Source organism: Marinobacterium aestuariivivens (assembly GCF_042661465.1).
GTDB lineage: Bacteria > Pseudomonadota > Gammaproteobacteria > Pseudomonadales > Balneatricaceae > Marinobacterium_A > Marinobacterium_A aestuariivivens.
Map to the genome: position 1 here is coordinate 1 of NZ_JBHSWE010000002.1, position 56,745 is coordinate 56,745.

58 protein-coding genes and 1 pseudogene (1 of these 59 only partly in view) are annotated in these 56,745 nt (G+C 53.0%); 46 read left to right on the top strand and 13 right to left on the bottom strand.

Annotated features, from left to right (window positions below; all coding sequences use genetic code 11):
* Positions 1–284: 284 nt before the first annotated feature.
* Positions 285–2,132, top strand: coding sequence for a phosphoadenosine phosphosulfate reductase domain-containing protein (locus ACFQDL_RS30825; RefSeq protein WP_379913550.1), 1,848 nt, complete (start codon positions 285–287; stop codon positions 2,130–2,132).
* 229 nt (positions 2,133–2,361) lie between these two features.
* Here the strand turns inward: ACFQDL_RS30825 and ACFQDL_RS30830 are convergent, their stop codons facing one another.
* Positions 2,362–2,499 carry a hypothetical protein gene (locus tag ACFQDL_RS30830; protein ID WP_379913551.1) on the bottom strand — a complete coding sequence of 46 codons (138 nt, stop codon included), beginning with the start codon at positions 2,497–2,499 and terminating at the stop codon, positions 2,362–2,364.
* 177 nt (positions 2,500–2,676) lie between these two features.
* On the opposite strand from ACFQDL_RS30830, the gene ACFQDL_RS30835 reads away from it, so the two are divergent.
* Positions 2,677–3,726 (top strand): hypothetical protein, encoded by a 1,050-nt coding sequence (locus ACFQDL_RS30835; protein WP_379913553.1) that lies wholly within the window; start codon positions 2,677–2,679, stop codon positions 3,724–3,726.
* 283 nt (positions 3,727–4,009) lie between these two features.
* Here ACFQDL_RS30835 and ACFQDL_RS30840 read toward each other — a convergent pair whose 3' ends face one another.
* A complete protein-coding gene (locus ACFQDL_RS30840) occupies positions 4,010–4,360 on the bottom strand; it encodes a hypothetical protein (protein WP_379913555.1) in 351 nt (116 codons plus the stop codon).
* Positions 4,361–4,385: 25 nt separating this feature from the next.
* Positions 4,386–5,225, bottom strand: coding sequence for a hypothetical protein (locus ACFQDL_RS30845; RefSeq protein WP_379913557.1), 840 nt, complete (start codon positions 5,223–5,225; stop codon positions 4,386–4,388).
* Positions 5,226–5,702: 477 nt separating this feature from the next.
* Here ACFQDL_RS30845 and ACFQDL_RS30850 point away from each other — a divergent pair, with 477 nt between their 5' ends.
* The 12 genes and pseudogenes from ACFQDL_RS30850 (at position 5,703) to ACFQDL_RS30905 (ending at position 17,471) form a co-directional block, all read left to right on the top strand.
* Positions 5,703–5,933 (top strand): hypothetical protein, encoded by a 231-nt coding sequence (locus ACFQDL_RS30850; protein ID WP_379913559.1) that lies wholly within the window; start codon positions 5,703–5,705, stop codon positions 5,931–5,933.
* 203 nt (positions 5,934–6,136) lie between these two features.
* Positions 6,137–8,320, top strand: a pseudogene (locus tag ACFQDL_RS30855) (Ig-like domain-containing protein); the annotation flags it as partial.
* Between the two features lie 9 nt (positions 8,321–8,329).
* Positions 8,330–11,728 carry a hypothetical protein gene (locus tag ACFQDL_RS30860; RefSeq protein ID WP_379914212.1) on the top strand — a complete coding sequence of 1,133 codons (3,399 nt, stop codon included), beginning with the start codon at positions 8,330–8,332 and terminating at the stop codon, positions 11,726–11,728.
* A gap of 256 nt (positions 11,729–11,984) precedes the next feature.
* Positions 11,985–12,263, top strand: coding sequence for a hypothetical protein (locus tag ACFQDL_RS30865; RefSeq protein WP_379913561.1), 279 nt, complete (start codon positions 11,985–11,987; stop codon positions 12,261–12,263).
* A gap of 24 nt (positions 12,264–12,287) precedes the next feature.
* Positions 12,288–12,506 (top strand): hypothetical protein, encoded by a 219-nt coding sequence (locus ACFQDL_RS30870; protein WP_379913563.1) that lies wholly within the window; start codon positions 12,288–12,290, stop codon positions 12,504–12,506.
* A gap of 349 nt (positions 12,507–12,855) precedes the next feature.
* Entirely contained in the window at positions 12,856–13,413 is a 558-nt protein-coding gene (locus tag ACFQDL_RS30875; RefSeq protein ID WP_379913564.1) for a pyruvate dehydrogenase, read from the top strand.
* 130 nt (positions 13,414–13,543) lie between these two features.
* On the top strand, positions 13,544–14,419 hold the full coding sequence (locus ACFQDL_RS30880; protein ID WP_379913566.1) for an NgrC: 876 nt from the start codon (positions 13,544–13,546) through the stop codon (positions 14,417–14,419).
* A gap of 185 nt (positions 14,420–14,604) precedes the next feature.
* Positions 14,605–14,772: a hypothetical protein gene (locus ACFQDL_RS30885; RefSeq protein WP_379913568.1), complete on the top strand. Its 168-nt coding sequence runs from the start codon at positions 14,605–14,607 to the stop codon at positions 14,770–14,772.
* Positions 14,773–14,845: 73 nt separating this feature from the next.
* Entirely contained in the window at positions 14,846–15,214 is a 369-nt protein-coding gene (locus ACFQDL_RS30890) for a hypothetical protein (protein WP_379913570.1), read from the top strand.
* Between the two features lie 71 nt (positions 15,215–15,285).
* On the top strand, positions 15,286–15,576 hold the full coding sequence (locus tag ACFQDL_RS30895) for a hypothetical protein (RefSeq protein ID WP_379913572.1): 291 nt from the start codon (positions 15,286–15,288) through the stop codon (positions 15,574–15,576).
* Between the two features lie 135 nt (positions 15,577–15,711).
* Positions 15,712–17,103: a DUF7146 domain-containing protein gene (locus tag ACFQDL_RS30900; RefSeq protein ID WP_379913574.1), complete on the top strand. Its 1,392-nt coding sequence runs from the start codon at positions 15,712–15,714 to the stop codon at positions 17,101–17,103.
* Positions 17,104–17,243: 140 nt separating this feature from the next.
* Positions 17,244–17,471: a hypothetical protein gene (locus ACFQDL_RS30905; protein ID WP_379913576.1), complete on the top strand. Its 228-nt coding sequence runs from the start codon at positions 17,244–17,246 to the stop codon at positions 17,469–17,471.
* Positions 17,472–17,648: 177 nt separating this feature from the next.
* Here ACFQDL_RS30905 and ACFQDL_RS30910 read toward each other — a convergent pair whose 3' ends face one another.
* Positions 17,649–18,101: a hypothetical protein gene (locus tag ACFQDL_RS30910; protein WP_379913578.1), complete on the bottom strand. Its 453-nt coding sequence runs from the start codon at positions 18,099–18,101 to the stop codon at positions 17,649–17,651.
* Between the two features lie 658 nt (positions 18,102–18,759).
* Here ACFQDL_RS30910 and ACFQDL_RS30915 point away from each other — a divergent pair.
* From ACFQDL_RS30915 to ACFQDL_RS30935, 5 genes are all read left to right on the top strand, one after another.
* The gene (locus ACFQDL_RS30915) at positions 18,760–18,975 is read left to right on the top strand and encodes a hypothetical protein (RefSeq protein ID WP_379913579.1); all 216 of its coding nucleotides are present in this window, start codon (positions 18,760–18,762) and stop codon (positions 18,973–18,975) included.
* A 489-nt stretch (positions 18,976–19,464) separates the two neighbouring features.
* Entirely contained in the window at positions 19,465–20,190 is a 726-nt protein-coding gene (locus ACFQDL_RS30920; RefSeq protein WP_379913581.1) for a hypothetical protein, read from the top strand.
* An 11-nt stretch (positions 20,191–20,201) separates the two neighbouring features.
* A complete protein-coding gene (locus ACFQDL_RS30925) occupies positions 20,202–20,324 on the top strand; it encodes a hypothetical protein (RefSeq protein ID WP_379913583.1) in 123 nt (40 codons plus the stop codon).
* Positions 20,325–20,652: 328 nt separating this feature from the next.
* Entirely contained in the window at positions 20,653–20,904 is a 252-nt protein-coding gene (locus ACFQDL_RS30930) for a hypothetical protein (RefSeq protein WP_379913585.1), read from the top strand.
* Between the two features lie 219 nt (positions 20,905–21,123).
* Entirely contained in the window at positions 21,124–21,282 is a 159-nt protein-coding gene (locus ACFQDL_RS30935; protein WP_379913587.1) for a hypothetical protein, read from the top strand.
* A gap of 171 nt (positions 21,283–21,453) precedes the next feature.
* Here ACFQDL_RS30935 and ACFQDL_RS30940 read toward each other — a convergent pair whose 3' ends face one another.
* Positions 21,454–22,449 (bottom strand): hypothetical protein, encoded by a 996-nt coding sequence (locus ACFQDL_RS30940; protein WP_379913588.1) that lies wholly within the window; start codon positions 22,447–22,449, stop codon positions 21,454–21,456.
* Between the two features lie 583 nt (positions 22,450–23,032).
* Between ACFQDL_RS30940 and ACFQDL_RS30945 the strand changes: the two genes are divergently transcribed.
* The 5 genes from ACFQDL_RS30945 (at position 23,033) to ACFQDL_RS30965 (ending at position 26,591) form a co-directional block, all read left to right on the top strand.
* The gene (locus ACFQDL_RS30945) at positions 23,033–23,269 is read left to right on the top strand and encodes a hypothetical protein (RefSeq protein ID WP_379913590.1); all 237 of its coding nucleotides are present in this window, start codon (positions 23,033–23,035) and stop codon (positions 23,267–23,269) included.
* Between the two features lie 575 nt (positions 23,270–23,844).
* Entirely contained in the window at positions 23,845–24,570 is a 726-nt protein-coding gene (locus ACFQDL_RS30950) for a tyrosine-type recombinase/integrase (RefSeq protein WP_379913592.1), read from the top strand.
* A gap of 7 nt (positions 24,571–24,577) precedes the next feature.
* Positions 24,578–25,078, top strand: coding sequence for a hypothetical protein (locus ACFQDL_RS30955; RefSeq protein WP_379913594.1), 501 nt, complete (start codon positions 24,578–24,580; stop codon positions 25,076–25,078).
* A 123-nt stretch (positions 25,079–25,201) separates the two neighbouring features.
* Positions 25,202–26,170: a hypothetical protein gene (locus ACFQDL_RS30960; RefSeq protein WP_379913596.1), complete on the top strand. Its 969-nt coding sequence runs from the start codon at positions 25,202–25,204 to the stop codon at positions 26,168–26,170.
* Positions 26,121–26,591, top strand: a complete 471-nt coding sequence (locus ACFQDL_RS30965) for a hypothetical protein (RefSeq protein ID WP_379913597.1) — start codon at positions 26,121–26,123, stop codon at positions 26,589–26,591. The genes ACFQDL_RS30960 and ACFQDL_RS30965 overlap by 50 nt, the downstream gene beginning before the upstream one ends.
* A gap of 199 nt (positions 26,592–26,790) precedes the next feature.
* Here ACFQDL_RS30965 and ACFQDL_RS30970 read toward each other — a convergent pair whose 3' ends face one another.
* The 3 genes from ACFQDL_RS30970 to ACFQDL_RS30980 all read right to left on the bottom strand — a co-directional run bounded on the left by ACFQDL_RS30970 (position 26,791) and on the right by ACFQDL_RS30980 (position 29,009).
* Positions 26,791–27,222 (bottom strand): hypothetical protein, encoded by a 432-nt coding sequence (locus ACFQDL_RS30970; RefSeq protein WP_379913599.1) that lies wholly within the window; start codon positions 27,220–27,222, stop codon positions 26,791–26,793.
* A 95-nt stretch (positions 27,223–27,317) separates the two neighbouring features.
* Positions 27,318–28,385, bottom strand: a complete 1,068-nt coding sequence (locus tag ACFQDL_RS30975; RefSeq protein ID WP_379913601.1) for a nucleotidyl transferase AbiEii/AbiGii toxin family protein — start codon at positions 28,383–28,385, stop codon at positions 27,318–27,320.
* Positions 28,386–29,009 (bottom strand): DUF6088 family protein, encoded by a 624-nt coding sequence (locus ACFQDL_RS30980; protein ID WP_379913603.1) that lies wholly within the window; start codon positions 29,007–29,009, stop codon positions 28,386–28,388.
* A 424-nt stretch (positions 29,010–29,433) separates the two neighbouring features.
* Between ACFQDL_RS30980 and ACFQDL_RS30985 the strand changes: the two genes are divergently transcribed.
* The 8 genes from ACFQDL_RS30985 to ACFQDL_RS31020 all read left to right on the top strand — a co-directional run bounded on the left by ACFQDL_RS30985 (position 29,434) and on the right by ACFQDL_RS31020 (position 40,459).
* Entirely contained in the window at positions 29,434–29,973 is a 540-nt protein-coding gene (locus tag ACFQDL_RS30985) for a site-specific integrase (protein WP_379913604.1), read from the top strand.
* A gap of 332 nt (positions 29,974–30,305) precedes the next feature.
* Positions 30,306–31,178 (top strand): DNA replication terminus site-binding protein, encoded by an 873-nt coding sequence (locus ACFQDL_RS30990; protein WP_379913606.1) that lies wholly within the window; start codon positions 30,306–30,308, stop codon positions 31,176–31,178.
* 176 nt (positions 31,179–31,354) lie between these two features.
* The gene (locus ACFQDL_RS30995) at positions 31,355–32,368 is read left to right on the top strand and encodes a DNA-binding protein (protein WP_379913608.1); all 1,014 of its coding nucleotides are present in this window, start codon (positions 31,355–31,357) and stop codon (positions 32,366–32,368) included.
* 298 nt (positions 32,369–32,666) lie between these two features.
* A complete protein-coding gene (locus tag ACFQDL_RS31000; protein WP_379913610.1) occupies positions 32,667–33,494 on the top strand; it encodes a UvrD-helicase domain-containing protein in 828 nt (275 codons plus the stop codon).
* Positions 33,494–34,255, top strand: a complete 762-nt coding sequence (locus tag ACFQDL_RS31005; protein ID WP_379913612.1) for a 3'-5' exonuclease — start codon at positions 33,494–33,496, stop codon at positions 34,253–34,255. Before ACFQDL_RS31000 ends, ACFQDL_RS31005 begins: the two co-directional genes overlap by 1 nt.
* Positions 34,256–34,279: 24 nt before the next feature.
* Positions 34,280–35,302, top strand: a complete 1,023-nt coding sequence (gene traF / locus ACFQDL_RS31010) for a conjugal transfer protein TraF (RefSeq protein ID WP_379913614.1) — start codon at positions 34,280–34,282, stop codon at positions 35,300–35,302.
* Between the two features lies 1 nt (position 35,303).
* Entirely contained in the window at positions 35,304–36,737 is a 1,434-nt protein-coding gene (locus tag ACFQDL_RS31015) for a conjugal transfer protein TraH (protein WP_379913616.1), read from the top strand.
* A 5-nt stretch (positions 36,738–36,742) separates the two neighbouring features.
* Complete coding sequence (locus ACFQDL_RS31020) at positions 36,743–40,459, top strand: conjugal transfer protein TraG N-terminal domain-containing protein (RefSeq protein WP_379913618.1); 3,717 nt, start codon at positions 36,743–36,745, stop codon at positions 40,457–40,459.
* Positions 40,460–40,511: 52 nt separating this feature from the next.
* Here ACFQDL_RS31020 and ACFQDL_RS31025 read toward each other — a convergent pair whose 3' ends face one another.
* The gene (locus ACFQDL_RS31025) at positions 40,512–41,051 is read right to left on the bottom strand and encodes a hypothetical protein (protein WP_379913620.1); all 540 of its coding nucleotides are present in this window, start codon (positions 41,049–41,051) and stop codon (positions 40,512–40,514) included.
* 692 nt (positions 41,052–41,743) lie between these two features.
* Here ACFQDL_RS31025 and ACFQDL_RS31030 point away from each other — a divergent pair.
* The 4 genes from ACFQDL_RS31030 to ACFQDL_RS31045 are packed head-to-tail and all read left to right on the top strand — an operon-like array spanning position 41,744 to position 43,889.
* Positions 41,744–42,016, top strand: a complete 273-nt coding sequence (locus ACFQDL_RS31030; RefSeq protein ID WP_379913622.1) for a helix-turn-helix domain-containing protein — start codon at positions 41,744–41,746, stop codon at positions 42,014–42,016.
* A 16-nt stretch (positions 42,017–42,032) separates the two neighbouring features.
* Positions 42,033–42,605: a transglycosylase SLT domain-containing protein gene (locus ACFQDL_RS31035; protein WP_465264029.1), complete on the top strand. Its 573-nt coding sequence runs from the start codon at positions 42,033–42,035 to the stop codon at positions 42,603–42,605.
* Positions 42,583–43,227 carry a transcriptional regulator gene (locus ACFQDL_RS31040; RefSeq protein ID WP_379913623.1) on the top strand — a complete coding sequence of 215 codons (645 nt, stop codon included), beginning with the start codon at positions 42,583–42,585 and terminating at the stop codon, positions 43,225–43,227. The genes ACFQDL_RS31035 and ACFQDL_RS31040 overlap by 23 nt, the downstream gene beginning before the upstream one ends.
* Positions 43,224–43,889 (top strand): FlhC family transcriptional regulator, encoded by a 666-nt coding sequence (locus ACFQDL_RS31045; RefSeq protein ID WP_379913625.1) that lies wholly within the window; start codon positions 43,224–43,226, stop codon positions 43,887–43,889. The genes ACFQDL_RS31040 and ACFQDL_RS31045 overlap by 4 nt, the downstream gene beginning before the upstream one ends.
* A gap of 72 nt (positions 43,890–43,961) precedes the next feature.
* On the opposite strand, the gene ACFQDL_RS31050 is transcribed toward ACFQDL_RS31045, so the two are convergent.
* Genes ACFQDL_RS31050 through ACFQDL_RS31060 form a run of 3 tightly spaced genes read right to left on the bottom strand, consistent with a single transcriptional unit; the run spans position 43,962 to position 45,771 of the window.
* Positions 43,962–44,432 (bottom strand): H-NS family histone-like protein, encoded by a 471-nt coding sequence (locus ACFQDL_RS31050; protein WP_379913627.1) that lies wholly within the window; start codon positions 44,430–44,432, stop codon positions 43,962–43,964.
* Between the two features lie 22 nt (positions 44,433–44,454).
* Positions 44,455–44,763: a hypothetical protein gene (locus ACFQDL_RS31055; protein WP_379913629.1), complete on the bottom strand. Its 309-nt coding sequence runs from the start codon at positions 44,761–44,763 to the stop codon at positions 44,455–44,457.
* A 27-nt stretch (positions 44,764–44,790) separates the two neighbouring features.
* The gene (locus ACFQDL_RS31060) at positions 44,791–45,771 is read right to left on the bottom strand and encodes a ParM/StbA family protein (protein WP_379913631.1); all 981 of its coding nucleotides are present in this window, start codon (positions 45,769–45,771) and stop codon (positions 44,791–44,793) included.
* A gap of 456 nt (positions 45,772–46,227) precedes the next feature.
* Here ACFQDL_RS31060 and mobI point away from each other — a divergent pair, with 456 nt between their 5' ends.
* The 3 genes from mobI to ACFQDL_RS31075 are packed head-to-tail and all read left to right on the top strand — an operon-like array spanning position 46,228 to position 48,240.
* Positions 46,228–46,848 (top strand): conjugative transfer protein MobI(A/C), encoded by a 621-nt coding sequence (gene mobI / locus ACFQDL_RS31065; RefSeq protein WP_379913632.1) that lies wholly within the window; start codon positions 46,228–46,230, stop codon positions 46,846–46,848.
* Positions 46,845–47,156 carry a hypothetical protein gene (locus ACFQDL_RS31070; RefSeq protein ID WP_379913634.1) on the top strand — a complete coding sequence of 104 codons (312 nt, stop codon included), beginning with the start codon at positions 46,845–46,847 and terminating at the stop codon, positions 47,154–47,156. Before mobI ends, ACFQDL_RS31070 begins: the two co-directional genes overlap by 4 nt.
* Positions 47,157–47,166: 10 nt before the next feature.
* The gene (locus ACFQDL_RS31075) at positions 47,167–48,240 is read left to right on the top strand and encodes a plasmid replication protein (protein ID WP_379913636.1); all 1,074 of its coding nucleotides are present in this window, start codon (positions 47,167–47,169) and stop codon (positions 48,238–48,240) included.
* Positions 48,241–49,273: 1,033 nt separating this feature from the next.
* On the opposite strand, the gene ACFQDL_RS31080 is transcribed toward ACFQDL_RS31075, so the two are convergent.
* Positions 49,274–49,753, bottom strand: a complete 480-nt coding sequence (locus tag ACFQDL_RS31080; RefSeq protein ID WP_379913638.1) for a hypothetical protein — start codon at positions 49,751–49,753, stop codon at positions 49,274–49,276.
* A gap of 1,766 nt (positions 49,754–51,519) precedes the next feature.
* Between ACFQDL_RS31080 and ACFQDL_RS31085 the strand changes: the two genes are divergently transcribed.
* From ACFQDL_RS31085 to ACFQDL_RS31115, 7 genes are all read left to right on the top strand, one after another.
* The gene (locus ACFQDL_RS31085; RefSeq protein ID WP_379913640.1) at positions 51,520–52,917 is read left to right on the top strand and encodes a replication initiation protein; all 1,398 of its coding nucleotides are present in this window, start codon (positions 51,520–51,522) and stop codon (positions 52,915–52,917) included.
* Positions 52,918–53,273: 356 nt separating this feature from the next.
* Positions 53,274–53,690: a hypothetical protein gene (locus tag ACFQDL_RS31090; RefSeq protein ID WP_379913642.1), complete on the top strand. Its 417-nt coding sequence runs from the start codon at positions 53,274–53,276 to the stop codon at positions 53,688–53,690.
* 419 nt (positions 53,691–54,109) lie between these two features.
* Positions 54,110–54,619: a hypothetical protein gene (locus ACFQDL_RS31095; protein ID WP_379913644.1), complete on the top strand. Its 510-nt coding sequence runs from the start codon at positions 54,110–54,112 to the stop codon at positions 54,617–54,619.
* Positions 54,612–55,139 carry a hypothetical protein gene (locus ACFQDL_RS31100; protein ID WP_379913646.1) on the top strand — a complete coding sequence of 176 codons (528 nt, stop codon included), beginning with the start codon at positions 54,612–54,614 and terminating at the stop codon, positions 55,137–55,139. Before ACFQDL_RS31095 ends, ACFQDL_RS31100 begins: the two co-directional genes overlap by 8 nt.
* A gap of 823 nt (positions 55,140–55,962) precedes the next feature.
* The gene (locus ACFQDL_RS31105) at positions 55,963–56,205 is read left to right on the top strand and encodes a hypothetical protein (RefSeq protein ID WP_379913648.1); all 243 of its coding nucleotides are present in this window, start codon (positions 55,963–55,965) and stop codon (positions 56,203–56,205) included.
* 40 nt (positions 56,206–56,245) lie between these two features.
* Complete coding sequence (locus ACFQDL_RS31110; protein ID WP_379913650.1) at positions 56,246–56,542, top strand: hypothetical protein; 297 nt, start codon at positions 56,246–56,248, stop codon at positions 56,540–56,542.
* Position 56,543: 1 nt separating this feature from the next.
* Positions 56,544–56,745: the beginning of a hypothetical protein gene (locus tag ACFQDL_RS31115; protein WP_379913651.1), read on the top strand. The gene runs 302 nt beyond the window's last position; the window shows 202 of its 504 coding nt (coding positions 1–202); the start codon lies at positions 56,544–56,546; its stop codon lies beyond the right edge, outside the window.

Here is a 56,745-nt window from a genome sequence, read left to right on the forward strand (position 1 = left end):
CATATCAAACTGGGTGATAGCGAGGATGCCATTGAGTTTTTCAACTTGATGCACAACCAACCCTAGAGAGCTTGCCGCTTTCTGGGACACTACTTGATACCAAAAGCGCTGGGGGAGATCCCCCGCTTTCCAAAAAGCCTAATCAGGAGAGGCTTTTTCGGAAAGTGCCATTGGCGCTTATGTGCGGTAGCTGGCCGCCACAAACAAACAGCATTCCATACTAACCCTACCGGGGGCCTGTCCCCTGATAGGGGCTAGCCTCCTCCTGAGTACTGGAGGCTATTATGAACATGATCGCTGTTTCCGCAGCGCCCAGAACAAATGCTGGACGCTTTTCAGAGATCATCGAGAAAGCTGAAAAGGCCATTGCCCAGATCGATGCTTTGTTCGAGCAGAACAGAACCATTCAGGTTGCGTGTAGCTTCGGCAAAGACTCATCCGCTGTTCTGGTCCTGGTCCTTGAGGCATTAAAGCGGCGTGTTGAACGTGGATCGCATTCGCAAACCATGTTTGTGTCACATGCTAATACTGGCATTGAAAACCCCGCGCTCGATATTTACGCTGAGGCAATGATGACTGAGCTTGATATGTTTGCAGCGCGATATCAACTCCCGGTAAAAGCCGTGAAGGTACAGCCCTCTCTTTCGGGGTCGTTTCAATATGCAACGATTGGTCGCGGCAAATTGCCGGTCTTTGTCGGAGCCCAGCGCTCGTGCAGCGTCGATTGGAAAATCAAACCACAAAGGAAAGCTGTTAAGCAATTGCTGAAGACCTTTCAAAATCCTGGGGATTTGGTAACACTGGTTGGAACCCGATTCTCAGAATCCAGATCTCGTGGTAACGCTATGCGTGAGCGTGGAGACAGTGCCACCAAAGTCACAGTGAATGACGATGGTAGTCTGAGCCAAGCTATTATTGCGGATTGGGAAGTGGACGATGTATGGATGCTGCTTATGGCCTGCGACAAAAATAGGGGAGGCGTCATACAGACATTTGTCGAGAACTTTAACTGGTGTTTGGATCTTTATCGAGATGCCAATGACGGAATGTGCGCCGTGATAACCGGAGATGGGGGGAATAAAGCTTCTTGTGGTGCGAGATTTGGCTGCGTATTTTGCACCGTGACAGGAGAGAAGGATCGTAGCTTAACGGCAATGATCGAAACTGATCCTAAGAAATATCGATACCTGAATGGTCTCAATGTTTTAAGGGATTTCTTGATTAAAACAAGGTGGGATATGTCCCGTCGCGATTGGTTAGGGCGTAGAGCTTCCCCTGCGGGATACATCGCTGTGACGGCGACGGCATATTCGGCAACGATGCGACGTGATCTGCTCCGTTACTTGCTCACGCTGGATATTGAAGAGGAGGAACGTGCGCTAGAGCATGACGGGCGTTTCACCACAGGTGAGATTGCTGATACAGAGGATAACCGAACATTATGCGGTCCGATGTTTCAGTTTATCACTCCCAAAATGCTTGTGGCCATCGACTTTGCCTGGTCAATGTCATTCGGAACAGACCATGCGTTTAGTGCATTAGCCGAGTGGTACGAAATTCGTGTCCTCGGAAAACGGTATCCGATTCCGGATATCGAGCCCTTCGAGCGAGGTGAAATTCCGTCAATACTTTGGTTTAAATTTGAGGAGTACGACTCCCCAGTTCATGAAGACGGCTTGATGGACTCTTATCTCGAAGCAACAAACAATAATCGCTATCCTGATCGACCACCAATGCGGACGATTCGAGACAAATACACCAACTCGAAACGCAGAATCGTGTATTACGAAGAAGCAGATGAGTTGACTGTAGATAGCATGGATGCGCTTCTTTTTGTTGATGAATTTGATAAAGAACTATATGACTTAGCAAAGAGCTTAACACCGAGTGATTCTGCAAAATTCTATCTTAATCGTGGTCTAGTCAAGCTAGCTAAGGGGCGTGCGCAGGACTACGATGAGATTCTCAGAAGAGCGCAGTATTGGACTCGGTTGCAAAGCAACCTCGGAGAAACTGATCTTCGAACCTTTGTCAGGCACCATAGCATCAGCGATGACGAGCACAGGGCTATTCTAGCGGAGCTGGAGCCCTCCAACGAGGAGGGTAGCGTAACCCTTGACTTGTTTAGCTGATATGTAAAGGCCCCCGCGAGTGGGGCCTTTTTTGTGTGCGCCAGGCACGGCGCAAAGCGCCTTGACTGGCGCTGTTCCGGTACGCGTGGTGGCGGCATGATGACTTGGCGGTGAAAGTCCGCTATCGGCCCGGCAAGGGGAACGATTAGCCGAACGGCAAGGGTGTCCATCGCGAGATGAAATCTGAAGGAAACTGCAGGCGAAGCACTGGCCCGACGAACCCAGGCAATCAACACCACTGGCGGGATGATCGAGGCAGCGCTAAAAACTCAGTGATGGAGAATCCTACAACAATCACGATCAACGCGATCACGTACCAGCCGGCATCCTCTCGTCTCGCTGTACGATACAGCTCCTTCTCGCTCATTAATGATTTCCTTTTCTGTCATTCCCAACCACGCGACCTCCAGAACCACAATCAGATACTATATGTGGTGATAGTCGCCGATTGACTAAGCACAACATGTAGTGGTAATGGTGCAGTTTCCGAGTAGCTGGTAGTTCCAAGGGAACGCTACTAGCCTGAATGCCGGAGGTGATTCATATGGAATGCTATCGGATCGATGAAAGCGGGTACACGGGGTTTGATCTGTTCAACCCCATACAACGCTTCCAGGGAGCCACGGCCATCGCTCTCAGTAATGAAGATGCTGAGTATCTAATCCGGCATTTTTTTCCTAAGCTGCAGGCAGCCGAATTGAAGTATCGGTCGCTTGTTAAGCGATCTTCCTACCGCCAGCCTCTTCTTGAACTAATCGGTACAGTGTTGTCACAGCATAAGTGTGTGACCTACGTTTGTAATAAACGCTACTTGTTAGTTCTGATGTTTTTGGACTATGCCGTAGAGCCTTTCTACTACGAACGCGGTTTTGACTTTTACGAGGATGGCCAAAATTACTCATTAGCCTCGCTGCTCTACACCGTTGGGCCGAGTCTATTTGGAAGAGAGGAGTTTGAGGCCTTACTGGCATCGTTTCAGCATGCCGTGAAGGTAAAGTCTGATAACTCGGTACGCGCCTTGGTAGAAGCGGCCAATCGCTTGAAGTGGCGAGAGCTGCCAGAAGCCTTGGGGCCGCTGGCGTATGCCTCGCCGGAATGCTTAGCTGCCATCGCAACACCGGGAGTAACTACAGACGCAGCTATGGTAGTACTGCAATCCCTGATAAGCCGAACGGAGATCATGTCGGACGGAGCGTATTGCATCGAACACGATGAGTCCAAGAACCTCCGGAACTATCACTCCTTACTTCAGCGGTTAATCGATCATCAGAATGAAATAGAGTTTAGGCAATCCGATATTGCGAGCATTAAATTCCCGCTCAAGCTGACCTCGGTCTCACAAGTGGATTCAAAGGTCAGTCCCGCCGTGCAGATTGCAGATGTCATGATTGGTGCGGCCATTGAGGCAGCAAACGGGCTGACTGGACTGCGTACCGCTTTGCTGGACCCAGAACATGTGATGTCGTTATACGCCGAACACCAGTTTATACATATGGTCCCGTCGATTGACTTTGAAGAACAGAAGCGACTCCGTCAAGGCACCCAGGCTTCAAAAGTAATCGACTACTTTGCCAAGAACTTCGGAGGGAAGTAGTAGGTGGATGAGTTATTTGGTCGGATCCGGAAAGGATATCGGTAATGTCATCACCTGCAGCAGGTTCCGAGGTCTCCTGCAGGCAACCTTGGGTCATGGGGTCTTCAGGTTATATAGCTTAATCCCACTTTGGCGTTAGATCGGCGTACGTTTGGTCTGTGGTACAGTGCGCGTCGATTCGCCTGCTTGGTAAGCAAGCTTGCGTATCGGTAGCCCATTCTCCTGGAAGAACGCCACAGCTGCCTCCAGCTGGTCTACAGCTTAAGTACCCGAACTCGTTGCCTTAATCAATAATGACAGACAGAATACCTTTTCCCCCTCCCGTATCCTCGACGGTCACGTTATAGGTGCCACGAGACGCTTTATCCTTAGGCTTGATCTGGAGGGTGGGGCCGAAGGGTGGTACGTGTTTGATTTCCAGAGCTGAGTCATCGTAACTGGAAACATAAGAGCCTGAACCGCCAGATATCTGTACTGACAGCAAAGGAGATTTGTCGTTACCGAAGGTAACTGTGGTAGGAACGAAGGTAATAGCCGTTCGTAGATTGGTCAGGTCTACACCACATGCTTCCGCCGATTGCTTGGGAATTTTTGGTGTATAGGTAGCAATTCCCAGTTCGACTTCGGCACTCATAGCGGCTAGTTCATTAAGGGAATTATCAAGATTGGATAATGCCTTGGCGAGGCGGTATCTCCGCCTTTTTTATCTCTGTTTCGGCACCGCCATTCTTGGTTTCACCTTCTGGACTATAGCCATGGGCTACGTACCCGCTCTCTAAGTGGGAATACATATCCAGAATGCCGCTGAGCGTACCTGGTAGCGCGCTCATGGATTGAATGGAGTCACCTAGGCCAGCATTTACGGAGGCATTGATTCGATTCACTGTGGCCACCAGTTCAAAGGGTGCATGATTGTAGGACGCGATGAGTTGTCCTGCAGTTGTGGCGGATGTCCGCGCCTCGTCAATGGACTGCCTCGCACTGGTAACCTTTGCTTTATCCAACTCCGTGAGTTTTGTAACCGTTTGGGTATTACTATCCAGCAGGACTTTCACTGTTTCAAGGTCCCTGCTGGTATATTTGATTTGTGTTCGGAGGTTTTTGACATCTGTGTCAAACTGTTTCATGTTGGCAGAGTTTGTCTGGAATGGGACCGACGCATCCACGGCGCACTGCACCGCCTTAATACCGAGGCCGTATATCTTGGTTCTCTCCGGTTGGGAGAGCCACTGTGACATACCATAAATAGCTGAGGCGCCGAGGGCGAAATCGGTCACATTAGTGGTGTGAGCATCGTTAATCGCAATGCCGGCAGTGTAGGCCGTAAGGGAGATTAGTCCTACCCCGCTCACAGAGGACAACATGGCTTGCTCGCCCATGTTTTCAACATACTTGGATTGAACTACATGGGCGCAATTCACTGCCTCTTGCATATCATTGGGCAAGGTCGAGCAAGGCTGCGATTCTTTATCCGGAGCCTTTGGGTCGACAAATTTCAACTCCGAGGAATTTACATACGGGTTAAGGAGACTGCAGGCTGTGAGATTGGTGCTGAGGGCCAAGATGATCATGCATGACCGCAAGGGAAATCAGCGAAGGTACCCTCTTCATAACGGTTACTTCCTTGTAGTTCATTAAGTATAAGACCTAGCACTAGATCTAATTGCGGTCAATGTTTCTAGCATTTTGAGACGGTACCTGATACGACAAAAGCGATTAGATGGAACATTTGTGGGAGTTATGTGATTAGTTCCCGCTATTGTGACAAGACGCTGCGACATCTTCTGCAGCAGATTTCGAGCTACCGGCAGATCGAAAGGAAACTAGCGATGTGTACGCAGCCCAGGACGGATCGCCTTACATCACCTCTCATCGATGTGACTGTGTGTCGCTCTTGCCAGGTAGATCAAAGTGGTTGCGGCTGCAGACATCCACCGTGCGGGCACCCAGCCTTTCGGCGAATCAAGGAAGGAATTATGTGGGGATCCGTAACCGGCGATATCGTAGGTAGCATCTATGAGCACGCTGATCTGAGAGGGCATAACCTGCCGCCTCTCTCGAAAATTTCGCGCTTTACCGACGACACGGTGCTTACCGTGGCCACGGCCGAGACCCTGCTGAAAGGCAGCCACGACTATGCCAAGCACTACCTGAGATGGGGTTTCGCTATCCGCCAGGCGCTAAAGATGGGGTGCCCGGACGCTTAAATACAGATGGTGTGAGAATCAAGCTAGTAAGACAGGCTTGAGGCTGTTAGTGAAGAAGACGTGTCAATCTAGCACTTCCTTGCCTTTTCGCCCTAAAAGGGCAATTGGACGCCCGTGGGTTGAGGTGACTCTTCGGTAGCCTTGACGGTGGATTGATCCACCTTGCAAGGGAGAAACCGATGAAATCACTCAAACGCAGAGCAATGGCCATAGCAGGAGCGCTGGCGTTGCTGACTGGGGGAGCGGCCCATGCCGATCTTCTAGAGTATTCCTTCACGGGAACGGAGGGCACACAGCGTACCTTAAAGCCAAGTGCCGCCTACACCACTTACGCGAACCCAACCGGTGCCTTATTCTTCGCCTTGAGCGCAGGTGTTGATCGGAAAGTTCGGATTTCCATCCTGGAGCCCACTGGACAGGTGGTTAGCAGCGAGACCAGTCAGCTGCTGGGGGCAAACGACCGTATCACAGTGGGCGGCAATGAGTATTATGGGGCATTGTTATCGTTGTCTGCCCCGCCAGAAGGCGAATACCAGCTCAAGGCAGAAATTGTGTCCTCGCAAGGGGCTTCGATACAGACTGAAACTTTCAGCTTCGACATTGACGTGACACCGCCTCAGGTCGGAGGTGAGTTCTACTGGAAGCCCTGGCATGACTATCATCGGAAGAATACAGACGGGAACTGGATTGTGAGTTTCCCTCACGCGTCCGATGCTGGATTCACCGACGTTACAGACTCAGGCACGGGGGTCTACCGAGCTGAGTTCACTTCCGTTTATTTAGATGGTGAGAATGCAGGAAAGGTCTATGCTGATAAAGTTCCTGCCAACATAACTTCAGATGGAAGAGTAATAATCGGCAACGATACTCAGTCAAGTATCAATGGGAAGTATATGCCGCTATTCTGGGGTAAAATGCGTTGGCACTATGATATCTACGATAGAGCGGGTAATAAAACCCGAGCTTCGACGGATGTCTATGTTGCGACAAAGCATCCTCCTACGCCTCCAGAACCAGTGGCTGTATATACAGGAAAGTCTACAAGCTTCATGGGGCTGGATGGCTTTGAAGCATATCAGCCAGGAATTGATATCTACCACAACCCTGTACGGGTTATCTATCGAGTTCCTCGTTCAGAGTATTACGGCGGAGGTGGAGATGCCGATATTTACGGGGCTTGGGTCTATCCTCCCCATGGTGCCAATACATCTAAAGTTATCAGTTCAGACAGCGACTATCTCTATCTTGATATTGTGGGGGCTACCGATGGGAAACTGATAGATGTCACTAGAACCTACATTCATGGGCCGTCAGGCTACAGGCCCCATTTGTTCCGGCTCGCTGTTAACTTTGCAACTGATGATATTCGCCCGCCCGAACCGGTTAAGCTTGAAGCTTATATAAATGGGCTAGCGCAGTGGATCGGGTCCAACTATAACATCAGCAAAGGGCAGACAGGCGGCACTTCTGATGCCATTACGAAGATCAGGTTAACAGTTGAACCTAGACAGTATGTGCAGAAATTTTCCGTTAATCTCTCCAGAAATGGCAATACCTATCTCGGTGAGTGTGAGGTCCCATCAGGCGGAACTATCTGCTTGATCGATATTAATCTGCCGTTCCCAGGTGACGATGTCGATGTGCATCATGCACGATTTGTGGTTACTGATGAAACCGGGCAGCTAAGGAGTAGAGAGGTTGTTCCTGTCTGGCGGTACGACGGCTCACCAGCACAGATCACGCATGTGACTAAAACGCCGGAAGTAAAGTGGATACACTACAGAGTCAAGAATGACTACAAGCAGCGTGTCTGGAGTCAAAGCAAGGTGATTACACAGGATCTGATCTTTCTGAACAAGGGGACAGGTCAGGAAACAGTAATTAACCCATATTCTGAGACTGTAAAGCCAATCAGTGCAGAGGAGGATGAGTATTGGGCATCGTTCCACTATGACACTATGGCTGACGGGATATACGATGTCTTTGCTTATGTCGAGGATGGGTTTAATACGAGCTCATCCAATAAACAAAAGACGAGAATAATCCAGGACTTAACTGTTGATGCGACACCTCCACAAATAGCAATCACTATCCCTAATGGGAATTCTGTGGCGACACTGGATGAGATTACCATCGATGTGACAGATGCACTCACAGCTAAGCCAACAGTTACCACGGTCAACCTAAAAGGTGGTCCTGCATCGGACAACGTGTACTTAGCGGTTCGTGCCGTATCAGATACGCAGTACAAGCTGGAGTATCCGGTGATGTTCCCTTCCCTCAAGGCGGGAGAGGCGTACACCCTCTCTATCGAGGCAAAAGACGCGCAGCAAAACGTGGCCAAAGCGTCTGTCCGGTTCGACTATAGCCCTCGCCAGGTATCACTGGCGGACGGCATGGACGGCAAGCTGATGGTGCCTGCGGTGACGCAGGAGTTCCAGCGCCAGGGCGGTGGGGAGATCATCCAGACCGAGCCGCTCACGCTGTCGGACGGGGCCGTGGTCTCCGGTACCTATGATGTATTCGCGACCTTGCGCTCGGATGCGGAGGTGCCGCTGGTGGTCAACGGCATCCGCATCGAACCGGGCCAGACCATGAGCGTCATGAGCCAGCACAACTTTGCCAGCTCGGGCGGGCGCATCAACCTGCCGCTGCGGCCTGCGGTGGCCGGGGTCGAGGGCTCCTCGAACCTGCTGGTGATGACTTCGGCACCGAACTCTCCGGTGCTGGTGCTGGACGTGAACACCTGGGTCGGCAAAGCCAAATTGTCCGCCGAGAAGTGGGCGGTGCGCCAGGTCATCGATCCGGTGAGCATTACGGCCTCGCCGGAGGCCGGAGTGGTCTGCCGCCTGACCAGTGACGAGACCGCTGCCCGTGCAGCGGACCCGGTGCGCGACCCGGTGTGTCTGCTGGAGTGGGAGCAGACCCCGGATGAAGCGGAGCAGGTGGAGGCCGAGGCCGGAGGCCTGAAGCTGACCTCCCTGCAAGGGCAGGCGGTGGCGCTGGGCGAGCAGCCGGTGAGCTACAGCCTGTACCTGTTCAGCGGCGATGGCCGCAAGATCCGTGTCGGCGGTGGTGGTGACATCCTGACGGTGAGTTCGGCGTTCGGTGCCGTGGCGTACCAGCCGCTGGGTGAGCTGGCCGAGGTGTACCGGGTGATCCAGGACTTCGATGTGCGGATGAAGCAGACCCTGGGGCCAGCCTGCACCCTGACCCTGGATGCTCTCCAGGCGCAGGACGCGGCGCAGAACCGCCAGATCGGCAGCCGCAGTAATACCTGTCTGTTCGAGTGGATCGAGATCCCGGACGGGATGCAGCAGGATCCGTACTCGGAGAGCCCGAACCTGTTCGGTGCCCTGCGCGAGAAGCAGACGCACATGCTGCGCTGGCGCGTGAGCATCTTCACCCGCAACGGCACCCGCGTCACGCTGGCGACCGAGAGCCATGCCATCGAGGCGGTGGATCCCCCGGCGCCGGAGATCGGCATTCTGTCGGAATACCACTATGCCGACGATCTGTACATGGTGCCGATGGCAGGCGGCTATCTGGGAGACGCCATCATCGAGGGCGAGCTGACGCCGATGGACGTGCGGATGAGCCGCGACGGCGAGGAAACCACCCACGAGACCTTCCAGCCGGGGCATGGCGTCAGCCACAAGGTGTTCCGGCGCATGGTGACCGAGGCGGCGGACCTGTGGGATGAGACGGTGTTCAACATCGCGGCGGCCTACAACATCCTGCCGGAGGTTGGCACCGAGCAGCGGGTCCGGGCCGTGGCGGTACCGGGTTACGACATCGCACCGCAGATCGACGTGGACGTGAGCGAGGCGCTGGACACGGCACCGCTGCCGGTCACGGTGCGTATCGGCAACCGGCTGATGCCGGAGGCCGCTTACGACGCGGCCACGATGGGCGAATGGCAGCTCCGGCTGGTGCGGGAGGAGCGGTTCGACGAAGTGGTGCCGATGACCGACTACGTGGATGCGCCGACCGGCGAGGTGCAGTTCAACCTGGACCTGAGCGGTATCGAACGGGCCGTGCGCCTGGTGGCCCAGGCCCGCCTGAAGAGCCCGATCGAGGGCTACGAGCGGGTCGAGAGCAGTCAGCGGATGTTCCTGACGGTGCTACGCGGTGGCGCGATTGACGCCAGCTTGGAAGGTCGCCGCCTGTCGGGCGCGGCGCCGTTCGCGACGGTGTTGCAGCTGGCGCTGGAGAACCGGGCGGATACCGCTGCGACCGGTGACGTGATCTGGGAGGTCAGCGCCGATGGCGGCAGCAGCTGGGAGAGCCATCAGGCGAACGACCGTAATCGGTTCCGTTGGTACAAGACCTACGAGAAGGGCGAGTATCGGGTACGGGCGAAGGTGATCAACGTGAACTCGGGCGCGGAGTCGTACACCGAGACGCTGGAGGTGATCGCCTACGACGCGCCGCAGGTGACCATCGACGGGGCGCGGACCCTGTTCGTGGGCACCGAGGCCCGCTACACCGCGACGGCGACGGGGCCGGATGGTGCGCCGCTGGAGGGCGCGGTCATCAAGTGGACACAGGACCGGGGCGAGACCTTCTTCCACGAAGGGCCGACCCTGACCCTGCACAGCGATACCGCGCAACGGTTCAGCTTCGAGGCCTGGGTGCGCGATGCGACTGCCCCGGATGACGACCGCTATGCGTACACCCGCGAGCGGGCGTATGCGGACTTCCGTCCGGTGAAGGGGCCGCGCGTGTTCATGACCGGGCCACGGGTGATCGAGACCGGCAAGGCGTACGACTACCAGGTGCGCCTGAGCCCGCCGTACAAGGGCATGGACGTGGAGCTGGCGGGCTACTTCACGCTGCCGAACGGCGAGACCGTGGACGGCGAGACGCTGCGCTACAGCCCGACCGAAGCCGACCTGGCGGCGGGCAGTATGGCGCTGGGCTACACGGCCTGGGTGAAGGGCTACCGCGATGCCGGTACCGAGGCGAAGCAGGACATCCGGGCGCGGGTCTGGGAATACGTGTGGCCCGACTTCAACCTGCACCTGCGCAGCAGCGCGAGCATGGCGCCAGCGGAGGTGACGGCACGGGTGCGCGAGATCGCGTTCCGGGGCCAGCTGGACGCGCCGCAGTACCGCTGGGAGTTGCCGGAAGGAAACGGGTTCACGGTGACCGAGGACCGCTGGGACGACATGCGGGGGCTCCAGATCACGGCGCCGGGGACCTACCCGGTGCGGGTGACGATCAGCGATGCCCGAGGCAATGTGGCCGTGGTCGAAGGGACGCTGGAGATCGGCGAGGCCCCGCCGTATGAGGTGGCGATCACCTACAGTGCGTCGAACGACCACAGCCGGGAGCCGCTGGAGCTGCGGCTGCGCCCGTATGTGACGGGCGGGCATCCGCGAGACCGGGTGGTGGAGCGCCTCTACCAGGTGGATGGCGAGGCGGTCGAGAGCAGCGGCTACAGCGCCCGGACGGTGCTGGAGCAGGGCCGCCATGAGGTGAGCCTGACCATCCGTTCGCAGATGGGCAAGGAGGTCACCAAGACGATGACGGTGGACGTGGCGGAGAACCAGCCCCCGGTGTGCTCGATCCGCGTGGATGACGGCTACAGTTCCTGGCGGCTGTATGCGGAGTGCGAGGACGTGGACGGCGACATGGACGCCTTCGAGTGGAAGGTGAACGGCGAGCAGGTATCGGTGCAATCGAACCGCCTGACGTTGCTGAAGAGCAGCTACGACGACGCGCTGCCGCAGGTGGAGCTGGTTGGTTACGACGATGCGGGCGACCCGTCATCGAGCGTGACGGCCCGGTAACCTGAGCGCGGAGGCCCGGTTCACGCCGGGCCTTTTTCTTTCACATGTGAAAGATTTCGACAAAGAGGGCTATTCGACCCAAATGGGCAAATAGAGAGTTGTTGAATAAAAAAATGAGGGTTATTCTGTTGGTTAATGTCGGCAGTTGCTGGCGTTCTGTGGTAGCTGGCCCGAAACAGCATTCAATCTAACCCAACTGGGGTGCATCGATCCCAGTTGGGATTGGTGTACCTCCTATGTGCTATTGGAGGTTACCATGCCTAGTCCTTCCTTTGAGGCGCAGACGCCTAGTCTGCCGAGCCCGCTCAAAGTGAAAAACTTCGGGAATGACCGTTCTTTCGGTTCCGTTGCTGCGCTGAAAACCGCGCTTTCCGAGGACTACAAAGGGATGCATGTCACTATCGTTTATCCAACAAAGCCACATGGTCTGACTAAGACGGTCTTTGTTTCAGTAAGCGATACCGGTGAGATCCGGGAAAGCTACGGCGATGGAGCCTTAGTGGACTTTGATCGCATCTCCGAAACCCATTTCTAACCAAGCCTTCCAGGTGGAAAGAACATGATTGTAATGATCGTCGATACTGGGAGCTTTGAGTTTATTGGCTTGGATAACACCCGAGTAGAAGCCACCGAAGGCTTGCTCCTTCGCTGGGAGCTTCACTGCAAGAACTGCCCTGACGCTGAGAAAGGGTATATGCGGGAGCTTATAGATGGTGGAAGTGCTCAGGTAGTCGCGCTGGAGCCAGGCTCCGCCGTTATCTACGGACACGACGGCTAACCCCCTACCAACTAACAGAAACCCACTCGGGCCACCATCCCCGAGGGGGTGTGGTGCGCCCTTTAGAAGAGGACAGCACCTATGACAGAAGCTCAGCGGAGCATGCTTCGCACGCTAATGGCCGATAAATACTATGTTTCTCACCGTATGGTGGGAGATGTGATTGAGGTCCTCATGATCCGCCATTCTTCCTACGGTCATAATCCGTATGGACTTGACGGTTGGAGTAACGAGCACGGCCAAGGCGGATACCGGATTCCCCCAATGCGGTCAACTTGGCGGAAAAATAACCCACTCGGGCTACCACCCCCGAGGGGGAGTGGTGCGCCCTCAACTTGAGGAAGGCACTATGTCTATTTTTGAAGATGCTCTGGAACGTACTGACGGCAAAACCCTTATCCTCAGCAATGGGAGCAAATGGGCAGGCTCTTCTCCGGACAGCATTCAGATCCTTCTGGATGTCCTGGGCAAAGAAGTTCTAGATCCGATGTTTGAGCGATACCACTGCTATCGGGCATATCCGTTCAGCCCGCTGTTGAAGACGGGCCGCAACGAAGCGATGTTCACGCCATGGCTGGGGGCTAAACGCTTCTTTGGCAACTTCCTGACGGTTTCGCATGTGTTCAATATCATCTCTAAAGATTCGGAGGTGATTGAGGCCCTGAGCGATGCTATCCGGAAGAACATGGAAACGGAGGAGTACCAACGACACGCTTATGAGCGCTACGCCGGGTGGTTCTACGCTGAAACCAGTGAAGGACATCAGCTTGTTTCTCCGAAGGAAGCTGATGACATCAGAAACGGGAATGTAACCAAGTCGCGCTATCCGCGTAACTATGAAGCCTTGAAAACAGCAGTGTTGATTGGCCCCCGTTTCGAAGAGACTGCCAAGCATATGTGCGCTTAGCGCAGTAGCTTGACTGTGCAAGCAATGCTCCCAGACGTTGCAGTCTGGGAGCATCATTTCATCTGACCCGTCAGGGGCACTCCCCCTGGCGGGAGGAATGCCCCTCAAATTAATTTTGAGGAGATGCGCGATGAGCAACATGCTTCAAGACTATTTCCAACATCGGCTGGTTTCCCTGGGATATCCGGAAGACTTCACGGTCGAGTACAGCCTGGGGTATTGCCAAGGTGACGGCGTAGCGTTCTATGGGAGGATTGACGACGATTCGGCCGAGAAACTCATGAAACGTCTGCTTTCTCCCAATCGGATTGAAGGTAGTGCCGTTGAGCGGGTAAGGAACCTCATGGCGTACAAGCACATAGACAATCTGTTGCTTGTGATTCGGGAGTACACCAGCGTTGCTCTGGAGATAGCCCGGAATAGCCATGGGAATCGCTACTCTCATTACAACTCCATGGATCTCAATGATGAGTCGGAGTCCATAGTCGATGTCTTTGCGGACGACGAGGATGACGAGCTAGAGAAGATAACTGGTATAGCTGGGTTGAACCGAGCGATGCTGGCCGAGTGGGGAGAGTTATGGGTACGATTCTACCAAGCACTTAAAGAGGACATCGTTGACACATCGAAAACCCTGGAGCAAGAGGGTTATAAACTGTTGGAGGCGATGGCCTATGAAGAGGTGGTCGTATGGGCGTTTACAACTGAAAACTACATCGTCCGCCTTTCAGAAATGCCCAGTCGAGACTTCGACATGGATGGGTGGGACGAAGACACAAAGCTCGCCACCTTGACAAGCATGCTCGACGGGGAAGAGCGCGTAGTGGGATTGAAGGCCGAAGTGCTGGATCGGGAAACCGAAACGGTATTAGGTGAAGACTCTCTCTACGGGATCGTTTATGCTACTGACGACAAGAGCTACGGTGGGTACCGCTCAGAGTTAGTCAGATACGCCGTTAAAGACGCCAAAGGATTCATAAACCGTCTGGCGACCAAGGCAGCATGACTATCAGGAGGGGGACACCCCTCCTGCTCTTCATAGCTTTCTTACCATTATTTCTGAATTCGGGGATAACGGTAAGAAGGTTTTGCTCTCACTGAGAGTGAATGTAGGTAGCTGGCCTCTGAAAACAAACAGCATATTAAATAACCCCAGCGGGAGGCATTCTCCTGCTGGAGATGCCTTCCGATATGAATCAGGAGGCATCCAAGAAAAATAAATTTCAAGACTTCAAGCTGATTTACAATCAAGGTGGTCGTCGCCTGGAACGTATCTTCAGTGACACACTCTATGCGAATGTGAAGCGCGTCGCCGACTCATTTCCGCCTACCATCGTTTGGCGTATCGAGCTGGCCTGAAATACTCTTATTAACCTCATCGGGTATACCGTTCCCGCTGGGGCTGGTGTACCCCTCAACAGGAGTTCACCAGATGACTGCAATGACTGTTTCTTCTAACGCTGCCATGGCTTTTCAGAACAAAGGTCGTATGGCCATGAATCATCTCTCCGATCAGGCCGGGTTCCTGTTCAAGGTAACCGTGACCCCACGCCTGATCGACCGGGTGTTCCTAGCGGATGGAAAACACTCTGTCGATGGCTGTCTGAGTCTGTTCCTGCGGACCTGTGCCCAGCAGGTGAAGATAGCCATCACGGACAACAAGTGCTGGAAGAGGACACGTTTCTACTATCCCATGCCAAACCTTGACGACTCCTTCACGCCAGAAGAAGTTGTGATCAAGACCTACAACGCGGACGTTGTGATCATGCTGGCCTCGGAAGAGGCCCTCATCGCTCAATGAACGTCTGAAGCCCACCGGGCGCATTCGCCCGGTTCGGGATGACTGCGCCCTCCAAACGGAGGATCGCTCTGATGGTCACCCGATACAGCCTTAAATCAGGATTTCAGATCTATTTTCTGACAGTCTCATATGAGGATAAGGTCTACGCCTTCGGGTCTGGTCTCGGTTTCACCGACGTTATCTACGGATACGCCATAGCGGAAACTGAAGACCAGGCAATCGCTCTGGCGTATAAAAAGTACGACTTGGGTAGTCCGAAAGTTCGGAATATAAGCGCGTCATGCTCTCATAACCAGAATCTTTCGGGATACTATTTTCCTGAAAACATGGCAGGTATCCGAGAAGGAGCTGTCATATCCTAATCAGCCCACGGGGAGTCCCTCCCCGAGGGGAGATCTCCCCTGATGCAGTCCCGGTGTTGGGGTTTCCCTAAGCCCCTGTCGCCGGAGGCTTACGGAAGCCTCGATGTCGGGGCACCGTTGCAAAAGGAGAGAACTATGTCCTACTACAAAGCTGAAAAAGTTCGAGCCGCTGCGGTTGGTAACTGGCTCTTCATTGTGTCGGCGCTTGCCCCTCATGCTGAAGAAGCCCTGAAAAAACCAGGGCGCCACGTTGCCTGTCCGGTCCATGGTGGCAAGGACGGTTTTCGCGTGTTCAAGAAGAACTTCCTCGAAACTGGCGGAGCTGTATGCAATACCTGCGGCCCACGCCATGATGGCTTCGAGCTGCTCATGTGGCTCAATAACTGGAGTTTCAAGGATGCACTGGATGCTGTCGGTGAATTCCTCGGCGTCGAAAAGGAACTGTCCAGGAAAGATCAGCAACGGCAACAAACGTGTCAGCAGCAGAAGGTGGCGGCTTGCGGTCATGGCCAACCAGCTCCCACTGGAGAAGCTAAGGCTGAACCGGCTCCCGCGCTTGAAGAATCCAAAGTGATTCCTCTGCTTCGGGAGCAGTCGAAGCCCTGGCTGATGGAGCTGCAAGAAGAGATGGAGCGTCGCGCAGAACGCCAACGAGAGTACAGCGCGAAGCTCCGCGAGAAGATCGCTCGGGTATGGGAGGAGGAGTGTTTGCCCATGTCCAGCGATCTGACTGAGCCGATGCGGGCCTACTTCCATAATCGAGAATTGATTTTTCGTTGGAAGCCGGTCGAGGCGAGTGATTGTCTGCGGTTCCATCCATCTCTGTCCTACTACGACGAAGATGGCAACGAGGTTGGGAAGTTCCCAGCCATCGTGTGCGCCATTCGCGACAAAGAAGGACAGTTGATCACGCTTCACCGCATCTACCTGACGCCGACCGGCAAGAAAGCCAAAGTGCCGGAGCCCAAGAAAATGATGCCTGTTCCTGATGATCTCACAGTCACGGGGGCAGCCATTCGCTTGGGAGATCCGACCGAAGGCATTCTTGGTGTGGCGGAGGGTGTAGAAACGGCTTTGTCCGCCTACCGGGGAACCCAGATCCCAGTATGGGCGACTGTGAACGCAACCCTGATGGAGTCTTTCGAGGTTCCGGATGGTGTTCACACGGTTTTGATCTGGGCGGACAAAGACAAGTCTTTGACAGGCGAAAAATCAGCGAATGTGCTGAAAGCACGTCTCGAACGCATGGGCATTCAGGTATTCGTTCTGGTTCCGAAGCTCCCAGTCCCTATACGGGCGAAGGGGGTAGATTGGAATGACGTGCTCATGAGCCAAGGGAAGCTTGGCTTCCTGGGGCCAAGTACCTTCGTAACTTCATTGCACGAAGGTGTGCGCAGTAGGCGCGAATGTCCAGCTTGCGTCTGGATTCGTTGCAGAGTCTGGCTGACTGGACAAGTCAGTCGGGCTCGGCATCGAGCGATGGATATCTTCTATCCGACGAAAGGGATGCGGGATATTCATCTGTAGGATCAATCAGTTAGTGGGCCTTTAACCTCCTCTGGCTGATTGCAAACATTAACCAACCCCATGGGGCAAACCACCCCATTGGGGATGGTTTGCCTCCTGATAGCTGTTAGGAGGCTATATGGAAAAAAACCTTTAAGCGGGTGATCACCGAGTTGGTGTTGCTCGCCCTCCTGGTTGGGCTAATCCCTGACCTGGTAATCGGGGCTATCAAGGACCTCTACGGCCCTTGCGGCTTCTCAGATGAAGTCTGCCACGAGATACAGATCCAAGGCGCGATACAGGCGATCTTCGCCGCTATTTTCGCAATGGCGTCTGTTGTGGTAGCATTCTTAGTATCAAAGGACATCGACGGAGGGGACGAAAAATGAATAGCGTCCAGATGATAGGCACCGGAGCACTTTTACTTACTTTCATCATTTTGGGAGTAGGGCTATATCGGATCTCTCATCACTCCTGACTGCTAGTTGATTGATACAAAGAAGTGAAAATAAAAGGGAGGCGGTTTTCGTCTCCCTTTTTATTTGAGCCTCATACGGTCCGAGCTACTACCACGTCCTATTTTTATAGTGATGCGTAGAAACCCAATCTTTAAAAGCGCAAACGAGATCTTCAAAAGATCTGCTCTGTTTCCAAGCTATTGCTGCCTGCCACGCTTCCCTTTCACATTTATCTTGATATTCTTTAGAAGCGCCTCTCGATAGGGAGGTACCGTCTCCTTTTTCGTCAAGAGTACCAGAGTGTCCACAATATATATGACCTGCTTCATGTAGAAACTTCATAACAATTGCCTCTTCCCAAGACTCTACACCAAATTGAATGTAGTTTCTCCAATACTCCGCTCTAACGTTAACATAAATAGTCAATCCATGCCGGTAGGATCGTTCGACAGCTTGATCATCGATAAAATAAACCGCTTCTCCTCCGTGTTCAGAGGAAAACTCTTGAAATAACGGCGGAGCAATCTCCATTTTTGAGTTTTTAATAGTCTCTAAAATCATACTGTGCTCCATCGATTTCAGCTTTGGTACTTCAATATAGTGAACAGGATGGATATCACGTTGCCAGAGTCACTAGAAGTCAACAATTTCGCAGTAGGTTGGAGATTTGAATCTGCTAGTCGAACTCGATAATTTATTCCGTTTTCACAAGCGGCAGCAACCACGGTTGACCTATGTTGGTCACAGCGGAAGGGGAGTTAGAACAGTGGCAGTCTGTTACCTCCAACGGAACTACCGCAAGGTACGTCTCGATAACAGTCCAACAAGTGAAACGGTAGGAGTGAAGCTCCGGAACGGCGAACTGAGGTTTGTGCGTTGGCGGGGCTTCATCGAACTTGATGCAGCGAGAGCCTTCCATGCAGAACGCAAGGGGCGCCCCGTTTTGCTTAAGTTGCATTCCTACCAGGCCGGTGATGATTTGCACGCTCCGCGTATCACAATTGAGCAGGGGTTCTATGTTCAAGGGTGCTTGGTGAATGCTGGTGTTTATGGTGTGGTCTGTGAAGGAGTGCCTCGTATTATTGAAGCGGCTCCGCGATAAGAGTTATATCCTGAAAAGATAATTGGTATTGTGCGTGAATAATTTTCATGGTGTAATTGTTTCATGTTTTTAATGTCGGTTTAAAACAAAGCCGTTGATACTAATTGGGGGATATATATGCTGAGCTCTTCTCTTGTTGTAAAGAAGGACGAAGGGTGTGATCAAGGAACACCGACTTATAGCGTATGGAAAGGTGACAGAGTAGTCTTGGCAAATGTTCCTGAAGAGGAAGCGCGTGCGTATGTCGAGGCTGAGGAGATCAAAGAAAGGAGAATCGCAAGAGAGAAGTTCGAAGCCAAATTCCAGCGTGACGATTTGGATAATGGTATGTAAGTGAGATTGATAATGTCACAAAATGATAACAACTGGCGGCTTCGCTTGAGCCGGCGCCCTGGTGAAAGCTTTTTAATTGATCAGGGCAATCATGGACGAATCTGGATGCTCATCAGGAGCTCAGTAGACAAGGTTTGTCATGTAACTCTATTTTTTCCAGATGGAAGGGTTCAGGAATACCATTTGAACAAGTCTGGCAACAGAAACATTGAGGTTAGCGAACAGGTTTCAGTTTACGCTGAGACCTTTAGAGGCACTCAAGTGACTTTTGCTTTTAGGTCAGATAAAGATATTCGAATTGTACGTTCTGAACTTCTAAGCAAGGAAGAGATTGAACAATTTGCACCTCTCGACGTACCAGCACCTCTGTTAGATCAGCCATAGCCTAGGGTTGCATTTTCGAGAAATGTGATAGTCTGGAATCGAGATCAATGAGAAGCAGACGGGTAACCCCGATTTGCTTCTCACAAAACACGGGAGACATGAGCAATGATGACTTTGACTACTATTTCTGAGAAAAAGAGCGATACCGAGGCTCGTGTATTTTGGCGGGCTGGTACAAAGAAGCGAGGTATCCTTGATGTCACCCTGGACTTCGCACATGCAGATTCCGCACTCATAGCTGAGCTCGTTGCTCTCCAGCACTTGTTGTTCGATAGGAAGGTTTTCGACCGGGAGCCTGGTGCTGGCGCCGGGTACAAGCTAGTTGTCTCGAAGGGGGCGATCCGCAAACTGGCTCTGGGCAAATCAAACAAGGCATACGCTACTAAGTTTGCGGCCTTCCTGAGCAATCGTATGAAGGGCGTGACCATTGAGGTTTCGCAGGACTACGAATTCATGGCGAAGCCGGATGAGGTCGAGCCGGAACTGCTGGGTGGTGAGCGTGAGGTCTACGCCAATACCTACGACGCCATTGAGACGCCCGCCATGGGCCGGGTCCTTGTCACGCAGCATGCTGTTGAGCAGTACCAGGCCCGGATCACTTCAGGCTCTCCTAAAAAGCCATGGGCCTCTCTCGTTGGCCGCCTGATGCATCCCGAGCTTCGGATGATGAAGGTTGACGAAAAAGTTCTTCGTCACAAAGCGCGAAAATATGGCCGCTCTGACAACGTAGAATTCTGGGGACACCCAACATCTGTATTCGTGTATCAGGTTCTCCGTGAAGACAATGGTGATCGTGTCTTGGTGACTGTGTTTGAGCGAAGCGAACCGTAAAGGATAGATTGATGGCTCTTGAATTCTTTGCCCAGGTAAACAAGGACGGTGAAGTCGGTATGCCGAAGTCCAACGACTATTTATTACAGTACGCTGCACCAGATGACGGAAAGGGGCTGGGTTATGGCAAGTAAGCTAGAGCATGTAGACCCTATCTTGGCCGAACTCTTCGATGAAGGGATCTCCAGTATCGCCGCTCTGCGACTGCTGGTCTATGTCCGCCACCCTCGTAGGTTTGCAGAGATCGAAGAATCTATAGGGACAGAGCGTATGGTGGTAAATCGGATGGTCTCTCGATGTCCAGGACTGCTGAAGAAAATTCAGTTGCCGCATGATGAGAGCAATCGAGAGCGAGGAAAGCCGCCTGTAACTATTGTTACGACAAAGCGGGCAAACGAGATATTGAAGAGCCTACTGCTCTGAAAAAGCCGAATGCCAATTCAAGGGAAAGGGGGATGTCAAATGGTTACCTCGCGAAAAATAATTTTCGGTGCTGCTCTGCAGGGAATTGCCATATTCATCGGGCTTGGCCTTGCAGGGTATGGTAATGACACGATTGCTGTTGCTCTGGGTTCAATTGGAGTGGACGCTGAGATAGCGCATCGATTGAGTCGGATGGTCTTTGGGCTTTTCTCTGCAGGGGCGACGTTCTTGATTGTGTCGGGTTATCTGGATGAACGCGACGGTGTTTCTGTTATTAACCCGGCGGGTTAATACATGAAGCAGGGATGCTTCATCATCGGCCTGCGGCCAATGCGAACGCTACTAAAGCCAGCCTGTCCGCGCACCTGCGCCCGCTTTTGTGGCGTGACTGACAAAGAGGTCGGGAACCTATTTGTCAGCCAGGTTAATAGCAGAGAGCAAGTACGGCATGCTGTCAGGGATGTTGATGGTCGTATTGACGCCTGATGTCCAACAGAGCGGAAAGGAATCATGAAAGCAGGTGACATCAAGATTTTCACGAAGAGTGGCAATCGGGTACGCCTGATCGAGCGCGACGGTGATGGCTGGGTGGTAGAACGCACTCAAGGCAAGTCTGCCGGTAAGCAAATGTGGTGCGCAGAACGGGCGCTGGTGGATTCCTTGGATTGATGTAACTGTGATCTATCCGATCCGATTTCCATTTCCCAAATTCTACTTTCACCCCGAGAACAGGTGCGTACCCTGATGCACACTAATTTCTTTCACATGTGAAAGAAAAAGCCTCTTTGCTCATGATGGCGAGGAAGCCGCTTACCTCCCTTCACGTTGCGTCGGTGCGGGCTAGCTGGCAATTCTTAGGCCGGACGCCCGATATTTTTCACGCAGCGACTTGTCAAAATCAGTTACTATTCGAGCTGCTGTTGACTCTAGTGGCTCGCCCAATATCGCATGTATAGCGCTTGCAGTTTCGGCACGAAGAACATGGTTGGAAGTCAGCAGAATGAGCAGCCATAAGTTGTCCTTTGCGCAAAACTCTCTGATCAAACTACGTTGCTTCGCTACTTCTATTTTAATGCTTTTGAGCCGTTCTAACTGCTTGATGACCGCCTCAGCAGCTTTTAATTCACTGTCAGTCAGGTGTGCTACCTTCGGAAGCGTATCCAGCTGGTTACGAATCGCGTTAACGTCAGAGAGAAGAGAAGAGCTACGAGGCCGCAGCCAGTTCCCCAACCCTCTGAGTAAGCCAAAGTCCACTGGATACCAGCTCGTTACGGGCTCAGTACGACCGATCTCATTCTTCTCTTTCTGAACGATAGAGTATTCCCAGGTGATTCTGACATCGTTTCTTTTTAGCCGGTCTATAAGCGAATTAACCGTTTTTTGGGGGAGTAACTCCAATATTCTTGCGGCTTCGTTGTAGAGGTTATCGATTGCTTGGAGCAGCTCATCGATCTGGGCTATAAGTCTCTCTCTATTCGATAGGAATTGCCGAGCTTTGTCTTGACGACGTTGGAGGTATTCGGTTTTCCGTAGGTGGCTAAAGGCGCTCTTCACTTCATCATCGTTAATTCCGAAGTGCTTCTCAGCGCAGCAATGGCCGATTAAAAGCTTGATCCCGTTCTTCGTTTGAACGATGTAGCCGTGTTGGTGATATTGCCCGCAAACCTTGGCATCGCGCACATATTGGCATTTCGCATCGGCCTTGATCAGGCGGTAGGACTTTAGCGGGTGGCTGAAGTTAGCTTTCGATAAAGCCCCTTCTGGATCTATGTCGAAAAGCTCCTGGAGTTGGGTGATTGTCTTGATTTCTGCAGCGTTAGGTCCATCTGAGATCATAGGGCGAGCACACTCCTGCGTTGAGTCTCGACGAAATCCGACCACATATCTGGATGCTTAAAAAATATACTACCTTACTTTATCTGTATAAAAAAGCAGTATGTTCAGGCATACAGGTACTTGCCCTTGATCTAGAACGAGCGCCCGTTCGAAGCTGGGTGGGCTCCACCGGGCTCGCCCGAATTTCTTTCACATGTGAAAGAAAAGTCTATTGGCTCATGATGGGAGCAAGGCGCTCGGTACCCTGCGCACCTCCCACATCATTTCAAACCTACGATCATACCCGCAGGCCCCTGGCTAGTCTCAGGATGTGTCAGGGCACCTGCGTTCGCCAAGGCGGCTGCCTGAAATCCGGGGAGAGTCGTCACAGCGTTTGATCAGGCAAGTGGCGTCACACGATTACATGTTGGTAATTACCATAAATACTGTAATTACTGCTATAATTCCTACTTATTAAAATGGTGATTTGATAAAGTAGAGCTTCTGAAATAAGGTTTGGCTGGTGAGAGCCAACGAACTGCCACTTCAGCGCACGAGTTGAGGTAGTCCAACGTCCAGGCCGTCTCGTGCCTCAGGAGGGTTCATGATCAGGGTGATCTTCACAGTGGCCGCACTGCTTCTATTTGTCGCACCGGCACAAATGCTTTTTACCGGACAGCTCGGCGGTGAGCTGTTCATGATTGAGGCGGCGTTTCCGCTTCGCCTGGTGGCGGCTGTCTCGCTGCTCGCCTCAGCCGTCATAGCGCTCTACGGGCGCTACTGGACGAGCGAGGACGGTGGACTAACCGGCGTCTGGATCTATGCAGGGAGCGACTACTGAGGTCTACGCGTCCGCCACCACCTCGGGGGTTAAGGCGCGACGCCGCTGCTTTGCTGCGTCAGAACAAACACGGATTTGCGACGGTACGAAGTGCCGCCTGCTAACTACGATGCAATGGAACAGAGTTAGGACGCGCAACATGTAGAGCCGTAGCGCCCACCGCTGCACAAGATATGGTAGTTGAACGGGTATCGACAGGGATCAAGAGGGAACTATGGCGCAACATGACAAATTAGAGAGAGAGCTTGCCCTGGACGATGATGCCAGTGGGTTGCTGGGCCAAGTCCCCGCCTCGGGGTCGGTCGATGCCGGGAAGAAACCTACTCCCTCTGATCCAGCGCCTGAATTTGTCCCAGCGGAACAATCTGCTGGGCTGCTTACCCCGTTGAAGCGACTGAGCTGGCGAGCGTTGAGAAAAATCCCGCCCTTGCCTACCTGATCAGCCTGGGGTCTCGGCAAAGTCGGCGCACGATGAAATCGTTCCTCAACAACACCGCCCGCATGATGGGCTTCGAGAACCTTGAGACGTGCCCCTGGGGATGCTTCGGCGTCACCATGTCCAGGCCGTGCGGCAGATGCTCCAGGACGCGGATAGAGCACCAGCGACGATCAACACCTACTTGTCCGCGCTCAAAGGGGTCGCGCTGGAGGCGTGGACGCTGAAACAGATCGATACCGACGCCTACCAGCACATCCGCCAGATCAAGAATGTCCGTGGCTCCCGGCTCTCAAAAGGTAGGGCCTTGGCACCGGAAGAGATCCGTCAGTTATTTTTCACATGTGAAAGCGATTCGTCGGCTATTGGTGTCCGAGATGCAGCCATCTTCGGGATTCTACTGGGTTGTGGCCTGCGCCGAACTGAAGTGGTTGATTTGGACTACAGCAGCTACGACCCCAGGGAACGGTCACTAAAAGTGATCGGGAAAGGGAATAAGGAGCGGATTGCGTATCTGCCGGATGGGGCCTATCGGCGCCTGGAGCTGTGGGTGGAGGACGTTAGAGGGGACATTCCTGGGCCACTTTTCATCCGGATCCGCCGCTTTGACGATCTCACCTACACCCGTCTGAGCAGTCAGGCGATCTACCACATCTTGGAGACGAGACGTGTCGAGGCCGGGATTGAGAAATGCGCTCCGCACGACTTCCGGCGTACCTTTGCGTCCTCGATGCTGGAAAACGGTGAAGACCTGATCACGGTGAAAGACGCCATGGGGCATGCCAGTCTGACCACGACGCAGAAATACGATCACCGAGGCAACGAGCGGCTCCGTGCCGCGAGCAAGCGCCTGGACATAGGATGACACCGCAATGATGCCTGACATGAGCCCTGACAGCTTTGGAGAGAGCCTCAAGTTCTATTCTGACCGCCACCCTGATCCAGGAAAGCGAACGGCCATAAACATTCAGTACACGTTCACGCGGGGGCAATATCCGACCCTGAGCGTGGAAATTGCCCCCATCCATCAACCTGGTGCTGCACCGAACTGGGCTGAGAAAACCATTGTCCAGCTTACACGGGGCGAGCTGGTCGCCTTCTGTGGCGTGCTGTTTGGCCTGCGAAAGCAGATGAACGGCGCGTACCACGGCGACGCTCGGAATAAGAGCATCGCCGTCTACAACAACGGCCAAGACGGCGCCGCGATTGTGATGGCGGAGCGCGGCCACCAGTTGCAGCATTTCCTGACACCAGATAACCGACTAGAGCTGGCCGTTTTCGCTGTCAGGCGCCTCTCAGAAGCTTGGAAGGTGACGCCTTCCGATGCGATCGCTCTGCTCCGGCAAGCTGCCTGGATGGACCGAAATCTGTAACATCAGAACGCATGGTAAAGAGGAGTGCTGCACGTCAGGCTGACCCCTCATGGAGCGTGCCAATGCCATCTCCTTGATGACGGGAAGGCTAATTTTTCGTAATCAAAACCATAGGGAACGGGCGTGAGAAGAGTTGAAGATACGATCAAGGAAGCGGAGCTGATAGCAAGCAGCCCCGAGGCTGTCGCTGCATATTTGAAGGAGCGTGGTTCTCGGCTCTCCGCTGATGAGCTAGCAGAAGAAGGCGACGAGGAGTTTGAGAAGTCCCTGCTGGATCGAGAGAATACGCTGATCGAACTGGCACTTGCCAGACACTGCCGGCATTCAGATACCGCTAAAACCCTGTTCTTCAAAGAGCCGACCGAAATGGCTCTACGTCTATCGGTGCTGTCCAATCGCGTGATCGGCAGAGATGATTTGGGGATGTTCCCCAGAATCCTGTTTGACCATGACGGGCAGCTAGCGTCGTATCTCGGCACAGCAAGTGATCAGGAGCTACTCGCCCTGTTTGAGAACCCGAAGCTTGAGGACGACTTCCTGCAGGGCTTTCTCGAAGGTGGCGCATACTGGCAGGCCATTTCCGAGAGACAGCGGCTAATTGCCCTCGTCGCGCTAAGCACGAACGACCGGATGAAGACCCCCTACGACGATAGCTATATGGATGGCTTCGCCGAATATAATAGCTACGAGAAAGTCTTCGGCGCGGCATGGAAGCTGGCAGCGACCGCACCCGTCTCGCGCCAATGGGCTTCTGTCCTGAGCAAGCTTTACTACCAAGTGTTTCCCGAAGCTCACTCCATCGATAAACCGCTTGAGCTCGCTGCCCGCTGGTTCCCCCAGGACGAGGAGTCCTCAAAGCGCGAGAGTGAGCATAACGAGAGGGGCTACCTGTCGGACTACCAGGGTGTCCGCAAGGGGCTGGCGAAGCTCGCCCTCTCGAAAGACCCTTACTTACTTGGAGTCAACGCTATTGGAGAGCGAGGATGTGGCGTTCCAGGCCGCCGTCTACGCTTTCACCGACCTGTCCCCCGACCAGATCCAGATGGCCTACGAGGAGAACGGCGAGCTCGCCCTCCAACAGATGCTCCATAACCACTTCATGTGGCAGCGGGCGGACACAAGGCAGGCACTGCACGATGTTGCGTGGGCGGTCGTCAAAAACGACAAGCACGCGGATCTGATGGCGGCAAATCTCTTTAACGGCGTCCGTGAGGACTTCGCCAAGAAACACCCTGACTGGTTTAAGGACGAAGACGATAAAAGCTCCTCACCGCCCGGTGGACCTCTAACAGAAGCTGATATCGAGCAGCTGGCGCCGACTGAGGAGTGGGCTGGGGGCAAAGAGGTTACGACGTTCTCGCCGACCGGCGAGCCAGTGACCAAGGCTGACATCGACTCGCTGGAGTCGAGGCTTTCAGAAATACTCCAATCACTCAACATCCGGCTTGGGACCGTCTGGTGGTTCTCCTTGGGTACCTTGGTAGGCGTCGGCCTCAGCTTTGTGTACAGATAGAACAGGGAACCCCACCGGCCCCTCTCACATCTCCCAAGCCGCCTCCCATAGTCACCCGCCAAGGGCGCGGACTGTCAGGCTGAAGTCATAGAAGCCGTACTGCAGGCGTCAGAAAAGGCGGAAAGCTTGGGGTGGATCATAAGGGGTGATGATGATTTGTTTTATTACCGACATGCGGGAGGGAGAGCCGGAAGTTGGTTCACTGTTTGGTACAGTCCGTATAAAGGTTGTAAGCTGACCGTATCAGCTCATACTCTGATGGTTCGGCCCAAGAGGGCTGCGCAATGGTTGCCAGTTGGTAGCCAAACGCCTTCTGGTCCTTCATGATGAGCAGTTGCTCATACTTCATCACATCGGTATCCCCAATTTTTTCATAGCTACGAAGCTGGAGACTGGGCCCATCATAGGACTCGGTGAGCCACTTTGTTTTTTTGGTGGACAAGATTTTCTCGTCACTTCGTCGGTAGGTCGTTGTGATGTAGTGGTCAGAAGCGATAACAATCGTCGCCCCGATACCATCTGAGTAACTGCATTCCCATACACCAAGCTCAAAGGCCGCAGCATTACCTGGCACTCCCAGCACTGCAAAGATCATCCCTGTACCCATAATCCGCCCCCATCGGGCGAGCATTCCTTTCCTCAACTCTCTATCCTCTTGCTGCGCCTCTGAACTCTTGTGGATGCAGGCCCCAAATAGCGTCTCCGAGACCTGTCCGGGGGCTGAGATCAACTCTCGTCGGTGTCGAATAGCGCCTCGTTGATGGTGTCCTGTGACGTTCGCAGGCGCTCGATAATGGTTTCGAACGGATCAGGTTCGGCGAAGAACATGCCCCCCTCAACAGCGGCCTGGTGATCCTCCCTAATTGTTGCCAATCGGGCATCGTCCGGTATTAGCTGGAGCCCGCCCCTAAGGACGGCTTCGTAATCGACTCCTCTCTGCGAGTAGCGCAGGCGTTTCATCTCTACCACGTCTTTCATGGCCTGTTCTTCGTCGAGAGGCTTGGCAAATCCCTCCTGCTGAAGCAGGCAGTTCACGTCGTACCAGTGACGTGCCAGACGATTGAAATTCGGAGTCTTCTCTTGCGTCGAAAACTGGTGCAGGGCTGTGAGCTTTTCCCACAAGATGTAACCGGCGTCATACGCGACTACTGTCCCGATTGGAAGTGCAAGTGCTTCAGCAATCTGGGGTACTTCAGACAGGTAGGTCTGAATGGTGTGTGGAGATGTAGGACGCCCCCGATTACGACCACCAAACTCCAGCAGCACATGATCGAGCTGGTAGGCATTGTCATTAGCGGTTACGCGGGGGAAATGAATATCAACCTTTTCACCGCCAGAGTCCGCTTCCAGTTCAGCCCTGAGGCCCTCGATGCGATACACAGCCAAGCGGGTATTCAGTCGTTCGACTAACTCTGTGGTCCACGCGGTGAGCAATTTGTCCTGGGCTTTGCGGAACCGGTCGCGTTGGGCTCGTTTTTCTGTTGTCTTATGCCAGGTGGCGTCTTCGTCATCTGCCAGTGCCAGGTCGGCCCAATGGATCGATAGATCGATGTCTTCAGAAAAGCGTTCGATGGCGCCCCAGCACTTGCTCAGGGCGGTACCGCCTTTGAAGGCAATGTCCCATTCACCCAGCAGCTTCTCATCGTAGAGCAGTCTTAGGATCTCCGTGACCCAGATGTCTTTCTCAAGAAAGCTCTGGGCGAGGCCGGTGGGGTGCTCTTGTGCCCCGAGCTCGATTAGAGCCTTCAATTCACCATGCTTGCTGGCATCTGCATACAGTTCGAATACATCCATTCAGGCGGGCATCCTTGTTTCCAGTTCAGCGAGCTTCTCCTGCCAGGCTTTCGGCAAGGACGAAGACTTGAGCCGTTCCACAACGGCATGGCTTTCTGAGCGTGTCAGGCCCAAACGCCTGAACGCTTTTCGTAGCGCTGGCAATCCAACCGCCGTGGGAGGGGTTACACTCAGTCCGCGAAGCAGTTCACCCTCAGGTCTGCCACTCCAGCGCAGCTTCTGCTTGGCGATGTGCCGCACTTCAACAACCTCGTTTCCCACGGAAAAAGTGCGACTTGGGCCATCGCTCCAGAAGATCGTCTTCATCGGCGCCTGAGTCTGCAAGCCGAGGCGATAGGCCGCTTCCAACCCCTGGGGCACCAGAGTGTAGCGATGCTCCTTGGCCCACACGCGGGCGACGGTCACGGCACTGGTTTTGACCTTGATGGAAGGAATACTGGGTAGGGGTTTCGGGCGCACGTACATCCCCTTGGCCACGCGCTCAATGATCCCGTCTTCGGCCAGTCTGCTCATGGCCTTTTGCACGGCGGCTTCGCTGCCCAGCTCATAGAACCGGCTGATCGAGAAGGGAACCCCTCGCTTCATCCGCTGTATGCGCTGTAGGACGTTGGCTGAGATGGACATGGCACTACACTTCTGACACGTTCGCCTTGATGTGATTTCATTATATCGCAGTGATTACAAAGTATACAGAACGGCTGATGTCAGGATGTCGGTTGTTCACCTAGCGCCTCTTGGACGGTGATGCCCCACTGGCACATGGTTTACCGATAACACAAAACACGGCGGTTATTGCCGTAGATTTGATCGTTCTCAAACCGAACGGTAGATGTCAGGACCTGAGCTATTCACCTAGCTGAACTAACGGCCCATGGAGGGTGAGGCTTTCCGATGCGAGCGGTCGGCTTCGGGAAGCACACTGGATGGTACGGAACGCCCTTGCAGTTCTATAAGGCTGCTTTTATCTGCTTTTGTTTTGCAACTATATCCTGACTCTCTCAGAGAGTGTTAGGTTGTAGCCTTCATTACGGTAACGAGGACAAACCCAATGAAAATGAGCCTAGATTCAGCCCTCAACCTAGCAGAATTGCAGGGGCTTCGCAGCACCTTGAACGGTCAAACAAATTCGCTTTCTCGGGCATTTATTTTTGCGTGCTGCTCGGGAGTGGAGTGGCTGGATATTGTGACACTTACCTGGAGCCAGGTTCGGATAGAGGACGAAAAATGCCCATACATTGAGCTTGGCTACAAGAGGCGAGACGGTTCAACAAAGCATTACCTGAGCGTTCCAGCGGTTGAGAGCATAGGGGAGCGTAAGACTGATCCTGATAGAGTGTTCGAGGGACTGGAACATCAAGATTGGAAAAACCCTGAACTCGGCGAATGGGCGTCCCACGCCGGGATCAAGAAGATACTGAACTTCGAGATCGCCAGAGCGACGTTCATACACATCATGTTGATGGAGCTGGGGTACAGCATCTATGATGTAGCGAATTTGCTTAACATGAGAGCAGACGACTTGGCCGAGCAGTATGGGCTTCAGTTACTGACCTGTGTGAAGCCTCTCCCATCCATTGGCCTGGCATAAAGCCAGGCCCTGCCATACCAACACCGGCAACACCGCAAGCCAGAATAACCAACCACCGGATGATGCTCTGATGCGACATATTAGACCATCATGCAAGGTAATGTATACAAGCCACCCGAGCTCTGCTCACTTCCCACACAACCTAGTAGCCCGACCCTCTTCTTTCTCTCTCTTTTTCTCTCTTTCTCAATCTAATTTCACGCGGGTCGCCCAGGGGGAGGCCCAACAGGGGGGTACAGAACACCGCCCTACTCCACTCTGCATGATGGTCTAAAATGTACCTATAATACGTGCTGTCTATCAACAGCACATCAGCACAGGATCGCGCCAACATGACGGATTTCATTGCGGAACAATACTCGGCCATAGACCGAGACCTCACATCACTGACCGCCCTCCTCCGACGCCTCTCCCACCGGGCGGCTCTGGTGGCGCCGCTACCCAATACACCTCGCGGCATGGAGCACGAACCGGTTCAGCGGATTGTCGTGACCGAACACAGCGGCACCGAGGCCATCGAGCTCGCGGCGGCCTGCTACCAGGACCTGCACAACAATCCACGCTACTCCCAGAAGACCGCCAGGCGAACGGTCGGGGTGCTCTGGCTCTCCCCTACCCAGACCGGGGCGAAACGCGAGATCGAGGAGCTGGTCGAGCGTATCAACGGCGCAAAGGCTGCCATCGAGGACTTCGTGACGACCACCTACCACACCCGGAACGAACGGTTCGAAGCGCTCAGGGCCGCGTGTCCCGGCATTATGACGTTACACCTCTACCGGCAGATCCGCTGCTACGGCACCGAAAACGTCACCTCGATACGCTTCTCGTGGCAGCGTAAAGATGCATTGGTGAAACCCAACAAGGCTGAGCTGCTTCAGCGCATCCACGAAGATCTGGAGCACTCAGGCCCCGATCACCAGCTGCCGCTGGAGCAGTTGATCCAGAAGGTTTCCGCGACGCCGGAGCCGCGCCTCAGGGTGCGCCGACACGTCAAAGTTCAGCCTGCGGCCAACATCATGTTCGGCGGCGCGGTGAAAACGGTCACGGCGCCCATGCCGATCATCGTGCTGCAGGACGCCGATCTGAAGCTGAAGATGATCAGCACCTTTGACGCGACGGCACGGCGCAAGACCCGAGCGGACCGGGTAGCCTCCGAGATACTGGGCACCTTCGCCGGTATTACGATTGAAGCCTTCCCCGATTGAGGGGGAGGCGCATCGCTCCCCCATATCCTCCCTCCGTTCACGTCCCGGCAGTGCGCGGGCGATCCCGCATGTTGTACCGCGAGCACAAATATCGCTGTCGTCGCTCTCGCTACTCGTGTAAAATAGTAATAATTACTGTAATTACCGTAAGATTATTAAAAACAAGGAGAGTGGCGATGGCCCGTAAGCTGGTGTCAGAGGCTGATGTTTACGAAGCGGCAGAGATGATGCTGGAGGAAGGGCAGCAGCCCTCCACCATTGCCATTCATCGAATCCTTGGACGCGGCAGCTATACCACCATCGGCAAACACCTCAAGTCCTGGGAAGTGCAGCGCAGCTCCGAGACACCTTCGGCAGCGCAGCAGACTGACGAAGAGACGCCCGAGGTGATCGCCAAAGAAGCGCATAACTTCGTCAGGAAGCTCTGGCTCAATGCCCGACAGCGTGAGCACGACGAACTCCAGGCGGAACGCGAAGCCCTGAGCCAGCGGGCAACCGAGCTGGAAGAGGAGATCCAGCGCGTCGTTGATCAGTCGGACGACGCGACCAACCGAATTGCCGACCTGGAGGAGCAGCTCCAGATGAGCCGCGAAGCCCATGAACGTGAAATAGCCGCCAGACAGGAAGTCGAGAAACAGCTCGCCCTGCGCACCGCTGCTCTGGAGCGTGCAGAGCAGGAGTCGGCGAAATTGGAGAAGAAGCTGGAGGCGGTCACGGACAAGTTCGAGGGCAAACTGGACACGCTCACTGGAAAGTATGAGGCCAAACTGGAAGAGGTTACCCGGCTCAACACTGAGGTAACGAACCTGTATCGCGACCAGGAGCAAAAAAAGCAGGAAATCGAGCGTTTGAGCCAAAAACAGGCAAATACAGAGGCGTCACTCCGCGAGCAGAAGAGCAAGAATGAAGCTCTCACTGACCAGGTTCACCAGCTGCAACAGCAGGACAGCGAGAAAGCCTCGGCTTTGGTGGAAGCCCAGAAAGAGATCCGCACGCTCGCTGAGGATAATGCGACGTTCGCGGGACAGCTCAAGGAAAAGGACCGGCAGACGGCACAGCTCGAATCCAAGCTGGAGGAGACCGTCGAGAAACTTGACGCCACCAAAGCTCAGCTCGCCGCTGAACGCAAGGCCAAGAAAGAGTCCGCAGCTGACAAGGAGTCTGGTGATGATCCCGTACAGAAGGAGTAATCATGCCCCGTGGGAAGCGATACGCAAAATACAACGAGTCATGGGCCACCCAAGCAGGTGGGCTACTTGAACAGGTCAACGTGGCTGTTGCCTTGGCGGAGAGACACAGCCCTTCTGCCTTGTACTGGCTGACGGTAATGCACGCGTGGGTCCGGGACGTATCCGACAAGACAGCTCCCAATTGGTGGTCAAACGAGGACTGCGAGGCTTTGATCCCGCCCGCCGAAGCTCGCGTGAAGCAGTTTGTTCAGACGATGCAAATCTACCACCGCCAACCGTCAACTACCGGGAGGTCAACGTGGGCCGCGTAACGCTTGAACAGCTCTCGCCTGATACCCCTGAGCAGGCCCTTATCACTGACTACCAAGGGGCACGACTGGTTGTCAAAGCCTATGCAGGGAGCGGGAAAACTTCGACACTGGTGAAATACGCCCTCCGCAATCCGCAGGAGCGGATCCTCTACCTGGCCTACAACAGAGCCATACGAGATGAAGCTCTGGTGAAGTTCCCCGCGAATGTGGACTGCAAGACCTCGCATCAGATCGCGTTTGCAATCATCGGTCGTCAGTACAGCCATAAACTGAAGAACAACCTCCGGCTAACAGACATCGCCCAGACATTACCGTCGCCCAACTGGACGCTGGCAAAAGACATCCTGGCGGCGATGAACGCATTCATGTCGAGTGCTGACCCACGCATCCTCGATGTCCACTTCTGCCGCTCGGAGCGCGTTCAGGTGAAGACCAGGAACGAGGTCATGTATCAAGCTCAGGTGCTCGATGGCGCGCAACTGATTTGGCAGCGAATGACCGACGTGGATGATCCTTTCCCCATCATCCACGATGCATACTTGAAGCTATTTCAGTTAAGCCTGCCCAACCTTGCTCGCCACTACACCACAATTCTGTTTGATGAAGCCCAAGACTCCAACCCGGTAACCAATCACATCGTTCTCCAGCAAAAGTGCAAAGTGATCTACGTGGGCGACGACCACCAACAGATCTACCGATTTCGAGGTGCAAGCAACGCGCTCCAAGCCCCCTCCTTCGGAATGCAGATACAATGTATCTCACACACAGCTTCCGATTTGGCCCGCAAGTCGCGATGGTTGCCAATGCACTCCTGATGCTGAAGAAAGAAACCAAGCCAGTCATTGGTCGAGGAAAGCAAGATCAGGTGGTAACCACTCTACCGCCAGAGACCGGTCATTACACTGTTCTATCGAGGACAGTCATTGGGGTCATACAATCGGCCATGATGTCTGCCATGGCGGGCAAAAAGGTCTATTGGGTGGGCGGCGTACAATCCTATCAACTGGCTGAGCTGGAAGACCTGTTCTGGTTCGCTATCCGCAAGTTCGACAATATTCGAAACCCGAAGCAACTCAAAGACTACCGAGATTTCGAGGACTACGAAGATATTGCCAAAGCCACAAAAGATCCGGAGATGCTCAGGGCAATATCACTCCTGAAGAGCTGCGATGATGTTCCCAGACTAATCGGCACGATGCTGGAGCAGACTGTAACGAATGAGCAGAATGCCGATGTCACGGTCTCGACTGCGCATCGCAGCAAAGGTCTAGAATGGGAAAGCGTGGTACTGGCCGATGATTTTCCTGACATATTCGACCCAGAGCTTGAGCCCGAAAACCGCCAGGATGAGATAAACCTTCTATACGTGGCTTGTACAAGGGCCATGAGAACCTTGGTGATAAATCATTCAGTAGGACTGATCCTACGTTACGCTAAAGGCATCGCGGCCAGGAAGCGAGCTGACGGGGCCACCCCCCAGCGGCTTAGAAAAACACACCATCCGGCTCTATTCGCCCATTATGGGCGGTTTGAGGTGCCTGCCCAGCAAAGCGACTCCAGTACCATTCTCAGCTAACATCCATGAACTACGCCCGAACTTATGCTGAGAACACACCAAGTCATATTGATAGCCCTGGGGGCGAGCCTGCTCACCCCCGTGGCTGTTGCACAGGAGATAGACCAGCCATCGGGATTCTATGAACGGAAATCGGAAGGTTGGTTCTGGTACAACGAAGAGATCCCAGAGGACATACCGGAGCCCGAAGAGCCTGAGCCACCGGTGGCGGCAGCTCCCAAGCAGGAATCCCAATCGGTCGAACCTGCGCCCTCATCATCTGAAGGGCCACCGGTATTCTCCGCTGCCTGGTTCCGGGAAAATCTGCCGAGGTACCGTGACGCGGCCTGGGATAACCCAACAATAGAGAACGTCCGCACATATATGTACCTGCAACGGTACGCTATGGACCGAAGTGAGCAATTTGCGGATACCGCAGAGATTGCCGTCGTTGGGGATCCCTTTCTGGACGAGGAAACGCGCAGACCATCTGCCACCTTTGCTTCTCAAAAGTTAGATCGGTGGGCGGGACAACAGAAAGACGAGATCGCTCGTAAGATTGCGCAAAAAGCAGGCATTTTCTTCTTCTTCAGATCGGACTCAGATACCAGTCGCGTACAGGCCCCAATCCTCAAGATGCTTGAAATGCGCGATGGCTTTACGATTCTCCCCATCTCAGTAGATGGAAAGCCCCTACCCGATGGTATTTATCCGAACTTCCGGGCTGACAAAGGGCAAGCCGAAAGGCTGGGAGCCGAAGTATTCCCAGCGCTGTACTTAGTATCGGCAGAGCGGGAAGTGGAACCTATCGCTCAAGGTGTTCTATCCCTGGCGGACCTGAAGCATCGAATCATCTTGGTCGCAAAACGCCGAGGCTGGATTAGCGATGAAGAGTTCAATAAAACAAAGCCCATCATGAATCTGGACAACAATATCGCGGCCATTTTGGATGCTCATTCCTACGAGATCTCCGATATGGCAAAAGCTGTCAGTGGCTCGGGGAGTAACTTCATCCCACCAGATCAGCTGAGTGAGTTTATTAGGCACAGACTTCGCCAGGAGCGCTGAGATGAAACCGATACGCTATAGCATCAAAACGTTGACGTTCAGCATAGCATTTTCGCTTGCTACGTTGGCTGTCCCTGAGATAAGCCGTGCCGATCTCCAAGACGAGATGGACAGCTTCTTTGGTGATATGAGCAACACCACAACACCTGGCGTTTTTGAAACACAGAGGCGCGGCGTTCTTTCTGGTGGACGATACACCGCCAAATCAAAAATCTTCGACGAGAACCTGATCAGCTTCGCGCCTCCCTCCTGGAAAGGTGGCTGCGGCGGCATCGATATGTTCAACGGCTCATTCAGCTTCGTTTCGGCGGAACAGATTGTGCAGTTGCTCCGTCAGGTAGCTGCAAATGCCAAAGGGTATGCCTTTCAGCTTGCTCTCGATAATGTCTGTCCAGACTGTGCCAAACACATCGAGGCATTCCAGAAGAAAATTCAGGCGCTCAACCAACACCTCGGCAATTCGTGTCAGCTTGCACAAGGTATCGTGAATGACACGACCTCTTCGTTCGAGATGAAAGGCAAGACAGATGCGTCAATTGCAGCAACTGTCACGGGTGTGGTCACGGATGTGTTCAGTGCTCGCGAGGAGACCGAAACCGGAAAAACGCCAGAAGAGCAGATGAGCGAGAGCGAGCTTCTACGGCGGGAGCTCATTGGCAACATTGTGTGGCAACAGCTCAAGAAGCAGAACGCAAAGAACTGGTTCACCTACGGTGATGACGCATTGCTGGAGACCATGATGAGCCTCACCGGAACAATTATCCGCCAGCCCCCGATTGCAGATCCCGACCATGTTGGCGATCCTGCTGATGCCAGTAAAACCCTGCCATTGGTAACGAAACCGGCGAAGCCGGACATTCTGCGGGCAATCTTGGAAGGCGGCAGCGTAAAAATCTATGACTGTGATACAGCGGACAAATGTCTGGAGCCTGGAGAACGAACAGCCAACATCGAAGGGCTTGGCAAAAAGGTCGAGGACATGCTTCTTGGCACCGGATCGAACATCGGCATCATCGCGAAATTTGCTCGGAATCAGGGAACTCTGAATGCCAGTGAAAAGGCATTCATATCCAACCTGCCCGCCGGAGCAGGCACCATCGTCCGTAACCTTTCCGTGCTATCTGAAGACGCTTCACGGATCTTCGCCCTCAAAGCTTCCAACAGCATTGCGTTGACCATGGTTTACACAACGACGGAAGAGCTGTTCCGCGCTGTTAGCCTAGTGGTAAGCCAGTCCAAAGCGCCTCATCAGTCCAAGGCGTTTGAATTGATCAGTAAGTCCCAAGACAAGGTGCGTAACGACTACCATCAGCTTCGCGCCCAATTTGGTGACGTAGCGGACCTCATCACTCACTACAACAGCATGCTCGACAACCTTCGGAAGCAACGGTACACCCTCAGCACTCTGACATCCCCACAGCGCACCAAGGAGTAAGCATCATGTCATTTGAGATATTTTCGGTCGGGGATGCGGCCTTTCTGGAGCAGATCCTCATGGCAGTAGCCATGGTGACCTCCATGGGGTCATTCGAGCAGATGGTCAGCGTTGGCCTTCTACTCGGAGTGATTTTTATCTTTGTTCAAAGTGTGTTTCAAGGAGCTAAACAGATCAATTTCCAACAGATCCTGGTCGGCTACCTCCTATACGCATGCCTCTTCATTCCGACCACTACTGTACTAATAGAAGATTCATATACTGGCGAGGTGCGTGTTGTAGACAACGTTCCCCTTGGAATCGGAGCGGCTGGCGGAATCATTTCTGCGGTGGGGTACAACATTACAAACCTGTTCGAACAGGGTTACGGTGCCATTGTGCCTTATGTGACTGAAACCCATTTCGCCGAGTCACTGAAAATCCTGAACGATGCTCGTAAACGCATCGCAAGCACTCCAGTGTATCAAGCCATGAATATGGCGGTTGGTAGCGATGCGGACGTACGCAAGTCATGGAACAACTACATCCGGGAATGCACTCTTACCGCTATAGACCTGGAAGATAGAAGCCTTGATGATGTGATGGCTGGGGAGCTCCCGGAAGCATTGCGCTTCAATTCGAGCCTTTACGGCACCCGACTATACCTTGGTAGTGCAGGCGGTACCGACTACACCTGCTCGGAAGCCTACCCTCGGCTGGTGGATGCGACCAACACTGCACTCGGCAGTGCGCCTATGTCCGATGCCATACTTACCGTCCTGGGAATTGACAACACCTACACCGGAATTTCGGGTCAAGGAGCAATCACGAATAGTCTGGGTATGCTGGGCATTACCTCCACATCAGGAACAAAGTACCTGACGGCAGCTGTCATTGAGCCCATCTATTACGAGGCGGCTCAGGGTCGATATGCGGATTTCCAAGACATGGCATCAGCCACAATGATCAACCAGGCCATCCAGCAGAGGAACACACAATGGGCAGCGGAACAATCCATGTTCATGACGATAGTCCGCCCCATGATGACCTTCTTCGAAGGATTCGTATACGCGATTACACCTCTTATGGGTTTTCTGATCGTTCTTGGCAGCTTTGGTGCCGGGCTCGCAGGCCGCTATTTCCAGACCTTGCTTTGGATACAGCTTTGGATGCCAGTCATGTCGATCATTAACCTCTACATCCATACCGCCGCTGGAAATGAGATGTCTAGCATTGGCAGCGAAATATCGTCGATCTATGCCCTCAGCACCGCAAGCGATCAACTACAACATTGGGTGGCGACAGGCGGTATGTTGGCCGCTTCTACACCACTTATCTCCTTGTTCGTAGTAACAGGCTCCACCTTTGCCTTCACCAGTCTTGCAGGCCGCATCAGCGGCAAGGACCATATTGACGAGAAGGTTCAGAGCAGAGACCTGGTTAGCAATGGCCCGATTATGCAGAACCAAGCCTCTCACGAGTACAATGACGTTACGGGTATGGCTGCGTCCGGTGCTGCAGGTCTGATGGGCACGATCTCCTTTGGTACCGGCCTTAGCAGCATGGCGTCATCTGCACACCAGCGCATGTCACAATCACAACAGTCATTTGCGCAGTCTCTGGGTTCATCATTTTCCAGTGGGAGAATGGACAACCAAACGTATGAAAGAGCTGCTTCGCTGGGTAGAACACACTCCGCCACGCATGGAACGACTCAGGGCGTTGTAAATGAGCGGACCAATCAAATTTTGCAAAACAGCTCGATTGGCTCACAGCACTCCGATGCAGTTAAAGGGATTGTGTCGGCTGTTGCTAGTGGCGCTATTTCCGGTGAAGTAGGCACAAGCCTCCTGACACAGCTTGCGCAGTCCGCGATGGTCAGTGAAGGTGGAAGTCAGAGCATTCCGGTTGATCCGGAAAAAGGCTCTCCTCCTGGAACGAAAGCACAGGGAACCAGAAGCGCAGCACACCAAGCGAAACGAACGGCTGCAGGTTCGAAGACTACTGGTGTGGGGTTGAAAGGTAATGTTGGGCTTTCGGCTGGCGCGAATAAGGAAACCGCTGACACTCGCAGCACGAACAATGTTAACAGCGCCGCGATCTCAGACGCACTAAAGTTTAGCCAATCTGAGCAATCTCAAGTCACAAACAACTTGGCTCAGGCCATCTCAACGGGCAAAAAGGAAGCAATAAGTGAGTCCTTTGGGCAAACGGACACCCAATCGCTGACCCGAAGCGCACAGGATGTCGTCAGCAGCAGCGAGAGTTATTCAACCGCTTCTTCAATGAACCAACAGTACGGCTCGATGAACAACCTGCGGCTTAGGGATGTCGGATCTCAGGTTGCGGGCAATGATCAGGCGATGAGGCAACTGAATGACTACTGGAATACAGGTGGGGTCAGTGCTGAAACGAAATCGGAAGCTCAGCGACTATATGAACGGTATAGCTCACCATCCACAGAAGGTGGATATGGTCTTGACCAGCGATCAGCGCTTGCTGCTGCTAGGATCAAGGCTCTTCAAAACTCAAACAATCATGCAGGCACAAGCGACGAACAATATCAGCGCAACTTCAATGCTGCTGTAGCCTCCGTGGGCCTTGGTATGGGACTCAACACTGGCCAGGCTGGCGACTATGCAGTTAACAAAGGAATAGCGCCCGTTAACAACGGTGACCTACGTCAACAGGCCGAAACCAATGCTCAGCAAGTGCGGCAGAGCGTTGCGCCCGCGAAGGGTATAGCGGTTCCTACTGCTGGGTATCCTCAATATAGCGATCCCACAACGACAGCGGATACACCTGCTGTAATCTCAGGGGAAGGAGCAGCGAACAACACTGCGGTCCGGGCTACCGCGAACACCTGGGAGCAACAAACCAATGCTGCGGCAGAAACTGAGGCTCGTCGCCAATTACTCAACAACGGGCCAGCGTACAGCCGTATGGGTGCTGCCGAGTTTTACGGCGGCGTAGAGAATGCCAATGACTGGGTTCAGCGCCGAATGACCCAAGCAGAAAACTTGGGCGAAAGCGTCTTCAGCGCAACAAGTGAAGGCATGACTGTCGCCAACGCTAATTTCGATGAGCGGTTGGAGGCCCTAAAGAGTGATCCGACCCTCCGTCAAGAGGTTGTGAGTGCTGCCAGAATGAGCGACCAAGAGCTGGCCAGCTCCGGGCTGGGCGGTAAGATTCTGTCCGGTCTATCGAGCGCTGGGCGCTCGATTATGGGAGCAACGGCAGCGGGCATAGAGCTGGCCAAAGGTGAGATTCGTTTCAATGACCTTCAAGGTATGAAGCTTGATGAAAAGGGTATGGTCTACCAGGCCGCGATGAGCCACGCGCTCGAAACTGGCGGTGAAGCCGCTGTCAAGAAGTTCGAAGAGACCTACGGAACCGACTTCCGAAAGGAGTTTTACGAGGAGGCAGTTTCTCGTGGACTTACCCATGAACAAGCACAGGTATACGCACACTCCTTCGATACACTGGGGAACAGCTCTGAGCGGGAAGCAGCAATTCAGTCTCTCGCTGCAACATACGCCGAAAAGAACCAGGACGGCAGTATCAAACGAGATCAGTCTGGGGCGCCTGTACTGTCACAGCAAAATCAAGAGTTCGTTGATCATATGATCAACACTGTCACAGAGTCTGCGAGGTCTGGCTCCACTATGTCTGGAAGCTATTTGGCCGGGATTGCCCATTACAACAACATGACAGGTCGTGGTGCTCGGGGATTAACAGACTGATCCAAGAGTCGAGCTGGGGAGATCAGGCGGCTACTCGGTAGCCGCCCGAGCCTTATCGCATGTAGTCGCCATGTGGGTCATCTTCAGAAATAAACGGGTTCGGGCCTTCAAACTGGCGATTGAGGTCAGAGTCCTCAAAAGAATCGCTGGTTCCACGAGTGGTTGCCCCAGCCTTTGAAGTACCAAATCCGTAGGCTGAAGAGAAGCTAGTAGTGCGCGGAGGCAGCTTGGGAAACGGAACTTCACCATTTGGGCCGCGCTGGAAAGCATTACGAAAGTTAACCACAAGCACCGAGACAAAGCGGAAACCCAGTACTGCGACGAAGCCAACGAGACCTAGCACCCAGGAAATCGGCAAGGTATTGGCGATCCCCAGGTATATTTCCAGCATACCTAGACCCAGAAAAAGAAATGCCAAACCAACTTTGCTCTTGCTTACCGTCATGGACATCTTAATTACCATGTACATGGCAGGGACAGCGATTAGGGCAGTGCCTAGCAGAACGCTCTCCCTAAATGCAGAAACACTAGAAACAATCATGAGAGCAAACACAAAATAAAGAAATAAGCGAAAATTCCGAAACCTGATCATATCTTTTCTCCCCATCTCTTACCTTCAGTATATCACAGGATCAAAATATGCAACTGGCTACTAGATGAGCAATCATAAATCTTTCACATGTGAAAGATTCTCTATCGCCCTACCGACCAGTAATATTCAATCAGCCCAATTATGTTCTGTCGGTACAAACTCTCGTCAACCGACAAAAATATTTCTTTTCCTGAACCACCGCCGACATAAAAACAAAGTTTTCCATTCAAATCATGAACAGGGTTGACGAACGCAAGAAACGTCAATAACATGTAAGCAGGTTGGTGTTATTAGGCATCTTCCCCCTGCACTGTGCAAGAACCTCTCTTAAAGTCCACTCTTAGCAAGTTGTTGAAGAACAAGAAATTCTCTTGCCTCTTCGGCGCACTTTGCTATACACACTATCATCTTCTATGACGCAGTTTCGCTTCTTCGAAAACGCAATTTCTAGATTACATCTCACTACACGAAACACTATTAAACCGCTATAAAGCCCGCAAACCCAGGCGGACACTGCATTTTCCGCTTTCAGTTTCGCTATTTTCTGAATGCAGTTTTGGGTATTGACTAAATGCAATTTCGGCATTATAAAGGCACCAATTCAAAGATGTCTCCTTTTGGCGACACTGCATTATTAAAGGAAAGAAACCCCGCGAATCCACGAAACACTGTGAACTGAGAGTTGCGTAGTAATGAGTGATGAGAACCAACAACCCGGAGGGGTGCCAAACGATCCCGAACGACGCCGCGAATGGATCAAGTACCAGTTGAAGATCAGAGGGATAAGCATTGCCTCCCTTGCAAGGCGACATGACGCTTCCAGACAAGCGGTGTCTACAGCCTTAGTGCGTAGCAACCCGCGATGGGAGTACGTAATTGCAGAGGCCCTTGAGAAGAGACCCAATGAACTTTGGCCAGAGCGCTACGACCCAGAAACTCTCATTCCTATTCCCAGAAGCGCGTAGAGGCGGTCGCGTGAAAATGACATTGAGAACCTTGGCTGCTGTCGCGACTTCAGTTGTATCGGCATACTCTTTTGGCTTTGATGTAACGGGGACACAGTTTGAGAAAGCTGCTGATAAGTATGGGATAGATCCAGTACTACTTTATTCCGTCGCCCTTGCTGAATCTGCTTCAGGTCGTGGTGATAACACAATCTCGCCCTGGCCTTGGACACTGAGGTCATCAGAAGGTCCGCTTTACGCACCCACCAAAGAGGCTGCGGCTGTTAAGCTGCAGGACATAATAGCTAAAAACGGCGAGCGCAGTTCTATTGATATAGGCTTCCTGCAGATCAACTTGTTCTGGAATGGGCACCGGGTCGAAGATCCACTTGACCTTTTAGATCCGGAGAAGAATCTGGACACTGGCGCTGCCATCCTGAGAGAAACTATCAACTCCTCTCCTAATGACTTGGAACTAGGCATAGGTCGCTATCACAACTGGGCGGAAGAGCATCGCTCTCGAACCTATGGCAGAAGGGTTCTCTCCATATATCAACAACTGTTAAACCTTTCACCGGAGAATACTAATGCTGCAAAGTTCGATAACTGAGCTCGATAATAGAGCGATTCAGGTAACAGAACAGCGCCCAGATCAGAACCTCTATGAGTTCGACCTCACGCTGTGGAGCCTGCTTTCGACCCTGACTAAAGCAGCGCCCGAAAAGGTTCAACACCAATTCAACCTCACAACAGAGGCTGTTCGGGCGCTCTCCTGCGCCAAAGAGCACGATTTGAAGCAACTTGCCTCCGGTGTTCTTATCAGTTTCCGACTCCAGACGAGCGAAGTGGAGATCACCGAACATCTCGGAAAAGAGTATGACCAGACCATCCAGCTACAGCGCTCAGTTGGGTCCGAGTTTGATTCCGCATATTGGTTGTTGCTAAAGCGAATGGCTCAGCGGGATCACCTAGTTGCATCGACGGCCTTTGGTGTAAGCCCGCGTCTTGCCGTGGCCGTATCAGAGGCAACTGATAACCAATTGCGGCATCTAGCAACATCTATAGTGACGGCATTCACTCTGCGTTTCGAATCGCAGCTGCTCCCATTACTCATCGAGAATAGGGAGACTCCTATGAGGGCCAGGCTCTTTTTCAGGAAATATCAACAATCAATGTCGGCTCGGCAGAGATCCATCACCAGAGGGCTAACTATGCGAGGGGTAGAAAGATGAGCAAGCTTGCTGAATCTAGTAAGCTGAAACGCTGGGTCACTGCTCGTGAAATGGCCCTAATGGGGTACGTCACACGTATCATCATCTTGGAAACTGGATTGACGGACAAGCAGATACGTCGATTGTATCGAGAACTCGAAGAGGAAGGCTTGAAAGCCGCTATAAATAGGACTACCCGCACACTCCGTAGTGGTGCAACGCTGCTTGGAAACCAACTAGCAAAGCTACATGCTTCGGCATTGATGCAGTTCTATCGCGAGGTCGGCGGAGATGCCATCATGACCACTACCTGCGTGACGTATCTGAATCGAGCGTACCGTATGTACCACGCGCTTCTCTGCGAGATGGAGCAGGTCGATCCCAACATCCGGAACGTGACATTCACTATCTCAGATGCTTGGTGCTTGGCATCCGAGCTCCGTTCAGGAGACGCTATGTTTGAGACGTGCAGAAGCTGTCACTGTGACTTTTTCACCTCAATCCACCAAAGTACAGGAATTGACTGCCCGTTTTGCTACGAACCGCACAACAAGATTAAGACCGATAGTACTGGAAAGCCCACAGTATCAGAAGCAAAAGAGGGGCTGTGCGGTTCAGTACCGGTTGAAGGGCGGGATGATGCGTCCATAATTGCTATGGAAGCGGAATTTGAATTTGGCTAAGGCGAATGACTATAAGATACTAGTATGACCATGAATACTGAGTAAAAAGCCCCCTTTTAATAGGGGCTTTTATCATTTTTCATCGATCTTTTGTGGCACCTTCCGATATTTTTCTAAATCAAAGTCAGAAAGCCCCTTGAACGGTGCTGGCCTTCGTCCTTGTCCGCTCCAGGGAACACCATCCTTAATATATTTGACCTTCGGATGTATAGCGGATGTGGTGTCTTGCTGCTTCTGTATCTCTCTCAGCGTTTCAATATCGATACCCTTTTCCGCCATTACCTGAAATACTGATTGAGCCTTCTCCATAAGCACAGCTTCCCTAGCAGCTTTCTCCTCGTCTTCCTGAATACGTTCTTCAAAAACAGCCTGCATACGCTCTAATATGGAGGACAGCTCAGAAACTGGGCAGTCCTTAAATATCGCCCTTATCTTACTTTTCCTCTTAAGCTCAGAGACTACTAGATCGCGCCTCTGATTTACATTGAGATTCCTTATGCAATCTTCGCACTTATCGTCCTGGATAGAGCTATCTTCATTCATAATCAAGAATTTATTTGAACATTTAATTAATTATTTCCACCGATCCGAGGAGGCGCCCCTTCAATTCCTTTTTAGCCGCATCCAGTTGCGAAGGCATCTCGTTATCCGGTGGAGAGTCAACCACCCCGTAGGCCGGGTGAGGCGCGGATACAGGAGAGCCTGAGTTATTCTGGCCGATGTTATACAGAGAATAAAGACCTATCATTGCCAGCGAGCGTAGGCGGTCGCTACGCTCCTTGTGATGCAACCGCTCCAGCTCCCGAAAGAGCTCAGGGAATCCTTGCTCGGAAATCTTCAGGTTCGAGAATTTCCCATCCCATCGCTTATCCATTCTCCCTCCCTCTTTCTACGCCTACCCTTAGCCACAATGCCAGAAGCCTCTAGCATTGGAGAGTACGGCATCCTTGGACTCAATGATCCGACTTTTTGGGAAGAGCTCTCTCGCGGCCTCCGCGTAATCTGAAGCACCGCCTCCAGCGAGCAAAACGACATCCGCGTTCATACCGTCCTCACGCATTGTTTTGCGCATCGAGGTCAAAGCCTCTCGGGTTACAGTGTGCGCAGCTTGGGACATGTACTCAGAAAGGTCGATTTTCTGACCAAACAGATAGGTCATGCCTTTCCCAGTCCGGATTGCCTTCTCGATCTTTTCTATTCCAGGGGCACCCCCATGTTCGTCGTGTATCAGCTCATTCGCAACTTGGATGACGCGAGACATGGCCTTCAGGCTTGTTCCAGACGAACGGTAGTGGATCTCGCCTGCGACGAGAGCAACCCAGTCCACGCTGTAAAAGCCGGGGTCGATCACGACAGTTTTCCCTTCCTGGATAGCTTCCAACACCCCCTCATCGTCGGTGTCATGAACGATGTCCATATACGCTCCTGCTGGTTGAGGCACGACAACAACATCCTTGACAAGGACCTCACGTTTTGGGGTGATCTTATGTTCACCCAGCAGGAACGCAGCCAATTCCTTTCGCTGTGCTTCGCTGTTTGCCTGGTTGACGGGAAGACCAGTCACCAGCACATCGATCTCGTGTTGCTCGGACATTAGCAGCGCCGCATAGAACAAGGCTTTATAAACATCAGTGCTTTTATAGTCTTTGTGGAGTTCCCTCTCCCATCCCTGCAACCGGTCAGGCTCAACCCCAGAGGCCCACTTCTGACCGTCAATGTGTACCTGTAAGAAGTCAGTGCCCAGTCCTGCGTTTACGGTTCTCGGCATGAGGTCGATACTGCCTGCTCCGGCGGGCAGTATGCGAGTGGACATCCCCTCCGCTTTTGAGCCCATCGCGATCTTCAGGTTTGAGTACCCAATATCCAGACCTAGTACAAACATTCGTTCCTCCAATGATTTGAAGGGCTCATAACAGCCCGTAAAAAGACCCAGGTACGAGAATACAGGCATCAAAGCAATTGAGAGGCGTCCCGAATTGCCCAAAAGGGGCGCAAAGAGCCTCGCAAGGGGCTTTTTGGGCGAGACAGCAACGAAAAGCGCGTCGAGGATGCTCTCCGGGCACTGACGAATGCGCGAAGCAGCAGACTCACGACAGCAGCCTTGAATACTCGATTTGTTTATCTCCACATAAATTGGAGATCTATATTCGCAAAATACTCTAGCATTTATCGCAGACTTTACCTATTCATTCTTTCTCCACATAAATAGGAGAATGATTGACAGATATTATTTATAGGATACGATAACGATGGTGGTTTTTTAGTGAGATTATATGGTTGATCTCCACATAGATAGTTATGTGGAAAGGACATGGATAGTTCTCCTAGGAGGGAAGTGATGTTTAGGACGCTAGAAGAGTTGGAGGAATTGCTCCAGAACGGCAAAGAAGCGGAGCGCCAGTGGGTCAGAGACCCAGAGCTTTTGGCTGAATCAAAGGAGTTCCTTCGCACTGTCAGAGCAATGATCGACAGGGAGCAGCGAGTAATCGCACTCGATGGGCTAAAACTGGCGGACTCCTACTGGGAGGCAAACCGAGACGCCAGAGAGGAAGATGACGAACCTTGTTATCTCGGGACGCGGGTTCGCATAGTCAAGGGAACACTGCACTTCGAATGGTTCCGGAACAATGCGCGACAATATCTCGGGGAAGGCAAGCCCAAACAGATCTTCTCCACCTATCTGCGCAAGGGCCGGGGAAGCAGGTACAGTGACTCGCACTTTCAGAATGAGCCCAAATGGGCACGGGACCAAATCGGCACAGTTGAAGACGGATACGAGCTTCTGCGTAAGAGAGCTACTCTGCTGTCGGCCATAAAAAAGAACCTGCGTGACTATGAAAAAATTCTCGCAGAGTGCTTTGATGACGGGCCAGCCTCCCCTGACTCAAAACGAGAACCGTCCCTACAGCACGAAGCCGAATCCGGTGGGGCAGCGCAAGCAGGAGGTAACGCGAAATGACATCGGTATCTGCAACAGAGCTCGCAAAGCTCGGTAAGTGCGAGATGCTGGTAAAGCCGTTCGGCAAGCGCCACCAGGCACCACGGACGCGCTCGCGGGCCAGCACGAAGAGCATGGCCGATTTGGAGACCATCCGGCAAAATAAGGCTGCGATTGAGCGAGGATATGCTACTCACGAAGCATTTGAGCTTGAAGCGAACACCTACATGATGGAGCATCGTAATACTAGAACAATTAGTCAGGATATCGTTCTGGCGCTTGCCATTGCCGCAGGCCTCCTGTCCTTGCTGGCAGCAGCGACAACATAGGGAACTTTGAATGAGTACAACTGTGAACGCCCCGGCCCAGGATAGAGATGAAGATCTAAACTCGCTGGATATCAAGCGCAGCCAGCAGATGGATCTGTTTACGCAATTCGACCTGCCATCCGGGCGAAAGCGTGACTACTCGAACACAGTAGACATCTATGACGCCATACCGAAGTATGTATGGGGTAAGACACGCGAGCACGAAGACCTGAAGTCCGCGAGCATCACCCGCCACTGTACTATCCGAGGTGAGAGGATCACGGTGAAGCTGAAGCCTGCCCTAATCGACAAGGGTGACAGGACGGTACTGATCTATCCAGGGCAACGTGAAGAGCTTGTAGAAGATGCCCTGCGCAAAATTGCAGTGAACGGGCAAGGCATATACGTGAACGACAAGGCTGGGGTGAGCTTCACTCTTTACGAGTTGATGAAAGAACTTGAACGGATGGGACATACCTACAGCCTTGCCGAAATCAAAGAGGCACTTTTTGTCTGCCGAGGATCCATCATAGAATGCTATTCAGAGGACGGCGAATCAGTTATCAACTCAAGCCTTTTTGGTCTGCTCGGGCTGACGACCCGAAAAGACCTGCAGAAAGACCGCAAGGGCGCAAAGTGCTATGTCCAGTTCAACCCGCTGGTAAATGAGTCGATCATGAACCTCACATTCCGACAGTACAATTACCAGGTCGGGATGGATATCCGCTCTCCGCTAGCACGGTTCTTCTATAAAAGGATGTGTCAGTACTGGACACAAGCGAGCGAAAAACATCCATACACTCCAACTCTCATCGCCTTTCTTGATCAAAGTCCTAGAGGGCTCACCAGCAAAATGGGCGAGAACTTGAGAGCCATGAGAGGCGCTTTAGACACTCTCAAAAAGCACAAGGTTATCGAGCGATACGAGGAGGAGAAGGTCCTCAAAGGGAAGCAGAAGGTGATAGACGCCAGGTTCACCATCTACCCTCACACCGACTTCGTGAAAGAAGTTATCAAGGCCAACCAGCGCAATAAGGTTCTGAAGACGCGGATCATAAGAGAAGGGCTGGAATTCACCGACATCAAGGGCATCAAGAGCAAGTAGAGGGGCAATATAGCCCCTTTACAACTGCATGCCCCCACCTTGCACAATCAGCTACCCCCGCCCCGCCCCACTTCATAGGCGGCCCAAAAACGGGTAGGTAACTGCTTGGTTTGGCCTACAGCGCAATGAACGCGCAAGAGCCTCGCAGATGACACCTCCGCTGGCATATAGGTTCGCTGCATCGGTTTGCAGAACCGATGCAACAAGAGGCGAAAAGAGCCCCAAAAGGCCCTCTAAGAAGCTCAACACTATGCTACTCAATTCTCTGCGATGAGCCCCCCGTTGTAAGAAATCTAATCTAACCAATTGATATTAAAGGGAACTATATGTAGGTTCATTGCATCGGTTTTCTTCGAAGTATGTAGGTACATTGCATCGGTTTTGCCAGGTCTATAGGTTTGCTGCATCGGTTCTGACGCGACACACTCCGATATATAGGTTCGCTGCATCGGTTTCAGGCAGTTGACGGGGATTGACACGGGTTGACAAAGCTGAACATGACATCAGAGGATCAAAATATGATTCACCAAGATCATGACTCAGTGAATAGATACCCACATAAACGGTGGGTAACCCAGGGAAAACGTACTCTACAGTATGTAGGTTCGCTGCATCGGTTTCTGTAGGTTTGTTGCATCGGTTAGAAAGCAACCAGAAAACCTATAGGTTCGCTGCATCGGTTTCAGTCTAGGGAGGGGGCAAAGTGGATATCTTCTGTAGGTTTGAAGCATCGGTTTGCTTCGGGCCACTGCAACGTCTATAGGTTCGCCGCATCGGTATGGGGAAAAGCGCCCAAACGAAGCAGAAATGCCTCTACCGCATCATAATGGTGTGGATAAGGTGGAGCCCCGAAAGTACGCTATGTAGGTTCATTGCATTGGTTTCTAGAGGTCCATTGCATCGGTTTCTATAGGTTCATTGCATCGGCTCAAAGACTCAAACTCAGGCAGGGTAAGGGCTTCAGGGCGATTTACAGCAGCTTAACCTTCTTTAACCCTTCTCTAACCCTAGTCATATAAAAGGAATTTTATAATTATCCCTCTGTCCCCATAAAAACGGTCAGAAAATAATCAGGACCTAGTATCGGCCAAAACTCAATCAACGAGAGCACGATCATGATCACCAGGGACAAGGTAACAACGAACGCAACGTAATAACCAAGTTCGATCAGTACAGTTCTAACGGTCGCCACGAGACTGATCTCCTTGCCTGTAAAGAACTGCATGGCCTTCTGAAAGGCCAGAAGTGAAGCGAGCCCACAAAGAGAGACGACCGGGAGCACAATGTACACATGCTCCCTCAGGACAGAAGCCTTCAGCAAACCCGAAGACAATCCCAGGCCAACAAGAGCTCCTAGTGCAAAGCCTGCAGTTAGACCAGCAACTCCCCTACAGAACACCACTCTGGCTGCCTGGAGCCAAGTCAACTCGACCCCCAACCCTTTGTGAGAGGATCGCCTCACAAGAAGCATTGAGATCAGCCAGCCAACAACGATCAACTCGATGATTTCCATGGTTCTCTCCGTGCAGTGTCTTATCACCATAGACTCCGCACGATCAGTACACACGACGTAACCTATTGCCCAATCCTGGTAATCGAACGAGGACAGACAATGATTCCCCATAGCATGCCTTCCCAAAGCCCTTGGAAGGCCCTAGCAGCGATTTACAGGGAGTGGAAAGGGGATACGGCCAGAAGGGCTCTGGGAGGCCATATTTGGGTCATATACATATCGTTCCCAACGCTGGAAACGGTGGCCGGGTGACGCAGATTGGTCTCATCAACTGTTCTGACGACGCAGAGGTGCCCCAGCGACCAAGTCTGAAATGAAAGCACCTCAGAGCTGTAATTGCATTGCGTTCAAAACAGACCCTGTCAGAGTCAGAGCCTCCTGCCGCTAGCGTGAGCAGCAAGGTACTTCAGAGCGCTATCAATCGGCAGTCGCTGTAGAACATAACTACTTACAGTTTTCGTTTGCCGTTTATGTTTTCTTTAGGGGCGTTGATAAGTCATTGGTTTTTCAACGCTTTCCGGAGACCAAAGCGTGAGCTACTTGACACTGGGGCGTGTGCTAGTTGACAGAAGAGCGTCGCATACTTGACGACACAGCGGCTTTTAATTGACGCGAAAGCGTGTGGTAGTTGACGTCTTACTCGATCTACCGCGTAAAAGCGTGCGTTAGTTGACGTTTGTCCCATCAAGACCGCACAGAACCGGCTGTTCGAGACTGGTAAGGGTGATTGCGTCAAGTGGAGGCTCCGCTTTAGGCGAGTTTGAGCGTGATCTAGTTGACGCAAGGCGCCACAAGTCGCAAAAACCGTCAAGAAGGCGCTCCGCTTTGCTCGAACATTCGCTATAACGGGACAAAGTTACTGGAGACGCATGGCGTAACGTCAAGTAGAAGCTCCGGTTTGGGCGAGTGCCTGTAGACTCGGAACCCGGCTGGCAATGGATAACGTCAAGTAACAGCTCCACTACATGCCGCCACACTCGAAAAGGCTGGTCACCCATGGCCGCTTCCGACTAATTGTCAGATCGCGTCAAGTAGAGTCTCCACTTGGAAGCGGTTTAAGCGTGGTCCCGTTGACGCAAAGCACCTTGCGTTGCAAAAGCGTCAACTATCCGCTCCGGTAAGGGCCTGTACGCTCATGTTGCGACCGGTACTGGCGGCTGCTGGACTGCGAAGCGTCAACTACAGGCTCCTCTTTAGCCTTTTCTGAGCGTGCGCCAGTTGACGCGACACGCCTCCAGGCGCAAAAACGTCAAACAAGTGCTCCGCTTTGAGCTACGCCAGCACATGCTTCTGGTCGTAACCTAGACAGTCCGTTCGAGGGAGCGAGAAAAATGTCATATCGGGGCTCCGCTTCCCGCAAGGCCGCCGCATTCACGTCAACTAGATCACGCTTTGGCTCCGTATAACGTCAACCACTAGCTCCGCTTAAGTCAGCCTCCGGGTCGGCTGTCACCTACTACGGTCCGCGCCAGCACTGGGTTCTGAGATGGCGGGAGTGGGAATATGGGGTTCCCGGTGACAGCTCGGTGCCCGCAGCATTATGCGTCAACTAGAGCACGCTTTAGTCGGGATATTCGTCAATTAGAGCACGCTTTCGGACCTTGAACCGTCAAGCAGCTCACGCTTTATCCCGTGAAATCCCTTGAGTTGTGTGGCTGGTGCAGCTATAAAGCTCCCTTAAGCGTGACGTGCTTGACGATTTTTATCCTACTAACTGAGTTGAGGAAATGCCCTAATGGGCAGTCAAGGGAACACTGAGCACCTGTATGGATGAGCAAGATACCGTGCTAGAGGGCGAGTTGGTGAACGACGCAACAGCGGAACGTTCGTTCGTGCCTGAGGCCATTCAGGTTCAGGACGACCTGTTTGCGCAAGAGTTGTCCGAGCAGCGAAACGCGCTGGTCTACAAACGCAACGAGCTGATCCACGGTCAGTTCAATATGCGTACCCTTGCACTGAAGACCTTTTCCGCCGTACTGGCGCAGCTTGATCCCCGCAGCAACGAGTTCCCACCCGTCAACTTCACCCGCACCGAGCTGGCCCGTCTGGTCAAAGTGTCACGGCAGGCGATGTTCCAGCTGGTGGACGATCTGACCAACGAGTTACAGTCGGTGGTGGTCAAGGTCCCGTACATCGACAAGGACTGGGAGGATTCCGTACGCGCCGAGCGCAGCGCCGCCAAACGAGAGGGGCGGCCTGAACGGCCTATCCCCCGGCCTAAGGCCGATGACAGCTTCGTCAAGGTGAACCTGTTCCAGAAAGCGATCTACAACGCCGAGGCCAACCTGATTACCTTTGTGTTCAACGAACGGTTGAAGGACTATCTGGTAGACCTCCGTGGCAATTTCACTTACTACCAGTTGAATAGCGTGATCTCGATGTCGTCGGGCCACGCCATCCGCATGTACGAAATACTGCGGGCAGCCCTATCATTGAAGGCGGTGGAGTCCGGGGTGTTGGTGGCCTACAAGGACATCGACTATCAGGAGCTGCGTGACATGCTGGCGATAGCGCCGGAAGCTTATCCCCGGTTCTCGCTGTTCGAGCGTGATCTGCTACGCAGGGTGCAGAAACAGATGGACGGTGGCGATCTCACCTTCACCTACAGCTTGCCGGATCGCATTGGGCCGGGGCGCAAACGTGCACCCGTTAAGACGATCCGCTTCCGGATCATGGCAACAATGGTGCCCTCCAGCAGCGGGGACTGGAAACTGACTCTCGTGCAGACCTTTACGCAAGCCGCTCGCACGAAGCTGAAAAACAGCTTCACCGAGGCCCGGTTACAACGCAATGTCGAGTATTACCACGATCAGCTGGTAGATGGGCTGAAGGTGACACGGGCATCGAGTTGGCTGCGCAAGGCGTTCTCCGAGGACTATGCCGGTATCGCGCAGCTGAAGTCAGGTGTCCATGTCCGTGAGGCGATGCAGGCCGACTTCCTCCGCGACCAGTTGCTCAAGCTCTGGCTCACGCTGCCAGCTGAAGATCAGGACAGCTTCCTGACGAACGGTTTCGAGTGCGAGAGCATCGACATGATGTACCAACTCTACCGCACCTTGCGCGTCAAGAAAGACAGCGAGAGCGCTGGCGCCAAGCAGACCGCCCGTTCCAAGAGAGAGGCCGTGACGGAAGCTGTGATGGACATCAAGGATGTTGATTGGTGAGGGAGCCTGCCAGCTGCGCCCTCGATGGATAGTTGTGGAGTTGGCAGAAAACTTCGGGTATCCGGAGTTTGCTGTTAAGTACCGCATCAGTCGGAAGATCCGACAAGCGTTCCTTATCATGCTTCGCCGTCTCTTCGTCAACGACCTTGCCGATTGGTTCAGAGACCCTGGGTCTGTCGAACATTGCGTCCACGGCATCAATGATCAGGTTTCCGTTAGATCCGGTAACAGGCTGGAAATCTGGTATTGACCGCGGCTCCCCAGGGCCGTGAAATTCTTTTCACCTTGGTTGTCCGCTATTCGGCTTTTACCCGTCTTATAGGAATAGAGGCTACGTAAATGAGGAGAAGACGAATATGCATCGGTTCCTAATGGCATCGTTCTGGAAAGCGGGTGCCCTCGTGATTGGTGCGATTGCTCTTGTGATCTGCTATCAGTTTGCCACAACAATCAGCGCTGCCAACAATGTGCTTGAGACCGCAGAGAGCGAACTGGAAAGGGCCACTCCCCCTGAGGTTTACAGGGCGTGGGACAGTTGCAATAGGGGGCTGGACGATAACGCCGATAGGCGGGTTCTCTCCAAGCATCAGTGCCAGTTGGATGCGCTGAGCGTCGCCCAGGAAATTGGCCAGGCCAGGACGGCTGATTGGGCTTTTTCTGAATACAACCGGGCTCTGCATGAGGTTGCGGCGCAGATTGAACGCGACATGCCTTGGCCGCTTTCGGTGGTCATCGATCCGCTATACAGGCTGGTCATGAGATCGCTTGGCTAAGGCACAGTTGCCTCCCCCGACTTTCCGTGAAAGCCAGCAAAGATTAGTGTTAACGTTTGGTGGCTGGAGCCAATCCCTCTATGCCAGCAAACATCCCTGCTCTACTACCTCTGCGTCCTCGATCTCTATTGGTTTCGCCTCGTTGGACACATCAAGGAGCATCGTCATAGGCGTGAGTCATTTGTAGATCTCCCACTCTCAACCCGCTGTTCTTTTAAAATTTCTTGGCTATTTACAGTATCAAATTATAATGCTGTAATATAGGCGAATCACGAGGGCCTCGAAAAGCGCTCCAAAGAGACCTTTCTAAAAGCCGAGAAAGGCGGGAAGTCGCCTTGGTGAAATCGTAAAGTGCTTTTATGAGACCTTTACGAGCGAACAGAGAAAAGCGGATAGACCAAGCACAGGAGAAGTCTCTTATGCACTCGGCCTTTGACGGGGGCATCGCACCAGAACAAGGAATCGATGTGGACGGCAAAACTTCGAGGGTTGGTACAACGATGAACACTGAATCTGAGTGGCATGAAGAGCTAACGCTGATACTCGATGCGCTAAATGATGCCCCACTAGAGTGTGATGGTATGACCTATGCCATCAGCGTTGTGCTCACCCAGGCAGGTATACGGCACCGATGCCTTTTGGGGTACGTACGCGACAAACAAACAGGCAACTGTGTAGCGCCACACTTTTGGATTCAGCTGGCCGATGGATGGATCGTGGACTTCAGGCTACGTATGTGGCTCGGCGACGAAGACCGGATACCGCATGGCGTGTTTCATCCCAGCTCCTGGCCAGATCTCAACTATGAGGGCAGCTACCGCGAACGGATGGACACCATCAACCCTCTTGTCTTGGAAGTCATGACGGAGGGAAAACTTTCACATGTGAAAGTTCCACGAGGGTTTGCAGAGGAAAATCCTGATGTCTGAATTTGACTTCGACAAAGAGGTAGCGACAGCGCAACTGGAGGCAGCTGGTTGGGGGATGGATGCTTTCAATCATGGCAATCCATTCGAGAGCCATTTCTTGTACGTGCGGGACTACCGCAACGACCATACCCGGCTATTCACCATCAAGCAGTCTGATTTCGAGGTGATCAACCTGCCTTTGCACATGACCCCCGAATTGCTGGCTGGAGTCGTTGCCGATCTGATGTTAAGCGCGGCGGATGGCAAGTTGAACGTTAAAGACGAAAAGCGCATTGTTCCTGGTCTAGTCGGATACGCTAAAGCCACGGAGACCTACCGGAGTTGGCGCCGAGTCTCAGCGATTGACGAGCGTCTGCATCTGGTCATCAACATTTATCCGCACCATGGACATGTTGGATTCTTGAGACCCTTGATCTTGAGGACACCGAACATCGTTCTAACAGCTGCTGAAGTCCTGATGTACTCGGCTCAGGTGCGTGACATAGATGAACGCAAGCACCCCGAGTGGTTTGGCCGGTAGAATCTTCGCGGACTGGAGATATACCATGACGACGGTGCTGCTATGGGGGGCTGCTCTGCTCTTGGCTCCTTACTTGATCGCCAAAGCCGACCTTTGGCGGAAGTCAGCGAAACTCCTGCGTCGGGCGGACATGGCAGAGCTGTACCGCTGGTGGAATAAGGAGAATATGCCTCGGGAGCTACGAGGGGCGATCCTCTTCCTGAATGAGCAGGAAGTCAGAACCTCTACGCCAGTCCCCTTGCACGGTCGTGTCGACCAGGTTTTCAGGACGCGGAAGGGCCTCCTTATACCGGTGGATACAAAAGCCCGAGAGTCATTTCGCATCTACAAGTCAGACATTATTCAACTCTCTGTGTATCGGATCATCTTGGAGCGCATGTACGGTTCCCAGTACCGTGTCAGCAACCGAGGATATGTCCGAATCGCTATGCAAACAGGGAACGACGAAATTATCCGGTACATACCAGTACGCCTGCTGCCGGAAAGCACCGTTGTTGGTCTGTGGCATCGGTACAAGGCCCTGCAAAGCGGACGCAAACAGAGGCAATGCGCCTGCGACGGGAGTTTGCACTAAACAGAAAATCTTTCACATGTGAAAGATTGCCTGCCCTGCTCGTGCAGGGGGAATCCTAGATACCTGGAAAGAGACAGATCCGTCCTGTCCCGTAGACGTGGCAGATTCCAAGAATGGTGTGACCCTGCGGGGCTCTGAAATCTTTCACATGTGAAAGATTCTGAGAAATCGCTGTAAGTACCCAAAAAGGTCAAAAGTGCGGGCTTGCATATTCTGGGATTCGTGTATCGTAAATCCCAGGAGGTGCCCATGGCTTGTGGTCAGCGAAGCATAATGACGGTGGCGGTGATCGCAGCATCCGCTTCCGCCCTGTTCTTTCAGAAAATCGGACTCAGCATTCTTCTTGGCTTCGTTGCGTGGTTCTTGACTTGGGGCCTGGTAAAGGAAGAGATCGAGTCGCAGGGCCTGATGCGATTTCGGGCAAGTCGGCGAAGGAAGGCCGCATCGAAGGCCTTCGAGGAAATTGATAAGCGCGGATCCGGAGATCTATGAGCGGTTCTTCGGGAAGCTGACGTAGCATAAGGATAGAACGATGACTAAAACCGCAGAAACAGTTCGTTCCGGACAGATCGACAATAGCAAGCTGATGCAGGCTGGTTTCGCCCAGTGCGTCTTCATCCTTTTACAGAGTGTCGCCTTCCCTGAACTGGGAACTCTTGGCGCCATTGTGGCTGCCCAATGCGCTCTGATGCCCTGGGCGATTCCTTTGGTCCGGAAGGTGCCAGCCATGGCAGTTGCCATGTCCCTGACCTCAATGGTGCTGACACCGGCATTTAGCCTCCTGTGCCAGCAGGTTGGCGGCGTTCTGAAGGGAATTATTGGGGTCTGATATGGCAGAGATTCGTGCCCCTTTCGCATATTCCCTGCTCTTGGACAAAGGAGTGAATGAAAAAGAGTTGGCGGATATCGGGTTCCGTACCGGGTACTGGGTACATAAGGAAGGGGTTGAGTTGGCAGGAGAGCAACTGGGCATCCCCACCAATCAGCTTCTTATCAACCCCGAAAAAGCAGCCAATCAGCGATTCAAGAGCA

Bases quoted from the DNA above. Each gene is read 5' to 3' on its own strand.
- ACFQDL_RS30825 (WP_379913550.1), top strand. From the start codon at position 285: ATGAACATGATCGCTGTTTCCGCAGCGCCCAGAACAAATGCTGGACGC.
- ACFQDL_RS30830 (WP_379913551.1), bottom strand. From the start codon at position 2,499: ATGAGCGAGAAGGAGCTGTATCGTACAGCGAGACGAGAGGATGCCGGC.
- ACFQDL_RS30835 (WP_379913553.1), top strand. From the start codon at position 2,677: ATGGAATGCTATCGGATCGATGAAAGCGGGTACACGGGGTTTGATCTG.
- ACFQDL_RS30840 (WP_379913555.1), bottom strand. From the start codon at position 4,360: ATGAGTGCCGAAGTCGAACTGGGAATTGCTACCTATACACCAAAAATT.
- ACFQDL_RS30850 (WP_379913559.1), top strand. From the start codon at position 5,703: ATGTGGGGATCCGTAACCGGCGATATCGTAGGTAGCATCTATGAGCAC.
- ACFQDL_RS30860 (WP_379914212.1), top strand. From the start codon at position 8,330: ATGGACGGCAAGCTGATGGTGCCTGCGGTGACGCAGGAGTTCCAGCGC.
- ACFQDL_RS30865 (WP_379913561.1), top strand. From the start codon at position 11,985: ATGCCTAGTCCTTCCTTTGAGGCGCAGACGCCTAGTCTGCCGAGCCCG.
- ACFQDL_RS30870 (WP_379913563.1), top strand. From the start codon at position 12,288: ATGATTGTAATGATCGTCGATACTGGGAGCTTTGAGTTTATTGGCTTG.
- ACFQDL_RS30875 (WP_379913564.1), top strand. From the start codon at position 12,856: ATGTCTATTTTTGAAGATGCTCTGGAACGTACTGACGGCAAAACCCTT.
- ACFQDL_RS30880 (WP_379913566.1), top strand. From the start codon at position 13,544: ATGAGCAACATGCTTCAAGACTATTTCCAACATCGGCTGGTTTCCCTG.
- ACFQDL_RS30885 (WP_379913568.1), top strand. From the start codon at position 14,605: ATGAATCAGGAGGCATCCAAGAAAAATAAATTTCAAGACTTCAAGCTG.
- ACFQDL_RS30890 (WP_379913570.1), top strand. From the start codon at position 14,846: ATGACTGCAATGACTGTTTCTTCTAACGCTGCCATGGCTTTTCAGAAC.
- ACFQDL_RS30895 (WP_379913572.1), top strand. From the start codon at position 15,286: ATGGTCACCCGATACAGCCTTAAATCAGGATTTCAGATCTATTTTCTG.
- ACFQDL_RS30900 (WP_379913574.1), top strand. From the start codon at position 15,712: ATGTCCTACTACAAAGCTGAAAAAGTTCGAGCCGCTGCGGTTGGTAAC.
- ACFQDL_RS30910 (WP_379913578.1), bottom strand. From the start codon at position 18,101: ATGATTTTAGAGACTATTAAAAACTCAAAAATGGAGATTGCTCCGCCG.
- ACFQDL_RS30915 (WP_379913579.1), top strand. From the start codon at position 18,760: ATGCTGAGCTCTTCTCTTGTTGTAAAGAAGGACGAAGGGTGTGATCAA.
- ACFQDL_RS30920 (WP_379913581.1), top strand. From the start codon at position 19,465: ATGATGACTTTGACTACTATTTCTGAGAAAAAGAGCGATACCGAGGCT.
- ACFQDL_RS30925 (WP_379913583.1), top strand. From the start codon at position 20,202: ATGGCTCTTGAATTCTTTGCCCAGGTAAACAAGGACGGTGAAGTCGGT.
- ACFQDL_RS30930 (WP_379913585.1), top strand. From the start codon at position 20,653: ATGGTTACCTCGCGAAAAATAATTTTCGGTGCTGCTCTGCAGGGAATT.
- ACFQDL_RS30935 (WP_379913587.1), top strand. From the start codon at position 21,124: ATGAAAGCAGGTGACATCAAGATTTTCACGAAGAGTGGCAATCGGGTA.
- ACFQDL_RS30940 (WP_379913588.1), bottom strand. From the start codon at position 22,449: ATGATCTCAGATGGACCTAACGCTGCAGAAATCAAGACAATCACCCAA.
- ACFQDL_RS30945 (WP_379913590.1), top strand. From the start codon at position 23,033: ATGATCAGGGTGATCTTCACAGTGGCCGCACTGCTTCTATTTGTCGCA.
- ACFQDL_RS30950 (WP_379913592.1), top strand. From the start codon at position 23,845: ATGCTCCAGGACGCGGATAGAGCACCAGCGACGATCAACACCTACTTG.
- ACFQDL_RS30955 (WP_379913594.1), top strand. From the start codon at position 24,578: ATGATGCCTGACATGAGCCCTGACAGCTTTGGAGAGAGCCTCAAGTTC.
- ACFQDL_RS30965 (WP_379913597.1), top strand. From the start codon at position 26,121: ATGGCCTACGAGGAGAACGGCGAGCTCGCCCTCCAACAGATGCTCCAT.
- ACFQDL_RS30970 (WP_379913599.1), bottom strand. From the start codon at position 27,222: ATGCTCGCCCGATGGGGGCGGATTATGGGTACAGGGATGATCTTTGCA.
- ACFQDL_RS30975 (WP_379913601.1), bottom strand. From the start codon at position 28,385: ATGGATGTATTCGAACTGTATGCAGATGCCAGCAAGCATGGTGAATTG.
- ACFQDL_RS30980 (WP_379913603.1), bottom strand. From the start codon at position 29,009: ATGTCCATCTCAGCCAACGTCCTACAGCGCATACAGCGGATGAAGCGA.
- ACFQDL_RS30985 (WP_379913604.1), top strand. From the start codon at position 29,434: ATGAAAATGAGCCTAGATTCAGCCCTCAACCTAGCAGAATTGCAGGGG.
- ACFQDL_RS30990 (WP_379913606.1), top strand. From the start codon at position 30,306: ATGACGGATTTCATTGCGGAACAATACTCGGCCATAGACCGAGACCTC.
- ACFQDL_RS30995 (WP_379913608.1), top strand. From the start codon at position 31,355: ATGGCCCGTAAGCTGGTGTCAGAGGCTGATGTTTACGAAGCGGCAGAG.
- ACFQDL_RS31005 (WP_379913612.1), top strand. From the start codon at position 33,494: ATGCTGAAGAAAGAAACCAAGCCAGTCATTGGTCGAGGAAAGCAAGAT.
- traF (WP_379913614.1), top strand. From the start codon at position 34,280: ATGCTGAGAACACACCAAGTCATATTGATAGCCCTGGGGGCGAGCCTG.
- ACFQDL_RS31015 (WP_379913616.1), top strand. From the start codon at position 35,304: ATGAAACCGATACGCTATAGCATCAAAACGTTGACGTTCAGCATAGCA.
- ACFQDL_RS31020 (WP_379913618.1), top strand. From the start codon at position 36,743: ATGTCATTTGAGATATTTTCGGTCGGGGATGCGGCCTTTCTGGAGCAG.
- ACFQDL_RS31025 (WP_379913620.1), bottom strand. From the start codon at position 41,051: ATGATCAGGTTTCGGAATTTTCGCTTATTTCTTTATTTTGTGTTTGCT.
- ACFQDL_RS31030 (WP_379913622.1), top strand. From the start codon at position 41,744: ATGAGTGATGAGAACCAACAACCCGGAGGGGTGCCAAACGATCCCGAA.
- ACFQDL_RS31035 (WP_465264029.1), top strand. From the start codon at position 42,033: ATGACATTGAGAACCTTGGCTGCTGTCGCGACTTCAGTTGTATCGGCA.
- ACFQDL_RS31040 (WP_379913623.1), top strand. From the start codon at position 42,583: ATGCTGCAAAGTTCGATAACTGAGCTCGATAATAGAGCGATTCAGGTA.
- ACFQDL_RS31045 (WP_379913625.1), top strand. From the start codon at position 43,224: ATGAGCAAGCTTGCTGAATCTAGTAAGCTGAAACGCTGGGTCACTGCT.
- ACFQDL_RS31050 (WP_379913627.1), bottom strand. From the start codon at position 44,432: ATGAATGAAGATAGCTCTATCCAGGACGATAAGTGCGAAGATTGCATA.
- ACFQDL_RS31055 (WP_379913629.1), bottom strand. From the start codon at position 44,763: ATGGATAAGCGATGGGATGGGAAATTCTCGAACCTGAAGATTTCCGAG.
- ACFQDL_RS31060 (WP_379913631.1), bottom strand. From the start codon at position 45,771: ATGTTTGTACTAGGTCTGGATATTGGGTACTCAAACCTGAAGATCGCG.
- mobI (WP_379913632.1), top strand. From the start codon at position 46,228: ATGTTTAGGACGCTAGAAGAGTTGGAGGAATTGCTCCAGAACGGCAAA.
- ACFQDL_RS31070 (WP_379913634.1), top strand. From the start codon at position 46,845: ATGACATCGGTATCTGCAACAGAGCTCGCAAAGCTCGGTAAGTGCGAG.
- ACFQDL_RS31075 (WP_379913636.1), top strand. From the start codon at position 47,167: ATGAGTACAACTGTGAACGCCCCGGCCCAGGATAGAGATGAAGATCTA.
- ACFQDL_RS31080 (WP_379913638.1), bottom strand. From the start codon at position 49,753: ATGGAAATCATCGAGTTGATCGTTGTTGGCTGGCTGATCTCAATGCTT.
- ACFQDL_RS31085 (WP_379913640.1), top strand. From the start codon at position 51,520: ATGGATGAGCAAGATACCGTGCTAGAGGGCGAGTTGGTGAACGACGCA.
- ACFQDL_RS31090 (WP_379913642.1), top strand. From the start codon at position 53,274: ATGCATCGGTTCCTAATGGCATCGTTCTGGAAAGCGGGTGCCCTCGTG.
- ACFQDL_RS31095 (WP_379913644.1), top strand. From the start codon at position 54,110: ATGCACTCGGCCTTTGACGGGGGCATCGCACCAGAACAAGGAATCGAT.
- ACFQDL_RS31100 (WP_379913646.1), top strand. From the start codon at position 54,612: ATGTCTGAATTTGACTTCGACAAAGAGGTAGCGACAGCGCAACTGGAG.
- ACFQDL_RS31105 (WP_379913648.1), top strand. From the start codon at position 55,963: ATGGCTTGTGGTCAGCGAAGCATAATGACGGTGGCGGTGATCGCAGCA.
- ACFQDL_RS31110 (WP_379913650.1), top strand. From the start codon at position 56,246: ATGACTAAAACCGCAGAAACAGTTCGTTCCGGACAGATCGACAATAGC.